Origin of the sequence: Bacillus sp. YP1, assembly GCF_000877815.1 — a bacterium.
Classification (GTDB): domain Bacteria; phylum Bacillota; class Bacilli; order Bacillales; family Bacillaceae; genus Bacillus; species Bacillus subtilis.
Window position 1 is genome coordinate 461,371 of the sequence record NZ_CP010014.1, and the last position, 57,671, is coordinate 519,041.

A 57,671-nucleotide genomic window follows, 5' to 3' on the forward strand; every position below is an offset into this window, starting at 1 on the left:
CCCCCATAAAGATGTAAAAGAGATGCATTCTGCACCAAGGTTTTTTCGTAAACTTTGCACTGGCGGCTGACATAATCGTCAATCCGCAGGCGATTCTGAACACGGCATTGATGAGACTGATGTTTGGCTTCAAGGAAATCCGCTCCTTTTACTTAAAAAAGTTTTTTAACCGAACCTTCAAAAATTTGTAACGTTTTTATCGTGCGTGATGAGGAAGGATGTGATACCATGAGTCTAATACATGTAAAGGAGAGTATGTGAATGTCCGAACGCACCTTTAACTGGAAAAACAAAGACATCAGGGCACAGGTTGATGTTGTAGACTCAAAGCTGCTTCCAACGCTCCTTTTACGGAATGCTCTCGTCTTAAATCCATATGTAAAACAATGGCTGAAAAAAAACATTTGGATTTATCAGGACCGCATTGTTTATGTGGGTCATGAACTTCCGAATAGAGCCGAAGAAATTCATACGATTGATTGTGAAGGAAAATACATTGTGCCAGGTTATATTGAACCGCACGCACATCCTTTTCAAATATATAATCCCCAAACACTGGCGGAATATGTGTCTCAATACGGAACAACGACATTCGTGAATGATAACTTATTTTTGCTTTTGCAAAGCGGAAAAAAGAAAGCGCTTACGATTTTGAATGAACTCAAAAAGCAGCCTGTCCAGTATTTTTGGTGGTCACGCTATGACCTCCAGACCGAGGTTCTGAACGAGGACCACGTCCTTCCATTTGACGTCAGAAAACAGTGGATTGAACATCCGGATGTGATTCAAGGCGGAGAAATGACCGGGTGGCCTCGCTTGGTAGATGGTGATGATTTAATGCTCCACTGCATGCAAGCTACAAAGAAACAGCGAAAACGCATTGAAGGGCATTTTCCCGGCGCATCTGATAAAACGCTTACAAAAATGAAGCTGTTCGGTGCGGATTGTGATCATGAAGCGATGACAGGTGATGAAGTGATGAGAAGGCTGGAACTGGGCTATTATGTTTCCCTTCGGAACTCTTCCATTCGCCCTGATGTAAGAAAAATCTTGCAGGAGCTGCATGAGAAGGGCTTCCGCTATTATGACCACTTCTTTTTCACGACAGATGGCGCAACCCCGAATTTCTATAAAGGCGGCATGACAAACGAGCTGATTCGCATCGCGTTAGAAGAAGGCGTACCTGCAATCGACGCCTACAATATGGCATCATTTAATATCGCAAAGTATTACCAAATGGATGATTATTTAGGAGTTGTCGGACCGGGCAGACTGGCATCGCTGAACATATTGGAAGATCCGTTAAATCCGAATCCCGTGACTGTTCTGTCAAAAGGGACCATTCTGCGTGAAGACGGCTGTGATTTGAAGGCGTTTACAAAGACGGACTGGCACAAAGGCGGTCTTGTCCCGCTTGAGCTTTCATATGATATGACGATGGATGACTTGCAGTTTTCTATGCCGATGGGCGTGAAAATGCGGAATGCGGTTATTATGGAGCCGTATATGATTGAGATCGACAATTCGATGGAACAGCTCTCGTTTGACCATGATGAAAGTTATTTGACGATGCTCGACAGACACGGGAAATGGCGCGTCAATACGATGATAAAAGGGTTTGCCTCAAGCGTGCAGGGATTTGTAAGCTCCTTTACGACGACGGGCGACATTGTCGCGATTGGAAAAAATAAAGCGGATATGCTGCTCGCTTTTGCCCGCATGAAAGAAATCGGAGGAGGAATTGTTTTAGCGGAGAACGGAAACATTCTGCATGAAATCCCGCTTGCGCTGTGCGGCTGCGCCTCTTCGGAAGCGTATGAAGACGTGCTTGAGAAGGAACAAAAGCTGAAAGATCTTTTGACTGAAAGAGGCTATGAGTTTTGCGATCCTATCTATACGCTGCTCTTTTTGCAAAGTACGCACCTTCCGTATATACGCATTACGCCAAGAGGAATCTTCGACGTCATGAAAAAAACTGTACTCTTTCCATCGATAATGCGTTAAAATATAAAAGAGCAGGGAGCCGACATATGAAAAAATGGATGACAGTTTGCGCGCTGTGTTTCGTGTTTTTTCTGCTGGTATCCTGCCAGCAGAAGGATGCTGTCCCGGATACTGCAAAGAAGCTGAAAGCTCCTTTAACGGGGCTAAAGACTGAACAGAAGGTGACTGAACGCCGGCCTGTTGCTGTTGTGGTGAACAATCACCCGAAGGCGAGGCCGCAGTCGGGACTGTCTAAAGCCGACATTGTCATAGAAGCGCTAGCCGAAGGGCAAATCACAAGATTTCTGGCCATTTTCCAAAGCCAGATGCCTGAAACTGTCGGACCTGTGCGGAGCGCGCGGGAATATTTCGTCACTCTCAGCAATGGCTTTGACAGCATATTTGTCCATCACGGCTGGAGTCCCGGCGCCAAAGAGCAGCTAGAATCCGGAGCTGCTGATTATATGAACGGATTAGATTTTGACGGAAGCTTATTTTGGAGAGCTGATTTCAGCAAACCGCCCCACAATTCCTATACGTCTTATGATTACATAAAAAAGGCGGCAGAACAAAAGGGTTATAAGCTGAAGCAGGAAACAAATCCGCTGCTGTTTCAAACATCAGATGCAAAACCTGCAAATGAATCTTACAATGTTCGGGTAGATTATGGAACAAATAACGTTACAAATCTTGTCGAATACAACTATGATAAAAAAGCTGAATCTTATACAAGAAGCTCTGATGGTGTCATAACGACAGACCGGGAAACCGGAAAGCCGGTTGCAATGCAAAATATTTTCATTGTTGAAGCCAGCCATCATATTATTGATCAAGATGGAAGGCGGGACATCGACTTGGAATCAGGAGGAAAAGGTCTGTTGTTTCAGCACGGAAACGTCATTGAAACAGACTGGAAACAAGTGAATGGCAGAATTGTGCCGGTAAAAGACGGCAAGTGGCTTCCGTTTGTGCCAGGAAAGACTTGGATCAATATCGTACCTGATCTTGATGCGGCTTCCATTAGTAAAGGAGAAGGTGTGTAACGATGCAAATCGATAAATTACGCGGCAAAGAGCTGGACCAGTTATTTAACTCGATCTTATCGCTGAAAGACCTGGAGGAATGTTACCGATTCTTCGATGATCTATGCACAATTAACGAAATTCAATCGCTGGCTCAGCGCCTTGAAGTGGCGCGCATGCTTCGCGAAGGAAACACGTATCATAAGATTGAAACAGAAACAGGCGCTTCCACGGCTACGATTTCCCGTGTGAAACGTTGCTTAAATTACGGGAATGACGCTTATGAAATGGCGCTTGACCGTGTGAAGGAGAATGAAACAGAGTCTTCTTCCAAATAAAAAACCGCCCTGCCGTTCGGCAAGGGCGGTTTCTTTATGAAACAAATTGATGGATCAGGTTGTCGATATCGATGATACTGCCATCCTCTTTCCGATAGACAACATGCTCCTTGGAAAAGTGAATCGGCGAATTGATCCCTGCTGCGGCTGCAAGATTAAACAGCCCCTCGCGCAGGGAAATGACGTAGTTGCAGACACGATGCTGTTTTTCCTCAACGCTCAACGCTTTTTGCAATTTCGGATCTGTCGTCGCCACACCTGCCGGACAGGTGTTGGTGTGGCAGACGAGAGCGCGGATGCAGCCAACGGAAAACATCATGCCGCGTGCGATGTTGACAAAGTCAGCGCCGAGGGCTAAGGCAACCGCGATTTTATCAGGGGTCAGGAGCTTTCCGGAAGCAAAGATTTTCAGCTGGCTGCGCAAGCCGTACTGTTTAAGAAGCGTGTCAACAATAGGCAGCGCTGTCATAATCGGAAGGCCGACTGTATCCGCGAGCTCGTAAAAGGAAGCTCCGGTACCGCCTTCACTTCCGTCGATCGTGATAAAATCCGGATGCTTTCCGCTTTTCTGCATATGAGAGAAAAGCTCATGCAATTCTTCAGGATGCCCTGCGACCAGTTTGATGCCGACTGGCTTTTGTCCGACATCTCTAAGTTTTTCAATAAAGTCGAGCATTTCAGGAGGGTTTGAGAATTCATAAAAGCGGTTCGGGCTGTCAATCGACTTTCCAGGTTCGACATTCCGAATGTCTGCCACTTCCTCTGATACTTTGGCGCCGTCCACATGGCCGCCGCGGGTTTTCGCTCCTTGTGCCAGCTTTAGCTCAAACGCTTTAATCTGGTCAATCCTGCTTTTTCTTTTAAATTCCTCCCATGAAAATTCTCCGTTTCTTTTGCGCACGCCGAATAGGCCCGGACCGATTTGGCAAATGATATCGGCGCCGCCCTTTAAGTGATACTCAGACAATCCTCCTTCACCTGTATTCATCCAGGTTCCGCCTGCCTGATGGAGCCCTTTTGAGAGCGCCGTAACAGCCCGTTCTCCAAGAGAACCGTAGCTCATGGCAGACTGGCCGACTAATCCCTTCACATAAAATGGCTTCTCGCATGTATGCTCGCCAATCACCTGTACATCATCAGGATGGAGAAAATACGGGTCTGCCTTGATATGTTCGGCATGCTCCTTGCGTTTGAACAGATTGTCAGCATCCATTTTATAGATTTGGGTATCAATTTTTGGCGTTTGATTTACGTGCATTTCTTCCCTTTGTTTTGGAAACATAGCGTTACGGATATAATAGCCAGGTTTATCAAAATCTCTTACAGATCCAAAGCCCATCATTCTGCTTTTGTATTTGCCGGAGATGACGGTTTGCTCATATTCCTTTCGTGAAAAAGGCTGCTCCTCATTGTCATTGCTGTATAAATACTGTCTGAGCTCCGGCCCGATTTTTTCAAGGATATACCGAAACCTTCCGATGACGGGATAGTTGCGAAGAATTGAGTGCTCCTGCTGTTTTTCATCCTTTATGTAGATCCAGGCAAACAAGACGATCGGGATAGCGATGATCCCAATGATAAATGCGATGAGTGCTATTATGATGGTTTCCATCTCTCAGCCTCCCTTTTTATGTAACCATTTCCACAGTTGAACACTTTCCAAACAATAGCAGAAGGAATTTGGTGAAAAATGTGTGCTCCTGCCGATACAGGACTCACCATGCAGGTACTGCCCTATGCTCTCTTTTTTTATGAAAATAGAATCAAAACACCTTTTTCAGTGAATAACGAGATTAACGGCTTTTTCCGTTTTTCCGCGCTATGTGAATTTGTTATAATGTTTAAATGGTAACAAACGAATGGAGGAACGTATGACGTGTACGATGTAACAGAGTGGAAGCATGTCTTTAAACTCGATCCAAATAAAGATTTGCCTGACGAACAGCTGGAGATTCTTTGCGAATCAGGAACGGATGCGGTCATTATCGGAGGCAGTGATGGTGTGACAGAGGATAATGTCCTGCGGATGATGTCTAAGGTAAGACGGTTTTTGGTACCGTGTGTCCTTGAGGTATCAGCGATTGAAGCGATCGTTCCCGGCTTTGACTTATATTTTATTCCGAGTGTATTAAACAGCAAAAACGCGGATTGGATTGTCGGAATGCACCAGAAAGCCATGAAGGAATACGGAGAACTGATGTCTATGGAAGAAATCGTGGCGGAGGGCTACTGCATCGCAAATCCAGATTGCAAAGCCGCGGCACTGACTGAAGCGGACGCCGATCTGAATATGGATGATATTGTCGCCTATGCGCGTGTGTCGGAGCTGCTGCAACTGCCGATTTTTTATTTAGAATACAGCGGCGTGCTTGGAGACATAGAAGCTGTCAAGAAAACGAAGGCTGTATTGGAAACGTCCACCTTGTTTTACGGCGGCGGCATCAAGGATGCGGAAACGGCCAAGCAGTACGCAGAGCATGCGGACGTGATCGTTGTAGGCAATGCTGTGTATGAAGATTTTGACAGGGCTTTGAAAACAGTAGCGGCTGTGAAAGGCGAGTAGTAAATTGTACGGATTTGGTTTATGATAGAACATATGTTTTGTATAGGCGGGTGAACAAATTTTGAATTATATTAGCAATCAATTACTAAGCGGTTTAAACCCCGTTCAGCAGGAAGCAGTCAAAACAACGGACGGGCCCCTTTTGCTGATGGCGGGAGCGGGAAGCGGAAAGACGCGTGTCCTGACACACAGAATTGCTTATTTAATGGCAGAAAAGCATGTGGCGCCGTGGAACATTCTGGCGATCACATTTACAAATAAAGCGGCACGCGAAATGAAAGAACGTGTGGAAAGCATCCTTGGACCCGGCGCGGACGATATCTGGATTTCCACATTCCACAGTATGTGCGTGCGGATCTTGCGCAGAGATATCGACCGGATTGGGATCAACCGAAATTTCTCCATCCTTGATACGGCTGACCAGCTTTCAGTGATCAAGGGGATTTTGAAGGAGCGCAATCTTGATCCGAAGAAGTTTGACCCGAGAAGCATCCTCGGCACGATCAGCAGTGCAAAAAACGAATTGACCGAACCGGAGGAATTCTCTAAAGTTGCCGGCGGCTACTACGATCAGGTGGTCAGCGATGTATATGCTGATTATCAGAAGAAGCTATTGAAAAACCAGTCGCTCGATTTTGACGATTTGATTATGACGACGATTAAACTGTTTGACAGAGTGCCGGAAGTGCTTGAATTTTATCAGCGCAAATTCCAGTACATTCACGTTGATGAGTATCAGGATACGAACAGGGCGCAATACATGCTCGTTAAGCAGCTTGCCGAGCGTTTCCAGAACCTTTGCGTTGTCGGGGATTCTGATCAGTCAATCTACAGATGGCGCGGCGCGGATATCACCAACATTCTTTCATTTGAAAAAGATTATCCGAATGCAAGCGTGATTTTGCTAGAACAAAACTATCGTTCAACGAAACGGATTTTGCGCGCGGCTAACGAGGTCATTAAAAACAACTCTAACCGCAAACCGAAAAATTTGTGGACGGAAAACGATGAAGGCATCAAGATTTCCTATTATCGCGGTGATAATGAGTTCGGTGAAGGACAGTTTGTGGCCGGCAAAATTCATCAGCTTCACAGCACAGGCAAGCGGAAGCTGTCGGATATCGCCATTTTATACCGGACAAACGCGCAGTCCCGTGTGATTGAGGAAACGCTTCTCAAAGCGGGTTTGAACTATAACATTGTCGGCGGCACAAAGTTCTATGACAGAAAAGAAATTAAAGACATTCTTGCGTACCTGCGCCTCGTATCCAATCCGGATGACGATATCAGTTTCACGCGCATTGTCAATGTGCCGAAGCGCGGAGTCGGCGCGACATCACTTGAAAAAATCGCTTCGTATGCGGCCATAAACGGCTTGTCCTTTTTCCAAGCGATTCAGCAGGTTGATTTTATCGGCGTCAGTGCCAAAGCGGCAAACGCGCTTGACAGCTTTAGACAGATGATTGAAAACCTGACCAATATGCAGGATTACTTATCCATTACAGAGCTGACAGAAGAAATTCTTGATAAGACGGAATACAGAGAAATGCTGAAGGCTGAGAAATCGATCGAAGCCCAAAGCCGTTTAGAAAATATCGACGAGTTCCTGTCTGTAACGAAAAACTTTGAACAGAAAAGTGAAGACAAGACACTCGTTGCGTTCCTGACAGACTTGGCGTTAATCGCAGATATTGATCAGCTCGATCAGAAGGAGGAAGAGTCAGGCGGCAAGGATGCGATCACCCTGATGACACTGCACGCCGCGAAAGGACTGGAGTTCCCGGTTGTTTTCTTGATGGGGCTTGAAGAAGGCGTCTTCCCGCATAGCCGTTCACTCATGGAGGAAGCGGAAATGGAAGAAGAACGCCGCCTTGCGTACGTTGGGATTACAAGGGCTGAACAGGAGCTTTATCTGACCAATGCTAAAATGCGCACCTTGTTTGGCCGGACAAATATGAACCCGGAATCTCGCTTCATTGCTGAAATACCGGATGATTTATTGGAAAACCTAAATGAGAAAAAAGAAACGAGAGCGACGTCTGCGAGAAAAATGCAGCCGAGACGCGGCCCTGTTTCACGCCCCGTATCCTACGCCAGCAAAACAGGCGGCGACACCTTAAACTGGGCAGTCGGAGATAAGGCGGGCCATAAAAAATGGGGAACAGGAACTGTCGTCAGCGTGAAAGGCGAAGGAGAAGGGACGGAGCTCGATATTGCCTTCCCGAGCCCTGTTGGCGTGAAACGCCTGTTAGCAGCATTTGCTCCTATTGAAAAGCAGTAATCGAAGAGGAAAGGAAGAAGCAGATGGACAAAGAAACAGCGAAGCAGCGGGCAGAAGAACTGCGCCGCACCATCAACAAGTATAGCTATGAATATTACACCCTAGATGAACCGAGCGTCCCTGATGCGGAATATGACAGATTGATGCAGGAGCTGATCGCGATCGAGGAGGAGCATCCAGACCTCAGAACGCCTGACTCTCCTACGCAGCGCGTCGGCGGAGCCGTGCTTGAAGCGTTTCAAAAAGTCACCCACGGCACACCGATGCTCAGTCTGGGCAACGCCTTTAATGCTGATGATCTTCGTGATTTCGACCGCCGTGTGCGCCAAGCCGTCGGCGATGATGTGGCGTATAATGTGGAGCTGAAAATAGACGGTCTTGCTGTTTCTCTCCGTTATGAAGACGGCTATTTTGTCAGAGGAGCCACCCGAGGTGACGGAACGACGGGAGAGGATATTACGGAGAATCTGAAGACGATCCGCAATATCCCCCTCAAAATGAACCGTGAGCTGTCGATCGAAGTGCGCGGCGAGGCGTATATGCCGAAGCGTTCGTTTGAAGCACTCAATGAGGAACGGATTAAAAATGAGGAAGAGCCGTTCGCCAATCCGCGAAATGCCGCGGCGGGATCTCTCAGGCAGCTCGATCCGAAAATTGCAGCGAAACGAAACCTCGATATCTTCGTCTACAGTATAGCGGAGCTTGACGAGATGGGTGTGGAGACGCAAAGCCAAGGGCTTGATTTTCTCGACGAACTCGGATTTAAAACGAATCAGGAACGAAAAAAATGCGGCGACATAGAAGAAGTCATTACGCTGATCGATGAGCTTCAGGCGAAGCGCGCTGACCTGCCGTATGAAATAGACGGCATTGTCATTAAAGTCGATTCCCTCGATCAGCAGGAGGAGCTCGGTTTTACGGCGAAAAGCCCGCGCTGGGCCATCGCGTATAAGTTTCCTGCTGAAGAGGTCGTGACGAAGCTTCTCGATATCGAATTAAATGTCGGCAGAACGGGTGTGATCACGCCGACCGCGATTCTTGAGCCGGTAAAAGTTGCCGGCACAACGGTCTCAAGAGCATCCCTTCATAACGAAGATTTAATTAAAGAGAAGGACATTCGGATTTTGGATAAGGTTGTCGTCAAAAAAGCGGGCGATATCATCCCGGAAGTTGTGAATGTCCTCGTTGAACAGCGCACAGGAGAAGAAAAGGAATTCAGTATGCCGACGGAATGTCCTGAATGCGGCAGTGAGCTCGTCCGGATCGAAGGAGAAGTGGCGCTTCGCTGCATTAACCCTGAATGTCCGGCGCAAATCCGGGAAGGGCTGATCCATTTCGTTTCCCGCAATGCCATGAACATTGATGGGCTCGGCGAACGAGTGATCACACAGCTGTTTGAGGAAAACCTTGTCCGCAATGTGGCAGATTTATATAAGCTGACGAAGGAACGAGTCATCCAGCTCGAGCGCATGGGCGAAAAGTCCACTGAAAACCTGATCAGCTCCATCCAAAAATCAAAAGAAAATTCGTTAGAGCGCCTGCTGTTTGGGCTTGGCATCCGTTTTATCGGATCAAAGGCCGCAAAAACGCTTGCCATGCATTTTGAAAGCTTGGAGAACCTGAAAAAAGCCTCTAAAGAGGAACTTCTCGCGGTAGATGAAGTCGGTGAAAAAATGGCTGATGCTGTGATCACCTATTTTCATAAAGAAGAAATGCTTGAACTCTTGAATGAACTTCAGGAGCTGGGCGTAAACACGCTCTACAAAGGCCCGAAAAAAGTAAAAGCAGAGGACAGCGACTCTTACTTTGCCGGTAAAACAATTGTTCTGACAGGAAAGCTGGAAGAGCTGTCAAGAAACGAAGCCAAAGCGCAAATCGAAGCGCTGGGCGGAAAGCTGACTGGAAGCGTCAGCAAAAACACAGACTTAGTCATCGCCGGAGAAGCGGCGGGAAGCAAGCTGACAAAAGCACAAGAGCTGAACATTGAAGTGTGGAATGAAGAACAGTTAATGGGAGAGCTAAAGAAATAAGAGGAGTGTTTTCTATTGAAAAAGACGTTGGCATTGGCGGCAACGGCGGCAGTATTAATGCTGTCTGCCTGCTCGTCAGGTTTTGGGGGGGAGAAGGAGGAAGAGATTACGCAAAAGACGGCGAAATCGTCAGAAAAAGCGATTGTCCCGAAATATAATATCTCTGACTCCTATTACAAAATGGTGCTGCCGTTTAAGGCAGGCAAAGCGCGCGGCTTAACAACGGAACAGCTGAACACTAGGCTGGACATTGACGAGTTTGAAACAGGGCTGATGCGTCTTGCCCAAGATTCTTTCTCGACTGACGATTATCTGTTCCAAGAAGGACAATATTTAGATGAGGATACAGTATTAAGCTGGCTGGCACGGAAAAAAACGGGCTCTGATTTGAAAAAAGCCGAAAAAGAAGATAAAAACTTCAAAAATGAAGGCTTGAACCCAGCGCTCCCGAGCTCTGGTTCAACAGAAGAAAAGAACGAAAGCAGCCCGATTTATTTAGCATCCATGCTTGAGCACGATTATTTAGTCAGAAAAGACAAGAATTCTATCCAGCTTGGCGGCGTCATGATCGGACTGGCGTTAAACTCCGTGTATTACTATCGTGAAAAAACTGGAGACCCGCAAAAAGAAGTGGAGATTAAGGACAGCACGCTCCGCCAGCAGGGAGAAAAAATTGCACAGGAGGTTATTAACCGCCTCCGCAAAAAAGATAACTTGAAGAATGTGCCGATTACCGTCGCACTCTACAAGCAGGCGTCAAAAACATCGATTGTGCCGGGGAACTTCATCGCCAAAACAGAGGTCAAAGCAGGCTCTACTGATATCTCAAATTGGGATGACATTAATGAAAAATATGTATTCTATCCGGCGGATACAACCACAGCAGAAAAATACCCGGATGACACCGAGGTCTTTAAGCGGTTCAAAAACTCAATTGAAGAATATTTCCCGAACTATACAGGCGTTGTCGGTACAGCGCTGTATGAAAATGATGAAATGAAGAAAATGAAGATTGACATACCAATGCAATTCTATGGAAAAAGTGAAGTTGTCGCGTTTACCCAGTTCTTAACGGGTGAAGTGATGGACTACTACTCTAAAGGCTCAGTTGATGTCGAAGTCAATATCACGTCCTCAGACGGACAGGAAGCGGTTATTATCCGCAATGCCGGAGATAAAGAGCCGACTGTTCACATTTATGACTGATAGAAAACCCTTGTGCCATATTGGCACAAGGGTTTTTATGTTACAATTAACAGGAAAAGGGAAATTATTTTCGCTTCTGCCGAAACACAAATCAAGGGGAGGTATGTTGATGCTGGAAATCGTGTGAAAACAATCATTATCAAATCTATAGCAATGAAAGGATGTTAGACGTGCATAAAGATATCAAAAAAATATTTCATGAAGAGCAGGTTTTGGCAGAAGCTGCAGCGAGATACGGTTTCTCAAAAGATCAGGTGCGTTTTCTGGCTGATGCGGAAAACTATGTATATGAATGTATGAAAGACAATCAACCTTATATTTTAAAGATTACCCATACGATTCGGAGATCTTCTGATTATATAATGGGAGAGATGGAATGGCTCCGTCACCTTGCAATAGGGGGAATTTCAATAGCCAAACCGCTCCCGTCGCTGAACGGAAAAGACGTAGAAGCAGTGCCGGACGGAAACGGCGGGTCATTTTTATTGAGAGTGTATGAGAAAGCTCCGGGGCAAAAAGTGGATGAATCGGACTGGAATGAAACGCTATTTTATGAGCTTGGCAGATACACAGGCAGCATGCACAGCCTGACAAAAAGCTACAAATTGAGCAATCCCGCTTTCAAAAGACAGGAATGGGATGAAGAGGAGCAATTAAAGCTGAGAAAATATGTGCCTGAAGATCAGATAAAGGTGTTTCAGCAAGCCGATTCTTTGATGAATGAACTGCGGAGGCTCCCGAAAAGCCAGGACAACTACGGCTTGGTGCATGCGGATCTGCACCATGGCAATTTTAACTGGGATCATGGCAAAATCACGGCATTTGATTTTGATGATATCGGCTACAACTGGTTTGTTAACGATATTAGCATTCTTCTCTACAATGTCCTGTGGTATCCTGTTGTGCCATATGATGATAAAGCTGCGTTTACAGAAGAATTTATGACGCATTTTATGAAAGGGTACTGGGAGGAAAATGAGCTTGACCCTGCATGGCTGATGATAATACCTGATTTCCTCCGCCTTCGCCATATGCTGATTTACGGATTGCTGCATCAGATGTTTGACCTTAACACAATAGGAGAAGAAGAAAAAGAAATGCTGGCCGGTTTCAGAAGAGATATAGAGAATGGCACGCCGATTACAGCATTTGATTTTTCAGCACTGGTGTAGATAGAAAAAGCCAATGGGATTCCAGTCCCATTGGCTTTTATAATGTATCACACTTCACGCCGACTACGCCTTCAATGGCTTTAATGTCATAGTAGACATCGGTCGTGTATCTGTTTTTATGGACGCGGACCTTCACTTCCATAATTGGAAAATCCTTTTCGCCCAGGTCGTCGATCCGAACGGAGTGTGCTTTGATATCTCTTCTTTTCATTTCTTTTAAAATCTCTGTCATTTTGTCTTTATCAGAAAGCGACATTCTGATGCGGATGTCTTTTTCCTGCAGGCGGTCGGGGCCGATTTTTCTGACCACCCATGGGAGAAACTCCACGCTGATCAGGATGAACAGAAGACTGGCAAACGCTTCTTTATAAAAACCGGCTCCCGTAGCAAGCCCGAGCCCCGCTGCCCCCCAGATCATGGCCGATGTCGTCAGGCCGGAAATGACATCATTGCTTTTTCGCAGGATGACACCGGCGCCGATAAACCCGACGCCGGAGATGATTTGTGCCGGCAGACGAAGCGGATCCATCATGATGCGGTAGTATTTAGGGAAATGATATGCCGCATTAATACTGACGATCGTCAGCATGCATGAGCTGACTGCGATGACAATACAGGTTTTTAATCCGAGCGGCTTATTTTTTAATTCGCGTTCAAGCCCGATGACCATGCCAATCAATGTGGCAATGCCCAATTTCAATAAAATATCAGGATCAATATACCAGCTCAACAGCAAACTTCCCCCTTCTCTATGGTGTTTTTAAATAAATATGATTTTCTCACAGTATTTATAGCAAAACAAGGGCACAAAAGCCACCAAGCTGCGCTTGATGGCTTATTGCTTACTTTTTGCGTTTTAACAGCTTTTCCATGACACCGAATAATCGGTAAGAGGCTTTTGCAGGACGTTTTGTGATCATGCTGACAATGATGCCGGCAATCATACTGAGAATAAACCCAGGGATGATTTCGTACACACCGGTTGATTTTGCCAGGCCGGTTGTAATCCAGATCAACACGGTCGCAGCCCCGACAATCATGGCAGCAAGCGCGCCCCATTCGTTCATTCGCTTCCAATACAGACTGAGCAGAATCGCAGGTCCGAAAGCTGAACCGAAGCCGGCCCAAGCGTATCCGACCAAATCAAGAATGGTGCTGTTCGGGTTCAATGACAAGAGTACCGCGATAACGGCAATGACTAAGACGGACAATCGCCCGATCATGACCAATTCTTTATCAGAAGCTTTTCGTCTGAAAAATGACCGGTATAAATCCTCTGTTACAGCACTTGCTGTGACCAAGAGCTGTGAGGAAATCGAACTCATGATGGCAGCCAAAATAGCTGACAATAAGAACCCTGTAATTAATGGGTGGAACAAGATTTTAGAGAAGATAATGAAAATCATCTCCGGATCTTTTACAGCAACTCCGAATTTATGGGCGTATGCAACACCGATTAAACCCGTCAGCACGGAACCTAGAACTGTAATGATCATCCAGCTCATGCCGATTCGGCGTGCAGGCTTCAAATCTTTAATGTTTTTAATCGCCATAAATCGGACGATGATATGAGGCTGGCCGTAGTAGCCCAAGCCCCAGGCTAAATAGGAAATAATGCTAATGACGCTCGCGCCTTTAAAAATATCCAATAAGTGTGGGTTAACAGCGCCGATTTCATGGAGAGTCGGAGCAACGCCGCCCACGTGGGTAAAAGCAACGATCGGCACAAGCACTAGTGCTGCAAACATGATCGCACCCTGCACGAAGTCAGTCAGACTGACAGCAAGGAAACCGCCAAACAGTGTGTATAATACTACAACTGCGGTGGTCAGAAACAAGCCTAATTTGTAATCCGCACCAAAAGCAGATTCAAACAGCCGTCCGCCAGATACCATACCGGAAGAGGTATACAATGTGAAAAAGATCATGATGATCAATGCAGATACGATTTTCAGCAGTGATGAAGAATGCTGGAATCGTTTATCAAAGAAATCAGGAATCGTAATCGCATCATCCGCCGCTTCTGTATAAGCACGCAGCCTTGGAGCCAGCAGCAAGTAATTTGAGTACGCCCCGATTGTAAGACCTAAAGCAAGCCATAAGGTGGACAGCCCTGTCGCAAACATCGCGCCGGGAACACCCATCAGCATCCATCCGCTCATATCGGCCGCGCCGGCAGACAAAGCAGTAACGAATGGTCCGAGGCCTCTTCCTCCAAGCATGTAATCATTGATGTCAGTGGTTTTCTTGAATGCATACCAGCCGATTAACAGCATGGCAATAAAGTAAATTCCTAAAGATATAATAATTTCAATACTCACGTTTTACCCTCTCTTCATTTCTAATAATGTTGCATCACCTCTCAAATTGATGGTGCCAGTTAAGCAGCCTGGCGTAAGTGCAAAACAAAAGAAATTCTTTTGCGGGTGCACTTGGTAACTTAACCTAACAAAGTATTCCCGGCCATTCAAGCGATGAAACATTGATCATAAGCTGGAAATACCGTTGCAAACCTAGAAGGGAATAAAGAATAAAACGCTTTCAAAAAATAATTAAAGTAAAAATATTCAGAAAAATATTTCGTTTCTCCTTCGCCTCATTTTAGTATAAAATATATAGGGTATTGTTTCGAAAACACAGGCCTGTCTTAAGGCGTTTTGTTGCTTTAAAGGGCTTGTTTTTGATATGATCAGTATTATATGACTTAACGGAGAAATATGTGGAGGTGGATCATATGTCACGAATTTCAATAGAAGAAGTAAAGCACGTTGCGCACCTTGCAAGACTTGCGATTACTGAAGAAGAAGCAAAAATGTTCACTGAACAGCTCGACAGTATCATTTCATTTGCTGAGGAGCTTAATGAGGTTAAAACAGACAATGTGGAGCCTACAACTCACGTGCTGAAAATGAAAAATGTCATGAGAGAAGATGAAGCGGGTAAAGGTCTTCCGGTTGAGGATGTCATGAAAAATGCGCCTGACCATAAAGACGGCTATATTCGTGTGCCATCAATTCTGGACTAAAGGAGGGACACAAGAATGTCATTATTTGATCATAAAATCACAGAATTAAAACAGCTCATACATAAAAAAGAGATTAAGATTTCTGATCTGGTTGATGAATCTTATAAACGCATCCAAGCGGTTGATGATAAGGTACAAGCCTTTTTGGCATTAGATGAAGAAAGAGCGCGCGCATACGCGAAGGAGCTTGATGAGGCGGTTGACGGGCGTTCTGAGCACGGTCTTCTTTTCGGTATGCCGATCGGCGTAAAAGATAATATCGTAACAAAAGGGCTGCGCACAACATGCTCCAGCAAAATTCTCGAAAACTTTGATCCGATCTATGACGCTACTGTCGTTCAGCGCCTTCAAGACGCTGAAGCGGTCACAATCGGAAAACTGAACATGGACGAATTCGCCATGGGATCATCTACCGAAAACTCAGCTTACAAGCTGACGAAAAACCCTTGGAACTTAGAAACAGTTCCCGGCGGTTCAAGCGGCGGATCTGCGGCTGCGGTTGCTGCGGGAGAAGTTCCGTTTTCTCTTGGATCTGACACAGGCGGCTCCATCCGTCAGCCGGCATCTTTCTGCGGCGTTGTCGGATTAAAACCTACATACGGACGTGTATCTCGTTACGGTCTGGTCGCATTTGCGTCTTCATTAGACCAAATCGGGCCGATTACACGTACGGTTGAGGATAACGCGTTTTTACTTCAAGCGATTTCCGGCGTAGACAAAATGGACTCCACGAGTGCAAATGTGGACGTGCCTGATTTTCTTTCTTCATTAACTGGCGACATCAAAGGACTGAAAATCGCCGTTCCGAAAGAATACCTTGGTGAAGGTGTCGGCAAAGAAGCGAGAGAATCTGTCTTGGCAGCGCTGAAAGTCCTTGAAGGTCTCGGCGCTACATGGGAAGAAGTGTCTCTTCCGCACAGTAAATACGCGCTTGCGACATATTACCTGCTGTCATCTTCTGAAGCGTCAGCGAACCTTGCACGCTTTGACGGCATCCGCTACGGCTACCGCACAGACAACGCGGATAACCTGATCGACCTTTACAAGCAAACGCGCGCTGAAGGTTTTGGAAATGAAGTCAAACGCCGCATCATGCTCGGAACGTTTGCTTTAAGCTCAGGCTACTACGATGCGTACTACAAAAAAGCGCAAAAAGTGCGTACGTTGATTAAGAAGGATTTCGAAGACGTATTTGAAAAATATGATGTTATTGTTGGACCGACTACACCGACACCTGCGTTTAAAATCGGTGAAAACACGAAGGATCCGCTCACAATGTACGCAAACGATATCTTAACGATTCCGGTCAACCTTGCCGGCGTACCGGGAATCAGCGTGCCATGCGGATTAGCAGACGGTCTTCCGCTCGGCCTGCAAATCATCGGAAAACACTTTGATGAAAGCACTGTATACCGCGTTGCTCATGCATTTGAACAAGCGACAGACCATCATAAAGCAAAACCTGAACTGTAAGGGGTGAAAAGAATTGAACTTTGAAACGGTAATCGGACTTGAAGTCCACGTTGAGTTAAAAACAAAATCAAAAATTTTCTCAAGCTCTCCAACGCCATTCGGCGCGGAGGCGAATACGCAGACAAGCGTCATTGACCTCGGATACCCGGGCGTCCTGCCTGTCCTGAACAAAGAAGCCGTTGAATTCGCAATGAAAGCCGCTATGGCGCTCAACTGTGAGATCGCAACGGATACGAAGTTTGACCGCAAAAACTATTTCTATCCTGACAACCCGAAAGCGTATCAGATTTCTCAATTTGATAAGCCAATCGGCGAAAACGGCTGGATCGAAATTGAAGTCGGCGGCAAAACAAAACGCATCGGCATCACGCGCCTTCACCTTGAAGAGGATGCCGGAAAGCTGACGCATACAGGCGACGGCTATTCTCTTGTTGACTTCAACCGTCAAGGAACGCCGCTTGTTGAGATCGTATCAGAGCCGGACATCCGCACGCCGGAAGAAGCGTACGCGTATCTTGAAAAGCTGAAATCCATCATCCAATATACAGGCGTTTCTGACTGTAAAATGGAAGAAGGCTCACTTCGCTGTGACGCCAATATCTCTCTTCGTCCGATCGGCCAAGAGGAATTCGGCACAAAAACAGAATTGAAAAACTTGAACTCCTTTGCGTTTGTTCAAAAAGGCCTTGAGCATGAAGAAAAACGCCAGGAGCAGGTTCTTCTTTCCGGCGGCGTCATCCAGCAAGAAACTCGCCGTTATGATGAAGCAACGAAGAAAACCATTCTTATGCGTGTCAAAGAGGGATCTGACGACTACCGTTACTTCCCAGAGCCAGATCTAGTCGAGCTCTACATTGATGATGAATGGAAGGAACGCGTAAAAGCAAGCATTCCTGAGCTTCCGGATGAGCGCCGCAAGCGTTATATCGAAGAGCTTGGCTTGCCTGCATATGACGCGATGGTTCTGACGCTGACAAAAGAAATGGCTGATTTCTTCGAAGAAACCGTTCAAAAAGGCGCTGAAGCTAAACAAGCGTCTAACTGGCTGATGGGTGAAGTGTCAGCTTACCTAAACGCAGAACAAAAAGAGCTTGCCGATGTTGCCCTGACACCTGAAGGCCTTGCCGGCATGATCAAATTGATTGAAAAAGGCACCATTTCTTCTAAGATCGCGAAGAAAGTGTTTAAAGAATTGATTGAAAAAGGCGGCGACGCTGAGAAGATTGTGAAAGAGAAAGGCCTTGTTCAGATTTCTGACGAAGGCGTGCTTCTGAAGCTTGTCACTGAGGCGCTTGACAACAATCCTCAATCAATCGAAGACTTTAAAAACGGAAAAGACCGCGCGATCGGCTTCCTAGTCGGACAGATTATGAAAGCGTCCAAAGGACAAGCCAACCCGCCGATGGTCAACAAAATTCTGCTTGAAGAAATTAAAAAACGCTAATAAAAAAGCAGCCCTTAGAGGCTGCTTTTTTTATGGTCAAATTGAGATAAAGACAGAGATGAGGGCCCGAAGCCTTTCAACTTCTTTGTCGTTGGTTCCGGTCAAATTGGACAGCATGCCTTTAATAATCGGTTTGCGCGGTTTATCCTGAGCCAATTCTTCCTCGATAACATCAAGTGACACGGTGATATCCTCGGGCAGCGTGCTGTTTTCTTTCACTTTCTGAATGTCCTCAAGCAGCTGGTCTTTCCCCGCAGGCATCGGGTTGAAAATGTCTTTTGGCACAATCGGATTGAGTGCTGAACGGCTCAGCCCCTGTACAAGATCATCCAGTCTTTCAATAATAAAGGCTGAGATTTCTTCTGCATCGATATTAAGCTCACCGTTAAATACCATCACGTTCATATAAGAATGCACAATGCCTCTTGCCATAATGGACAGATCTGCGACATACCGCTCGATTCCTTTTCCATAGGACGACAGCAAGGCGTTCCGGTACAGCTTATCCGTCTCCATGGTTACTTTGTAAAAGTATTGCTTGATTTCTTGATTTTCCGGAATGATATTTTCGGTAAGCAAAAGTACGATAAAATCTTTATGATCACGAAAATCCTCAAATTGAGCGCCAATTTGTTTTTTCAAAACTTCTTTAGGCGGCTTTCCAGCAAGATCTTCTTCTATATTTTTCATTTTGTTCATAGACATACCGATATAATATTCACAGGCAGATAACAGCAGCGCTTCTTTCGATTTGAAGTGCAAATAAAAAGCGCCCTTCGAAATGCCGCATTCACTGGCGATTTCTTGGATCGTCGTAGCTGCGAATCCTTTTTTCGCAAATAAACGAATGCTGGTTTTTATGATTCTCTCTTTTTTTTCATTCATGACGTGCTTCCCCTTAATCCTTGAAAAATTTAGTAAAATTTTCTGGTATATGAGTTGACGTTGTTGCGTTATAACGTTTAGTATTATATAGAATGACCAGTCAGTCAATAAAAAATGTAATGGAGGATATGATGAACCACGTTATTAATTTCGTTCTGAAAAACAAATTCGCCGTATGGCTGATGACGATTATTGTAACGGCAGCCGGCTTGTATGCGGGTATGAATATGAAGCAAGAGTCTATTCCTGACGTGAATATGCCTTACTTGACGATCAGCACGACATATCCGGGTGCGACACCAAGCCAAGTGGCTGATGAAGTGACCAAACCGGTTGAACAAGCCGTGCAGAACTTGGACGGTGTCAGCGTTGTGACGTCGACGTCCTATGAAAACGCATCGTCGGTCATGATTGAATATGATTATGAGAAAGATATGGACAAAGCGAAAACAGAAGCAGCTGAAGCGTTAGAAAACGTCAGCCTGCCTGATGACGCGAAGGATCCGGAGATTTCACGCTACAGCTTGAACTCATTCCCGATTCTGACGTTAAGTGTGTCCAGTGATAAAGATAACCTGCAAGAGCTGACGAAAAAAGTGGAGGACAGCCTCGTTTCTAAGCTTGAAGGCATAGAAGGCGTTGCGTCCGTCCAAGTATCGGGCCAGCAGGTGGAAGAGGTTGAATTCTCTTTCAAAGAAGACAAACTGAAGGAATACGGCCTTGATGAAGATACAGTCAAACAAGTGATTCAAGGTTCAGATGTGACAACTCCGCTTGGATTGTACACATTCGGAAATGAAGAAAAATCTGTCGTCGTCAGCGGCGATATTGAAACAATTAAAGATTTGAAGAATATGAGAATCCCGACGGCATCAGCTTCAAGTGCAGGCAGCAGTGCAGCATCTCAAGCGGCGGCGCAGAGTGCACAGGCAGCCCAAAGCGCACAAGCGGCAGCACAGGCGCAGCAAAGCGCAAGCACAGCAGTGCCGACGGTCAAGCTTTCTGACATTGCTACAATTAAAGATGTGAAAAAAGCTGAATCCGTTTCACGCACAAATGGCAAAGACAGCATCGGCATCAACATCGTCAAAGCAAACGATGCGAATACGGTAGAGGTTGCCGACAATGTCAAAGCTGAGCTGAAGAAGTTCAAAGAAGACCATAAAGGCTTCAATTACAGCGCAACTCTCGACATGGCGGAGCCGATCACACAGTCAGTTGACACGATGTTAAGCAAAGCCATCTTCGGTGCTATTTTTGCGATTGTGATTATTCTCTTATTCTTAAGAGATATCAAATCAACATTAATTTCGGTAGTTTCAATTCCATTATCATTGCTGATCGCACTCCTTGTGCTGCAGCAGCTTGATATCACATTGAATATTATGACGCTCGGCGCAATGACCGTTGCCATCGGACGTGTAGTCGATGACTCCATCGTTGTCATCGAGAACATTTATCGCCGAATGAGACTCAAAGACGAGCCGCTCCGCGGAAAAGCCTTGGTTCGTGAAGCGACGAAGGAAATGTTTAAACCGATCATGTCATCAACGATTGTGACAATTGCGGTATTCCTGCCGCTCGCACTTGTAGGCGGACAAATCGGTGAGTTGTTTATTCCGTTTGCCTTAACGATTGTTTTTGCGCTTGCCGCATCCCTGGTGATTTCAATCACGCTTGTGCCGATGCTCGCACACAGCCTGTTCAAAAAATCATTAACCGGTGCGCCTATTAAAGCGAAAGAACACAAACCTGGCAGACTTGCAAACATCTATAAAAAAGTATTGAACTGGGCGCTGAGCCACAAATGGATCACGTCTATCATCGCTGTTCTGATGCTCCTTGGAAGCTTGTTCCTTGTACCGTTAATCGGTGCCAGCTACCTGCCGTCCGAGGAAGAAAAAACGATGCAGCTCACATACAGCCCAGAACCGGGTGAAACGAAAAAAGAAGCCGAAAATGAAGCTGAAAAAGCAGAAAAAATCCTGCTTGACCGCAAGCATGTCGATACGGTTCAGTATTCATTAGGCTCTGGCAGCCCGCTTGCCGGAGGAGATTCTAACGGTGCGTTATTCTATATCAAATATGAAAGCGACACACCTGATTTTGATAAAGAAAAAGATAACGTTCTGAAGGAAATCCAAAAGCAATCTGACCGCGGAGAATGGAAGTCACAGGACTTCAGCTCTTCAGGCAATAACAACCAATTAACATACTATGTGTATGGCGATTCTGAAAACGATATTAAAGACACGGTTAAAGACATTGAAAAAATCATGAAGGATGAAAAGGATCTGAAAAACGTAAATTCAGGCCTTTCCAGCACATATGATGAGTACACATTTGTCGCTGACCAAGAAAAACTAAGCAAACTCGGTTTAACTGCGTCTCAAATTTCTCAGGCCTTAATGTCACAAACATCACAAGAACCGCTCACAACTGTGAAAAAAGACGGCAAAGAGCTTGATGTGAACATTAAGACAGAAAAAGACGAGTATAAGAGTGTGAAAGATTTAGAGAATAAAAAGATCACTTCCGCGACTGGCCAGGAAGTCAAAATCGGCGATGTGGCAAAAGTGAAGGAAGGATCAACATCAGATACCGTGTCAAAACGTGACGGAAAAGTCTATGCGGATGTCACAGGTGAGGTTACATCTGACAACGTCACAGCCGTATCAGCTGCTATCCAGAAGAAAATCGATAAGCTAGACCATCCTGATAACGTATCGATTGACACAGGCGGCGTATCAGCGGATATCGCTGATTCCTTCACGAAGCTCGGTTTAGCGATGCTGGCAGCAATAGCGATCGTTTACCTTGTGCTCGTGATTACCTTCGGCGGAGCACTAGCGCCATTTGCGATTCTGTTCTCATTACCGTTCACAGTCATCGGTGCCCTGGTCGGACTTTACGTATCAGGTGAAACGATCAGTCTGAACGCAATGATCGGTATGCTTATGCTGATCGGTATCGTTGTCACGAATGCCATTGTCTTAATTGACCGCGTGATTCATAAGGAAGCGGAAGGCCTGTCTACGAGAGAAGCGCTCCTGGAAGCCGGCTCTACACGACTCCGTCCGATCCTGATGACAGCCATTGCGACAATCGGCGCCTTGATTCCATTAGCCCTCGGCTTCGAAGGCGGAAGCCAGGTCATTTCAAAAGGACTCGGCGTCACGGTTATCGGCGGTTTGATCAGTTCAACGCTTCTGACGCTCTTGATCGTGCCAATCGTATATGAAGTATTGGCGAAGTTCCGCAAGAAAAAACCGGGAACGGAAGAAGAGTAAAAAAAACAAAAAGCCTCAGCTCTGCTGAGGCTTTTGTGCGTTTTCACCTGTAAGATTATGTACATTTTGTTGCGATTTTTTTAACTCATAGTATAATTAAAGGTTGTTAGTGTAAAAATGGATCGGATACTCTTAAGTAGGATGATGAGATAATGAAACGTGCACGCATAATATACAATCCGACTTCGGGACGGGAGATCTTTAAAAAGCATCTTGCCCAGGTCCTGCAAAAATTTGAACAAGCCGGCTATGAAACATCCACCCATGCGACGACATGCGCAGGAGACGCTACACACGCTGCCAAGGAAGCGGCATTGCGTGAGTTTGACCTGATCATTGCGGCAGGCGGAGACGGAACGATCAACGAGGTCGTCAACGGGCTTGCGCCTTTAGACAACCGGCCGACACTCGGTGTGATTCCTGTCGGCACAACGAACGACTTTGCCAGAGCGCTCGGCATTCCGCGAGAGGATATTTTAAAAGCGGCAGATACGGTCATTAACGGCGTCGCCCGCCCGATTGATATCGGACAGGTCAACGGCCAGTATTTTATCAATATCGCCGGAGGAGGCCGTCTGACAGAGCTGACATACGACGTGCCAAGCAAACTCAAAACAATGCTAGGCCAGCTTGCTTATTATTTAAAGGGAATGGAAATGCTGCCTTCACTTCGTCCGACAGAAGTCGAGATTGAATATGACGGCAAGCTGTTTCAAGGTGAAATCATGCTGTTTTTGGTCACGCTGACAAATTCCGTCGGCGGGTTCGAAAAACTCGCGCCGGATTCCAGCCTGAATGACGGCATGTTTGATTTGATGATACTAAAGAAAGCAAACCTTGCTGAATTTATCAGGGTCGCAACGATGGCGCTCCGCGGCGAACACATCAACGACCAGCACATTATTTATACAAAAGCGAACCGCGTGAAAGTCAATGTATCAGAAAAGATGCAGCTGAACCTGGACGGCGAGTACGGCGGCATGCTGCCGGGCGAATTCGTGAATCTGTACCGGCACATTCACGTCGTCATGCCGAAGGAGAAAGCGGAACAGCTGGATGACTAAAACTTGGCTTTGTAAGCCAAGTTTTTCTTTCGCTTAAAACAAGAGGTGAACATACATGAAAATGAAACCCCCAGTAGAAAAAAACGAATACTATGACGTGACATTTGAGGATTTGACCCACGAAGGAGCGGGTGTCGCAAAGGTCCAAGGCTTTCCGATCTTCGTGCCGAACGCCCTGCCGGAGGAAAAAGCCCAAATCAAAGTGACACGCGTCAAAAAAGGGTTCGCCTTCGGCCGTCTGATTGAGCTGAAGGAAGAAAGCCCGCATAGAACGGACGCCCCATGCCCGATTTACAAGCAATGCGGAGGCTGTCAGCTTCAGCACATGACCTACGAAGGCCAGCTCCTGTTTAAACAGAAACAAGTCAAAGACGTCTTAGAACGCATCGGCAAGCTGGACCTTTCAAAAGTCACCGTGCACCCGACACTCGGCATGGAAGACCCGTGGAACTACAGAAACAAAGCACAGGTGCCGGTAGGAGAACGGGAAGGCGGACTCGTCGCGGGATTCTATCAGCAAAGAAGCCATGACATCATCGACATGAGCGCCTGCCTGATCCAGCAATCCAAAAACGACGAAGCCGTCCAAGCTGTCAAAGACATTTGCGCAAACTACGGTGTCAAAGCCTACAACGAAGAACGCCACAAAGGCTGGCTCCGCCACATCATGGTTAGATACGGTGTTGTTACGGGCGAAATGATGATCGTCTTCATCACGAGAACAAACGATTTCCCGCACAAAGCGAAGATCATCGAAGACATCACAGCGCAATTCCCGCACGTCAAATCCATCGTGCAAAACATCAACCCAAACAAAACAAACGTCATCTTCGGAAACGAAACAAACGTCATCTGGGGCGAAGAATACATCTACGACCTCATCGGAGACGTCAAATTCGCCATCTCCGCCAGATCGTTCTATCAGGTTAACCCAGAGCAAACAAAAGTGCTCTACGACAAAGCGCTTGAGTACGCAGAACTTCAAGGGGAAGAAACCGTCATCGACGCCTACTGCGGCATCGGAACGATTTCTCTCTTCCTGGCAAAGCAGGCGAAAAAAGTGTACGGTGTTGAAATTGTGCCGGAAGCAATCGAGGATGCGAAACGCAACGCTAAATTAAACGGCATCACAAACGCAGAGTTCGCGGTTGGGGAAGCGGAAACCGTGATTCCAAAGTGGTATGAAGAAGGCATCACGGCCGATACGCTAGTCGTAGACCCGCCAAGAAAAGGCTGCGACGAAGCCCTCCTGCGGACGATTGTGGAGATGAAACCGAAGCGGGTGGTGTATGTGTCCTGTAATCCTGGCACGCTTGCAAGAGATCTGCGGGTGCTTGAGGATGGCGGGTATACGACACGCGAAGTGCAGCCTGTGGATATGTTTCCGCATACGAATCATGTGGAGTGCTGTTCACTGCTAGTGAGAAAAGATTAAACGAGATGTCACAGTGTCAGAACCCTTCCAACATAGTGGAAGGGTTCTATGTTTGTGTAGGGAATTATAATGTAAATGAGTTAGGAGTGGTACACATGGGCGGCGGTTTATATGGACACAGAAATATTGAAGATGAGCGATTAAAGGAATGGATAAAAACGTGGAAAGCGGAGAATTACATTCATTTTTTTAGTAATTATTACGGAGTCGGAATGAACGCTGAGTTTAAAGACTCTTTGGCTAAGCAAGTTGAACTAGTGATACAAGAGTCTTCAAGTATCACTGTTTCAAAGGATAGATACTTGTTCGATGAAGTCATGAAATATATGACTCCTGAAATGTTTTATTGCTATTTTAGATATGACAGTTCAACTGCTTATTGTGGTAATTATTATGAAGTGTTGATTGAATTTGCTGATGAATTAACTAAGAAAAAGTTAATTAAGGGCTATGACTATGTACAAACAGGCGGAATAATATTAGAAAAGAATGGTGAAGTGATAGGACATATTGGTCAAATGAGTGACCTTTTTTGGCACACGTTTTATGACCAGTATATTGTAGAGGATTATGGTGCAATAGAGCATGCGAGAAACAATGGCAAGGATATTACCCTACAAATTTGGAATGACAAAGTTTTTGAAAATACAGAGCAGTTTTACAAATTCATTGAACAGATTTTGTTTGAATGTAATGTTAATCTAGGCTTTGGTTTCAAGATGTCAAGATTTGAAAATGAAAGTAAATTAAAAGGGCATACGTCTAATACTAAACTATGCTTAAGTAATATTGAATTAGAGGAAACCCCCCTAAGATATTTTAACTTTGCTAACTATACTAAGATACCACGACATAAATACTTAGCTTATTATCAGGTTATTGAATTTTTCTTTACAAGAGCCGTCAGGAAAGCGAGGTTTCCTCAACCAAACGAACTCTTAATAGTAAAATACATAGCAACTAATTCAATAACTGAATTAGAAGTAGTTACATGGCTTGACGACATTAAGAGCAGGGGTAAGCACTATTCAAAACCTTCGGAGAAATACCCTGCACTTTTTCCTTTGGAAGCTACAGAAATTGTTGAGTCAGTAGCAAAACGGATTTATTTAATAAGGTGTTCGTTGGTTCATTCAAAAGAAGCACCTAATGATGTTAATTTCATACCTAATCTTAATGATGAAATAATAGATAAGGAAATATCACTTATCAAGTATGTTGCAGAGAAAGTATTGTATAAATGGAGTAATGCTCCCGAATAGTCGAGGGTATGATTATGGCAAATCATTTTTAAACAAAAAGAAAGTCCATGTATGTCGTAACAATAGAGACAATGTAAAGTTATGGATGTCCCTATTTCTACTGGTAACTGACGCAATTCTCCGATGTGGTATTCTCGTTTAATTCTTGAGGCAATGATAGAAGTTTATCAATCTTGGTCTCAGCAGATGAAAAGATTAAATGAGCCATTTTACCTGAAAATTTGGCTCTGTAATCCGAATTTTATTAATTCACAATAGGTTGTCGCTTATCGTGTGTGCTTAAATTATTACGGCAATACATATAATAGTTTAAATTTTTATATTAGATGGGTTTATAAAAAAATAGCCCAGCAGAGAGAGCTGAGCTATTTTTAAATTTATAGACCGAAGTAGTTTATTACAAATTCTTTATCATCCTCATCTTCAGGCAAAATACCAAGGTTTTTATATTCCCATATTGCGATTCTTTCATATCCATCTAATTCTGATGCTAAAATATCATCATAATTATAATCTAATTGGAATTCTCCGCTACGATCCAATGTTAGTGTAAGGTTAGTCCAAACATCATCGTTATTATTTCTGTGTTCAGTTCTTAATTCTTCAAAAAGTTTTCTTAGTTCTCTTAACAACGTCTTGAAAATATCCTTGCTTACGTTGTAATGGCTAGGTATATCTTGTGAATAAATAATTTGATTATTTTCTGGTGTCTTGAAGTGAAAGAGAACCATGGTAGAGTCATCTAATACTTCTGCATAAAGATATATCTTTGTCCATTCACCAGGTATGATGTCATTGAGTTTCTCTCCAATAAGTTGATACAAATCTTGCATCTTCCTAGTTTCCATTCTTTTAACCCCCAGGCTGATTTTTAATAGAGACGCTTATTTCTTTTCTGCTCCCAATTTTGTAGGTTACATCGAAATATGATGGTCTAAGTGAATCCCCAGAATAGACTGGTTCTATTTGAACTGCTACTTTTTTAGGTGGTTTTTTGCTTAGGGCTTTTGCCCACTCCTGCTCCATCTCATACCATTTCCCGCCGCTTCTATTAATCTGAGAATTCATCGGCACGATATTGTCGAACTGGCCTGAGCCTTTGAATTGGGTGGCGATTAAATGGCCTCCGTCATCGTCAGGCTTTCGGTCTTGGGGCTTTCCAGCATTCGTCTGTGCATATTGGTTTCGTTTTGCTTCTCCCAGCTGCAAGTCTGCTTTGACACTTGTAATTCTACCATAGTTGTCAGTCGTGTACGTGTAGCCTTCTTTTGTTTTATAGATGACATTCGGCTTCAGTACTTTCTTTCTGCTCCATCGTGCGAAATGCTCGCCGTATTTGACTGTTACCGGCGGTACATGTGGCGCTGGAGTTCGTCTTCCGCTTGATGACGTTCCGTATGGTTTCGGAAGGATGACCTTGGCGAATTTTTGCAGTCCTTCTTTAAGCGTGACCCCGTTGACTGCGTTGTAAGGAACGCCTGCCGGCACTAAATCGTGACGGGGATGATAGGGGAGAATATCCGCAAGTGTGAGATCTCCGATTTGATTTAATTTGGTTTTGACGTGTTTTTTTGATACTTCTATGCCTGTGTTTACTTTTTGTTTGATGTGATCAACGGTTTGTTTTGAGACTGTTATGGCTTTTTGGGCTGTTGCAGATTTGCTTGCTGCTGTTTTGACTTTCGCCGTCACTTTGGCGGCTGTGCCAGTTTTTGAGACGGCGCCAACACCTTTTGTGCCGACAATTGATGTGACAACAGTGCCAACCGCATATGACACCCATCTTGCTCTTGAGTAGGTGTCACCATTCACCATGTCTTTTTGATACGATTCTTCGATTGCCGCTGAAATGGCTTCATACGTTTTGATCGGGTGAGCCATCGCTCCCGTAATCGCTTCAACGGTTCCGCTCGGATCTGTGACCATATCCCATAGTCCTACGACCGCGTCTTTCCCGGAATCATAAAGGCCGACGGCGACCCCTTTGAAGCCTGCTTCAAGCTCACGCGTGTTTTCAATCTGTGTGAGGTATCTCTGTTGTTCAGCTGTCAGATTTTCATAGCCAATCGTTTTTGCCATTTCGTAGAATTCATCGGCATCCGCATAATCGTAGTTTTTCAGTCTTTCTTTCAATTTCTCAATCTCGCGTTCCTTGGCTTCCTCTTTCTTAATCTTCAAGTAAGCCTCAGTCCGCTTTTCAATGTCGCCTTTTTTCTTATGTATGTCGCTCTCACGGTACGCCTTGGCGTTGTAGTGGATGGGTGTTGCGTTTTTTCCTTTGCCCGTTGCTTCTTGGAGCTTTTGGAAGTCGGATTTGATGAATTGTTCGTTTGGTTCTGACAGGGCGTATTCTGTTTTCAGGTCTTCGTCCAAGGCGTCCAATTTTTCCAGTGTTTTTTTGCGTTTGTCGTTGGCATCAGCCAGCTCGTCTTTGAAGGTTTCTGTTGAAAACAAGTCGAGCGGGAGGATGTCGTCGATATCGTTTAAGATATCTTTCATCGCTTTTTTCTGTTCAGACATGATGGATTTCGATTTTTTGTGCGCATTTTCCAGTTCATGCTTCAGGAAGGATTCTTCGATGTATGCGTCAGAGAGGCCTTTGTCCTCGGCGGCTCCGGCGATGCTGTTGAAAAATGCGATTTTCATGTCGATGTAGTCGATCCAATGGTCGGTGACGCCGACGTGGTCGTGGTAGAAGGCTTTGATGTTGCTGGCGCCTTTACCTGAGAATTCACTGTCACTGAGATTAGCGACGCTTTTTAATGCTTTTCTCAAATTAACCATTTGCGTTCTTAGTTCTTTGTACTCTTTTGCACGGTCTGCCGCTTCCGAAAGCAGTGTTTTCGCTTCAAATACTTTCATGACCATTTCCCTTCTTTTGTTCACTCAATATCAAAATTTTACCACGGGGTGGGATGATGGTGGGTGTGAGAACGTGTTTTGGTGGAAAAATGAGTCATTTGGCATGTGTCTTTATTCGTGGAGGGATTGGCGGAAACATGGTCGAAATGATATTGATTGCTACACATTTTTTGGAAGTTTGTATTCTATATTGTTTTTTAAGGAGCATGTTGATGACGAAAAAACGGATTACATTTGGTTTATTAGTTTTAATGGTATGTGTCATCCTGTTTGTTCTGTATGTTCAGTTACGCAATAAAGACAGTATTCCTGTCCAATCTTCCGCCATCCACCCCGAAGAAGACCGCATCTTTTTTATCTACTCCAATCCTTTCATAAAAGAAAGCGTGCTGGTTTCAACCTCTACAGGCGAACGGTTTAACAGGCGTACGTTTAAGGTGGCGGATGTGCCTTATATTCAAACGAAATCTTATGCATCAACAGAACTTGTATTATTGGCGGAACACGAGCCTTTTTACTACACGCTGGAGAAGGATGCGATCAAAGAGCATCCGCTTTCAGATCCATTTGCGTTTTGGCATGAGGGGAAGGATGTGTCTGTTAAGGCCTATAATGTTGATACGACGGGGAATGAGATCCGCATAAATGATAAAAAAATGAAGAAGGAATATACCCTTACCTTGCCTTCGCTTGTCACGATGGGGGCCAGTGATGAGAACTATATTTATATCATTCAAAGCATGGCTATTTACGTGATTGACAGAAAAACAGAGGAAATGATTGAGACCCTGAGCTTAGCCTCATACGCTGATCAATTCGCAGACTCGAAGGAATTTATTGTTGCGAGCTCGGAGCATGAATTGACTGTGATTGAAAAAGGGACATGGAAGGCGACATATATTGCGTATCCTGAAGATCTTGAATATGCAGATACTGTGTATTATGACAAAGAAAGCGGCAGTTTTTACGTTACGTACGAGGACAAAAAGGGTGAGGCGAACTTGCTGGAGTATGGGAAGGAATTTTCTTTTCATACATATAGTTTGAATTTCCCTTATATGGAAGCAAAGTTTAAGGGGAATCTATTGTATATAGTTGCCCAGGAAGAGCATAAAAAGGGCATCGGCGGGTATGTGGGTGTGTTTGATATCCATTCTAAGAAGATGCTTTATCAGTTTGATTTGCCTGAGGAACAGGTGAAGGTGCAGGATTTTGTTGTGGTTGACAATAAGTGAATACGTATATGAAATAGAATGACAAAGACCCTTGCATAAAGGGTTCTTTTTTACGAAGAAAAACAAATTGACAGGATGAAAAAGCAATTTCTTCCTTCTGTATTGTTTTCAAAATTTGGGATTGATAGAATATGACATATCTCATAGAGAAGGAGGGAAGCCGTTGAGTCAAGCCATACCGTCTTCGCGTGTCGGTGTTAAGATTAATGAATGGTACAAGATGATTCGCCAGTTCAGTGTTCCGGATGCTGAGGTTCTGAAAGCGGAGGTGGAGCAGGACATTCAGAGGATGGAAGAGGATCAGGATTTGCTGATCTATTATTCTCTGATGTGTTTCCGGCACCAGCTGATGCTGGATTATTTGGAGCCGGGACAACCTTACGGGAATCGCCCTACAGTGACAGAGCTTCTTGAATCGATTGAGACCCCTCAGAAAAAACTCACAGGCCTTTTGAAATACTACTCTTTGTTTTTCCGCGGCATGTATGAATTTGATCAAAAAGAATATGTGGAAGCGATCGGGTATTATCGCGAGGCGGAGAAAGAACTGCCGTTTGTGTCAGATGAAATTGAGAAAGCGGAATTCCATTTTAAAGTGGCCGAAGCGTATTATCACATGAAGCAAACCCATGTGTCGATGCATCATATTCTTCAAGCCTTAGACATTTATCAAAAAAATCCCCTATACAGCATTAGAACGATACAAAGCTTGTTTGTGATCGCCGGCAACTATGATGATTTCAAACATTATGATAAAGCGCTCCCGCATTTAGGGGCGGCGCTCAAATTGGCAACGGACATTCAAAACGATCGGTTTATCGCCATTTCTCTATTGAACATCGCGAACAGCTATGACAGATCAGGAGACGATCAAATGGCTGTAGAACATTTCCAAAAAGCGGCGAAAGTAAGCAGAGAGAAAGTGCCTGATCTGCTTCCGAAAGTCTTGTTTGGATTAAGCTGGACATTATGTAAAGCGGGCCAAACACAGAAGGCGTTTCAGTTCATAGAGGAAGGATTAGACCATATCACAGCACGTTCTCACAAATTTTATAAAGAATTGTTTCTGTTCTTGCAGGCCGTGTACAAGGAGACTGTTGATGAACGCAAAATTCATGATCTTTTAAGCTATTTCGAAAAAAAGAACCTGCACGCTTACATTGAAGCATGTGCCCGGAGTGCTGCCACTGTTTTTGAAAGCAGCTGTCACTTTGAACAAGCTGCTAAGTTTTACCGGAAAGTGCTGAAAGCCCAAGAAGATATTCTAAAAGGAGAGTGTTTATATGCCTATTAAGAAAAAAGTGATGATGTGTCTGGCTGTTACTCTAGTTTTGGGAAGCCTGTCGTTTCCAACCCTGACAAACTCCGGCGGATTTAAGGAATCAACAGATCGAAATACGACGTTTATCGATCATTCCCCTTACAAACTTAGTGATCAGAAGAAAGCCCTTAGCTAGGGCTTTTTCTTGCTTTACGGAAGACGTTCCATTTTCCACATCGCGGCATTCCTTCTATTTCTAACGCAAGACACTCGAAACAACCAAACCATTTGAGGTATAATGGATAAAGTGAATAACAGTATTTAGATTGATATATATGAAAGAGAGTGGAACATCATGGGCCGTAAGTGGAACAATATTAAAGAGAAGAAGGCGTCTAAGGACGCAAATACGAGTCGGATTTATGCGAAGTTTGGCCGTGAGATTTATGTGGCGGCGAAACAGGGCGAGCCTGATCCGGAATCCAACCAGGCGCTGAAGGTTGTGCTTGAGCGTGCGAAGACTTACAGCGTGCCGAAAAACATCATTGAACGTGCGATCGAGAAGGCGAAGGGCGGAGCGGAAGAGAATTACGATGAGCTTCGTTATGAGGGCTTCGGGCCGAACGGATCAATGATTATCGTTGATGCGCTGACGAATAATGTAAACCGTACGGCGCCGGAAGTGCGTGCGGCGTTCGGGAAAAACGGCGGAAACATGGGTGTGAGCGGATCTGTTGCTTACATGTTTGATGCGACGGCTGTAATCGGTGTGGAAGGCAAAACTGCTGACGAAGCGCTTGAAATCCTGATGGAAGCGGATGTTGATGTACGTGACATTTTAGAAGAGGATGACAGCGTGATCGTATATGCTGAGCCTGATCAATTCCATGCGGTGCAAGAGGCGTTTAAAAACGCGGGTGTCGAGGAATTTACAGTAGCGGAGCTGACAATGCTTGCGCAAAGTGAAGTAACGCTTCCGGATGATGCAAAGGAACAGTTTGAAAAATTAATTGATGCATTAGAAGATTTGGAAGATGTTCAGCAGGTATATCATAACGTTGATTTAGGTGAGTAAGGAGTGAGCAGGCTGTTATGGCCTGCTTTTTTTGTCCCGGAAATTGTTTTAGCTGTATGTAGGCGGCCGCCTATACGATCTATAAGATATTCTCATACTCTGGACTGTAACCTATGTGAAGGAGAGAGTGAATATGACTGATACAAGACATATGTATGGCGGACCTGGTTTTGGTCATTATCAGGGCTTTGGTATTGGCTATCCGGGCTATGGCATGCAAAGCACAGGCCACCCGGGCTTTGGCATGTATGGAGGCTACCCAGATCACGGCATACATGGAGGTGTCGGCGGCTATCCGGGATATGGAACGTACGGAGGATACGGAGGATCCGGCGGTTACCCAAGCGGCGGCTATGGAGGCTCTCCGGGAACTGTAAGTTATCCGAACATGCACCATGAAAATGATGGCCATCACAACTATTATCACCATCATCATGATGGAAAAGATAATCTTCATCACCATCATCACCATGTTGGAAAGGATAATTATCACCATCATGATGGTCATTATGGCCACCATCACCACCATATGGGCCACTGGGGAAAAGACGGTTATAAATAAAGAAGATGATGGTATAAAGAGGACACTCTTGCAGATCAAGAGTGTTTTTATCTTTTTTCTTGACTGTTCAGTCTGGAAACTGGTAACATTTGTTTCAGGAGGTGATCGTCTTTTGGGGAGGAATAAAGAATTTGATACGGCACTTGTTCTTCACAGGGCGATAGAGGTTTTTGGAGAGTATGGCTACGAAGGAACGTCTCTTCAGGATCTGCTCTCTCATTTAGGCATTGCGCGCCAGAGCTTGTATGATACGTATGGCACGAAGCGTGATTTGTTTTTGTCCGCGGTGAAATCGTACCTTGAAGGGAAAAACGCTGCAGTTATGGAAAGGCTTGAAGCGCCAGGATCTGTAAAGGAAGCCATTCGTGATATTTTTCAGGAGGGTGTCAATGCCCTGAGGGATCCGGAACGGGCGAAGGCGTGCTACATTATGAACAGTGCGATTGAACAGATCCCGCATGACCCTGAGCTTGCCCGGTATTTTGAAAGACAATCCAAGCAGCTTGAGGACGCTTTTTATCAGGCGCTTTTAAGGGCGAAGGATCAAGGAGAATTGAATGGCGAAGATCCTGATATATCTGCGCTCGCCCGGTACCTGAATCAGAGTAGGCTGTCACTGACATTTATTGCAAAAGTGACGGCAGATATGGATCGTCTTCAGGACCATGTTGACGTGAGTTTATCAGTGCTTGATTAACATGTGGTAAAGAATTCTTTGCCCATGTGTGTATTTTTTGGACTGAATGGTCTGGAAATAAAAAAAGAGGTGATGATGAATGTTGATGAATGAATTTGAAAAAGCATGTGAAACATTGAGAAAGTTTATGGCTTATATGCTTGAGAAGGACATGAAGAGCTGGATGGAGCTTTGGGATGAGAATGCTGTATTTGAGTTTCCTTATGCGCCGGAGGGATCACCAAAAAGAATAGAAGGAAAAGCGGCCATTTACAACTATATTAAGGATTATCCTAAGCAGATCCATCTTTCTTCATTTACCACTCCGACAGTGTACCGTTCAGCAGACTCGAATACGGTGATTGCGGAGTTTCAATGTGACGGCCATGTGATTGAGACTGGACTGCCTTATCGCCAAAGCTATATCAGTGTCATCGAAACGAGAGACGGCCGCATCGTGCGTTATAGGGATTATTGGAATCCGCTTGTTGTAAAAGAGGCCTTTGGAGGATCATTTTTGCAAACAGAGGAGAGTGGGAAATGATGAAACAGAATCCGATTTTAATCACGGGCGGGACCGGCACAGTCGGCAGCCGAATTGCCAGCCGTTTAATAAAGCTGGGATACAGAGTGCGTATTGCAAGCCGAAAAAAGGGCGCGCTTGCAAGTGGGGAGCATGTGTATTTTGATTGGAAGGATGCCTCCAGTTTTACGCCTGCTCTAGAACAGGTAAAAGACATCTATCTTGTTGCTCCGGTCGGTGTACTTGATCCGGCTCCCTATGTGCTTCCCTTTTTAAAGGAAGCAAAGCGTCTCGGCGCAAAGCGGGTAGTGATGCAAAGTGCGTCTGTTGTCTCCGAGAACGGTCCCGTGTTTGGCGCGCTTCACCAGGCAGTGCGCGAGTTTCCTGAATGGACGGTGCTGCGGCCCTCATACTTTATGCAAAATTTCATCAATGTCCAGCATCGCATGTCTATTCAAACGGAGGGGCGCATCACAACGGCTTCGGGTGAAGGAAAACTTGGGTTTATTGAAGCTGATGACATCGCAGAAACAGCCGTCAGGGCTTTGATTGATGATGTTCCTCATCAAACACATCATATTCTGACAGGTCCCGAGGCGCTGAGCTATGCCGAAGCGGCGGAGATCATTGGAGCTGCGGCGGGACGCCGGGTGGAGCATGTCAGCATTTCTCGTTCCGAGCTGCAGCATAAAATGGAGGCAGGAGGTTTGCCCGCGGATTATGCCCATTTTATGGCGAAGCTTGATGAGGCAATCAGCCATGGTGCGGAACATCGGGTAACGGATACAGTGAAGCGTGTGACGGGAAAAGAACCTCGTTCGCTGTCAGAGTTTGCGGCTGCTCATGCTGCGTATTGGAAACACTGATCTCATTTTGGACTAAATAGTCTAGAAAGACCTTCGGCGCTTCCGAAGGTCTTCTTATTGAAAAAGCTAAGTCGTGTTTTAGTCATAATCATGCCTCCTGCCTCATACCTATTAAGGTCATTGTTTTTGAGAAAGGAGGAGCCGGAATGAAGGATATGCAGCCGTTTACGCCTGTCAAATCATATACGCCCTTTCACAGCCGTTTTGATCCCTGTCCGCCCATAGGGAAGAAATATTACAGAACGCCCCCTAACCTTTATATGACCTTTCAGCCTGAGCACATGGAGCAGTTTTCGCCGATGGAGGCTTTGAGGAAAGGCACCCTTTGGAAGGATCTCTATGATTTTTATGAAAACCCTTATCGAGGGGGAGACGCACATGGCAAAAAAGGTTGACGCCGAATATTATCGTCAGCTTGAGCAAATACAGGCTGCTGATTTTGTGCTTGTTGAGCTGAGTCTTTATTTAAATACACATCCTCATGATGAAGATGCGCTGAAGCAATTCAATCAATATTCCGGCTATTCAAGGCACTTAAAAAGACAGTTCGAATCCTCTTACGGACCGCTTCTGCAGTTCGGCAACAGCCCCGCGGGCAAGGATTGGGATTGGGGAAAAGGGCCATGGCCGTGGCAAGTATAAGGAGGAATGCCTGAATGTGGGTGTATGAAAAGAAGCTGCAATACCCTGTCAAGGTCAGTACGTGCAACCCGACGCTGGCGAAGTATTTGATTGAGCAGTATGGCGGAGCGGACGGCGAGCTGGCCGCAGCTCTCCGGTATTTGAACCAGCGTTATACGATTCCTGATAAGGTCATCGGCCTTTTAACAGATATCGGCACGGAGGAGTTTGCCCATTTGGAAATGATTGCGACCATGGTCTATAAGTTGACGAAAGACGCCACACCGGAGCAGCTGCGTGAAGCTGGGCTTGGCGATCATTACGTCAATCACGACAGCGCGCTTTTTTATCATAATGCGGCGGGCGTGCCGTTTACCGCGAGCTATATCCAAGCGAAGGGCGATCCGATTGCCGATTTATACGAAGATATTGCCGCAGAAGAAAAGGCGCGGGCGACGTATCAATGGCTGATTGATATTTCGGATGATCCTGATTTAAACGACTCCCTGCGTTTTTTGCGAGAGCGTGAAATCGTACACTCTATGCGCTTCAGAGAAGCGGTTGAAATTTTAAAAGAAGAACGGGATAAAAAGAAGATTTTCTAATAGGCAGATTGGCCTCTCTTTCATACACCCTTTTACATACAGAGAAAATGGTCTGTTTTTGCAGTTTGGTCTGCATTATAATCAAGGTGTGTGTGCAAGCTTACTTTTTGATTGGGAGGCCTTTATGTCAGCTTTTAAGATTGAGAACGAAACGATTGCAGATGGATTTTACGCGTGTCCGGCCGTCTATGAGGATGCAGAATCGATTACCGGGTTGCTCGTCCGAACAGCTGAATGGCTCCGGGATCGGGGTTCTAACCAATGGAGCGGACTTCTGAAAGGGCAAGATATACATGATATTACGGGGTCAATTGAAAAGGGACATGTGTTTGTGTTTAAAAAAGATGATGAGCTTGCGGCTGTCGTGATGCTGCTGCCTGAACCGAGCGAGTGGGACCGGACGCTTTGGGGAGACGATGGGCATGAGGAGTCCATTTATTTGCATCGCCTCGCAGTAAGCCGCCGGTTTGCGGGACAGGGGCTAGGAGCCCGCGTCCTTCAGTGGGCGGAGACGGGCATACACTTTCCGGAAAAAACGCGGATCCGGCTTGACTGTGTCGCTGATAGCGACGCCCTGCATTCCTTTTATCGGCGTATGGGATATGAATTCATGGGTGCTGATGCGTCCGGATATCATTTGTTTGAGAAAGAGATTACGGCAGAATAAGCGTCCTTTGCAGGGGGCTTTTTTGTCTTTTCTAAAAGGGAGGGCAGGCGATGTGTGGCCAATATTATTTGTGACAGGGATTGTGACGGCTTGTCTGTTTGCTGGCGTATCCGTTTTGATGCGGATGAGATTTCCTGACAAAAGTCGGCCGGAATGGATGTTGGCCGGGCTGATCGTCCTTGGTGTGTTTGCGATCTGGTACAGCCTCGTGTATGTACGCGGCTGGGAAGGGGCTGCGCTCGGAATGCTTGGATTCAATGTCATTTTCGGAGCCATTGCCGGATATTTGATCGATAAGGCCATCCGGCGTTACAGGAAAAGATAAGGCTGCTGCCGTCTCTCATCATGTCGAAATTTTCACAGAACGGCAGGAATTTTCTTTCGAAAGGAGAAATACATATTACTTTAAAATGAAAGCGTTTTCCAAAGCGGGAAGGTGATGTTGATGATACACAGTGTGACAAATGGGCTGAATCGTTTTTGTACGTGGGTGATGAGACTGGCCTATTTGAATGTGCTTTGGATTTTGTTTTCTCTTGCAGGCCTGGTTGTATTTGGGCTGATGCCCGCTACTGCCGCAATGTTTACAGTGGCGAGAGAATGGGCGAAGGGGAATACAGATGCCCCGGTGTTTTCTGTCTTTTTTCGGACGTTTAAAAAGGAATGGCGGGCATCACAGATCCTCGGGCTTATCGTTGTGACGGCTGCCCTGTTTCTGTTTGCGGATATGCGGATAGCGGCTCAGATGGACCAGCCTGTGCTCGTCAATGTATTCCTGAGCATTAGTTTGATTTTCGCGTTTGTTGTGCTGTATGTGTTCCCGGTATTTTCTCATTTTGACGTAAAAATCAGAGAGGTGCTGAGCATCAGCTTTTTCATTGCCTTCAGCCGTCCGGCGGTGACGCTTTTGATGGCGGCGGGCGCTGTCGGTGTGCTTTGTCTCGTTCTGTTTCATGTCACGTTTCTATTGTTTTTCAGCGGGAGTTTACTCAGCCTGATCTTAACGAAGCTGTCCTTTAAAGCGTTTCGGTCAATGGATCAGCGGCAGGAGAAAGAAAAGGCGGCATGAAGAAAAGAGTTGCTGGCTGGTACAGGCGGATGAAGATTAAGGATAAGCTGTTTGTGTTTCTATCGTTGATTATGGCCGTATCCTTTCTGTTTGTATACAGCGGGGTCCAGTATGCCTTTCATGTGTATGATGAGCAGATTTACCGCAAGTCCTCGGAGGTGCTTCGGATGTCTTCTGAAAGGATCGAAGACGAGCTGAAGAAGATAGAGGATGTGTCATATGAAATCATTACAGACGAACAGATTCAGCGCATCCTGAGCATGCAAAATCGGGATGATACGTATGATCAATATCAAATGAAGCAGGAGCTGTGGGATCAGCTTGCCGGATATGCCAGCGATGAAAAGTACATCGATTCCATTCATTTGATTGATGCCCGCGGCTCAGAGTATTCAGCCGGAAGCAGTTCTTCAGATCTTTTGCAGCAGGAGCAGGAAGAGGTATTTAAGCGAGCGAAAGCGAAAAATGGAAGAAATCTTTGGATGACGCTCGGCGGGTCAGATCCTGTCCTGATTTCAGCACGGCAGATCAGGTCCTATCACCAGCTGAGTCTGAACGGCTTGGGCATGGTGCTGATCCAAGTCAATGTAAAACAGATGATTCGTGATGTGCCGAAGGATTGGGGCGATTCAGTCGGAGACATTATGATTGCTGACCAAGGCGGGAATTTGGTGTATACGGCACATGCATCAGCGCATGTTCCTGAGGCAGCAAAAGAGACGCTGAAGCACCCCGGTTATGACTTGATAAAAAAGAATGGCAAACGTTACTTTATTTCTTATCTTCAATCATCCTACCAAAATTGGAGCTACTATAACGTTATCCCCTTTGATCAGATGTTCGCGAAAATTTCCTTTATGAAAACAGTGATCGGCACATGCTTTCTCCTCTTTTTCTGTGTGGTTTTGCTTTTCGGAAGGAAAATCGCCAACAGCATCACGGAGCCGATTGAACAGCTTGTGACCGCGATGAAATCGGTACAGCACGGCGGTATTGAAGCAGGTGTGTCGCTTTCTCTGCCGGAACATACACAGGATGAGGCCGGCATGCTGAACCGCCATTTTACTGTCATGATGAAACGGATTAATGAGCTGATGGAAGAAAATGTGGAAAAACAGCTCATTATTAAAGAAACCGAATTGAAAGCACTGCAAGCCCAGATCAATCCGCATTTTTTATATAACACGCTCGAGTCCATCAATTGGCTGGCTAAGGCGAATCAGCAAAAGCAAATCTCAAAAATGGTGGAATCGCTCGGTTTTCTTCTGCGAAACAGCATACATATGAAAAAGGATATCGTGACCATTCAGGAGGAGGCGGACATTGTACGTCACTATATGACCATTCAGCGATTTCGATTTGAAGAGCGCCTGAATTTCACGTTGGATATTGACGATGAGGTGAAGCATTGCCTCATTCCGAAACTGACGCTCCAGCCGCTTGCGGAAAATGCGATTCAATACGCGCTTGAACCCTTTACAAGGCCATGCGCCATCCGGATTCAGGCGAAAAAGGCAAAGGAACGTGTCTGTATTACGGTCGAAGATAACGGCCCTGGCATGGATGGACGGATTCTTGAATCAACGGGCGGAAGAGGAATCGGACTTTGGAATATTCGCGAGCGCATTAGCCTGACATTCGGAGAGCCATACGGCTTGCGGATTCATAGTGAGCATGAAAAGGGGACGAGGATTGTGATCACAATACCGTGCCGAAATGAGGTGGTGTGATGTATAAAATACTGCTGGCTGATGATGAGAGGATTATCCTTGATGGAATGGCAGGAATCATTGAGTGGGAGTCGCTTGGCGCCTCATTGATCGGTAAAGTGCAGAACGGACATGAAGCATATGTAAAGATTGTACATAAGCAGCCGCATATCGTCATCACAGACGTCAAAATGCCCGGTATGGACGGGCTTGAGCTGATCAAAAAGGTGTCAGCCATCAGTCCGTCGGTGCAGTTTATCGTCCTGTCCGGGTTTGGAGAGTTTGAGTACGCAAAGGAAGCCATGAAATATGGGGTGAAGCATTATTTGCTGAAACCCTGCAATGAACAGCAGATTATCAGCTCGCTGGAGGAAATCATTGCTGAGCTGAAGCGGCAAGATGTGCACAAAAAGAAAACAGCCCATCTGAAACACGAGCTGGACCATATCCGTTCCTTTGCAGCCGATCAATACTTGGAAGGCTTGATCGCAGGTGTAGCCCAGTTGTCTCCGCCGCCTTCACTTGCCGGAAAAAAGATCCGCCTCTTGATCTTAAAAGGGGAACAATCTATTGATGCCGCAGCCAGAGAGGCACTCGGGTCGGTACTGACAGCGGTTTGCAGCAGCGGAGAATGGACAGTGCTCGCCGTAGAGGAGAACGCCGCTGAAAAGGCGGCGGAGGTTTTTGCGGACCGCAAGATGGCCATCAGTCAGGCGGGAGAACTCCGGCACGCGGGGCAGCTGTTTCGTGACACAGCTGAAGCGTCTGGTGACCTGCATGGGAGCGCAGTGATTTCAAAAATGATCAGGCTCATTGCCGACGAACTCGGAAACCCGAATCTATCCTTGAAGTGGGCAGCGAAGGATATGCTGTTTATGAATCCTGATTATCTCGGGAAATTATTTAAGCAGGAAACAGGCGAGAAATTTTCCCAATATGTTACACGAGTGCGTCTTGAACATGCGATGAAACAGATGAAAATGAGGCGGGATGCGAGTGTATCAGAAATTGCTGAAGAAATCGGGTTTGGCGATAATCCGAAGTATTTCAGTCTTGTTTTTAAAAAATATACCGGTCTGACACCGTCAGAATTCAGAAGAAAACAGGGAGGCGCTTCCGCAGGATAGCCATCTCTGTTTTTTTGACTTTCGCCACTGTTTTTTGAGTGTTTCGCCCTATCCGAACGCTTTAAAATAAAATGTAAGCACTTACATTAAAGGGGGGATTGGTTTGAAGAAGATTTGTTACGTGCTGTTATCCCTTGTCTGCGTCTTTTTGTTCAGCGGATGTTCAGCAGGTGAAGAGGCCTCGGGAAAAAAAGAAGACGTTACACTCAGAATCGCGTGGTGGGGCGGGCAGCCAAGGCATGATTATACAACAAAGGTAATTGAACTTTACGAGAAAAAGAATCCTCACGTCCATATTGAAGCGGAATTTGCGAACTGGGATGACTACTGGAAAAAGCTTGCGCCCATGTCTGCCGCCGGCCAGCTTCCTGATGTCATTCAAATGGATACCGCTTACTTAGCCCAATACGGAAAGAAGAACCAGCTGGAAGATTTAACGCCGTATACAAAGGATGGAACGATTGACGTCAGTTCAATCGACGAGAATATGCTGTCGGGCGGAAAAATCGATAATAAGCTATATGGATTTACGCTAGGTGTCAACGTGCTGTCTGTGATTGCCAATGAAGATTTGCTGAAAAAAGCCGGTGTGTCTATCAATCAGGAAAACTGGACGTGGGAGGATTACGAGAAGCTGGCGTATGATCTTCAGGAAAAAGCCGGTGTCTACGGTTCCAACGGAATGCATCCGCCTGATATTTTCTTCCCGTATTATTTGCGCACAAAGGGTGAGCGCTTTTACAAAGAAGACGGCACTGGCCTCGCGTATCAAGATGATCAGCTGTTTGTCGATTACTTTGAACGGCAGTTGAGGCTGGTGAAAGCGAAAACGTCCCCAACACCTGATGAAAGCGCACAGATTAAAGGGATGGAAGACGATTTTATCGTCAAAGGCAAATCAGCGATTACATGGAACTACTCCAATCAATATTTGGGCTTTGCCCGGCTGACAGACTCGCCGCTGTCTCTCTATCTGCCGCCGGAGCAAATGAAGGAAAGGGCGCTGACATTGAAGCCGAGTATGCTGTTTTCCATTCCGAAAAGCTCTGAGCATAAAAAAGAGGCAGCGAAATTTATTAATTTCTTCGTGAATAATGAGGAAGCGAACCAGCTGATTAAAGGCGAGCGAGGCGTTCCAGTCTCCGACAAGGTGGCGGATGCGATTAAACCGAAGCTGAATGAGGAAGAAGCCAACATCGTGGAGTATGTAGAAACCGCGTCAAAAAACATCAGCAAAGCCGATCCGCCAGAGCCTGTGGGAAGCGCGGAGGTCATCAAGCTGCTGAAGGATACGTCAGATCAGATTCTGTATCAGAAGGTATCGCCGGAAAAAGCCGCCAAAACGTTCCGGAAAAAGGCCAATGAGATATTAGAGAGGAATAATTGACGGGAAATGGGGCTGACGCAATGAAAAAAAGCCGGAGTATAAGAAAAGACAATCTGGCGGGATATGCTTTTATTTCTCCGTTTATCATCGGGTTCCTATGCTTTACGGTGATCCCGATGGGGGCGTCCCTGTTTCTGTCCTTCACGAGCTATGACTTGTTTACGGCGCCGAAATGGATCGGGCTCGACAACTTTAAGGAAATGTTTACGGGTGACGAAAAGTATTGGCAGTCTCTGAAGGTGACGTTTACGTATGTGCTTGCCGGGGTTCCGCTCCGCCTCGGCTTCGCGCTTTTTATCGCTGTCATTTTAAACAATGCAGCAAAAGGAACGGCCATTTACAGAACGCTCTTTTATCTGCCTTCGATCATCGGCGGAAGCGTCGCCGTGGCGATTATGTGGCGCAATATTTTTGGCAATGACGGGGTCATCAATGCGCTGCTGTTTTTTGTCGGGATTGACCAAAAAATTCTTTGGTACCAGAATCCGACAAGTGCGCTGTGGACATTGATTCTGCTGTCCGTCTGGCAGTTCGGGTCGTCAATGCTGATTTTTCTGGCCGGGCTGAAAAACATTCCGTCTTCGTATTTGGAAGCGGCAAGTGTGGATGGGGCAAATCGGGTGCAGCGTTTCTTCAAGATCACCCTTCCGATCCTTACACCGATTATTTTCTTTAACCTAGTGATGCAGACGATTTCTGCTTTTATGACATTTACACCTGCCTATATCATTTCGAAGGGCGAGGGCGGGCCGCTTGACGGGACACTTCTCTATTCGCTCTATTTGTTCCAGCGTGCGTTTAACTATTTTCAAATGGGCTACGCATCGGCGATGGCGTGGGTCATGCTTGTCATTGTCGGGCTGATTACGCTCATATTGTTTAAAACATCGTCATATTGGGTTCATTACGAGTCAAAGGAGGAATGACGGATGGAGCCGGTCAACGAGCCTGTCAGAAAAGCCCCGGTTTTTGAAAGAAAAAAAGCCGGTCGCGTCAGTCCCAAACGCATACTGTTCCATGTTTGTACGGCAACGCTGGCGGTGTTACTGCTGTACCCGGTCATTTGGCTGTTTGTCAGCTCGTTTAAAGAAAGCGCCAGTATTTTTACAACCTCACATTCTCTCATTCCAGACCCTTTTATTCTCAGTAACTATGCTGAAGGGTGGAAGGGCATTGCGGGACAGCCGTTTCTGACGTTTATTAAAAACTCGGCGATTATTGTCGGGCTGTCAACAATCGGTGCCGTCCTGTCATCGGCTGTCATTGCGTACGGATTTGCGCGTATTCCGTTTAAGGGAAAAAAATTTTGGTTTGCGTGCATGATGGGGACGTTAATGCTGCCTCATGAAGTGTTGATGATTCCGCAGTATATTATGTTTGCGAAATTAGACTGGCTGAATTCCTTTAAACCAATTGTCGTTCCGCAATTTTTCGGGCATGCGTTTTTTATCTTTCTGATGATCCAGTTTATCCGGACGATTCCCGAGGAGCTGGATGAAGCCGCGCGAATCGACGGATGCGGACGCTTTGCCTGCTTTTGGCGGATCATTCTCCCGCTGATTGCTCCCGCGCTTGCGACGTCTGCGATTTTCTCCTTCTATTGGAAGTGGGAGGAGCTGATTCAGCCGCTCTTGTATTTGAATAAGCCGGAGCTTTACCCTGTTTCACTTGCGCTGAAGCTTTTTCTCGATACAGAGTCGGCTTCGAACTGGGGCGCGATGTTTGCCATGTCGGCCGTCTCGTTATTGCCTGTGATTCTTGTTTTCTTTTTGTTTCAGAAATATATCGTTCAGGGCATCAGTACGACCGGATTAAAATAAAAAGGAGTGTTGCAGATGGCACAGCTTATCTTTGATGATGAAAAGGTGACGTCCGTCATTGACCGGATCGTGAAACGGACATTTCAGATGGATTTTGCGTGGGATTGGCCGGGCGGCGTCGCGTTTTACGGTGTGGCGGAGGCCTATGAAGCGACGGAAAACGAGGAATATATCAATCTGTTAAAAACGTGGGTGGATGAACAGCTGGAGGATGGGCTGCCGCCGCTTTCGATCAACGGAGTTTCCATCGGGCATACGCTTTTGTTCCTCCACAAGGTGACGGGTGATGACGTGTATTTGGAAACAGCGGCCGAAATGGCGGAATATGTGCTGCATAAGGCGCCGCGCTTTGGCGAAGGTATCCTTCAGCATACGGTGAATGCGGCAGAATATGTGTTTCCTGAGCAGGCATGGGCGGATACGCTGATGATGGCTGGGCTGTTTATGCTGAGAATTGGGCGGATCATGGAGCGTGAGGATTATTTTGAAGACGGCCTGCGCCAGTTTCACGGACATGAGGATGTGCTTCAGGACCCTGTCACGAATTTGTACTACCACGCCTGGGACAACAAAGCGCAAAATCATCTGTCGGGGATTTATTGGGGCAGGGCGAACGGCTGGGCGGCACTCACGATGGCAAAGGCGCTCCCGCTCATTGAGGTGACACATCCTTCCTTTATGATCATCGACGGATCGCTCAGAGACCAGCTGAGCGCGCTTGTCCGGCTTCAGGATGAATCAGGGCTGTGGCATACGATTTTGGATGATCCCGATTCTTATCTGGAGGTTTCGGCATCAGCGGGTATTGCTTCTGCTCTGATGTCGAGCGGAAAGCTGTATACAAAATATGTGCAGAAATCGCTTGCCGCCATTTTGGATGCGGTGGAAGAGGACGGACGGGTCAGCAAGGTATCGGCAGGGACAGCCGTCATGAAAAATGCCGAAGGATACAAACAGGTGCCTTACAAACGAATACAAGGATGGGGGCAGGGACTTGCGCTGACGTTTCTTGCTGATGTTTTGAAAACGAAAAAACGCGTGTATCAGTAAAGACAGCGGCGGGGGGAAAGGGATGAAAAAACAGCCTCAACAGAAGGAACGGGTTTCTCGCTGGAAGGGAACGTATTTCAAAAGAAACTTTGTCTTCATTTTGCTGATTGCCTGTATTCCCGGATTGCTGACTGGCGGCGCAATCTACTTTCTTTCGATCGACAAGGTGGAGAAAGAGCTGCAGAGATCGCATGAAACACAGGTGGCGCGTGAGGTCAGCCGAATGGATGAGAAGCTGGGAGTGCTTGAACTGGCACTCACCCAGATGGCCTACGATTCTTCACTGATGAATGGATTGGCCGAGAGGGATTTGGAGAAAGACTTTACGTTCTCCTATCAATTAACGAAAAAGCTGTTTCTTTTGCGGGACCAGCAGCCGCTGATCGAGCAGGCTTCCATCTTTCTGAACAGCCCCCGGCCACTTGTGCTGAGCCCTGAATACAGCGCTTTGACAGAACAGGAGGCGCTTCGCAAGTATCGCTCGCTGCTTGCCTCAGACCGCAGCATTTATTGGAAACGGTCGGGAAACCAAGCGATGCTGATCCAGCTCATTCCGGGCGCGGCGGAGAAACCGTTCGGCGCGATCATGCTGGCGGTTGATCCGAAAGAAATGGAATCAATCCTGCAAAGCTTGTCCCCCTATCCTGATGGCAGTGCGCTGCTTTTAGATCAAAATCAAGAGGTGCTGTTTCATGAAGGGGAAATAGATTTTGAAAAGACTTTACTTCAAGAGATAAAAAAACAGCCTGCTGAGAAAGGTCATTTTCAGATGGAATGGGAAGGCAAGGTGTATTCTGTCTCCTTTGGAGAAATGAACCGGATGCATCAGCAATGGACCTTTGTGTCAGCGGCGCCTCTTTCAGCTATTACAGCGCCGATGGTGTTTTTATCAAAAGTGATCATCGTGATGCTGGTCATTTGCATCGGTTTGGCGGTATGCATGACATGGTATGCATCAAAAAAAATCTATCGTCCCATTCAGCATTTGCTTGGCTTGTTTACCGGAGGAGAGAAGAAAGTATGGCAGGCGTCCGGGCAGGATGAATTCAAGTGGATTGAAAAGAGATGGCAGGATCTATCCCTTGAAAGCCGGAAGCTCCAAGAGCAGCTCCTGCGGCAGACGCCCCATATGAAAAAGAGTTTTTTGCAGCACCTCTTGCAGGGGGATTTTTACTATGACAACGAGGACAGTCTCAGATCTCGGATGGAGGAGGCCGGCTGGAACATCGGCGAAAACGTGTTTCATGTGCTGGATCTTCAATTGACAGGACTCCGCTGTGAAAAAAGCATCTTCTGTTGCGATGATGAACAGCTCGCTGTGTTTACACTGACTAATATCGCTGAGGAATTGGCGGATAAACGCGTTTTTCAGCTCTCCATACTTGATATCGGCCGGCTTTCTATCACCGTTCTTGTGATGAAAACAAACAGCTCTGATCTGAAGGCGTATATAACGGAGCTGGCACGCCAATTTGGGGATGTAACCGGACTATGCCTGACCTCGACATTGAGCAGCGAGACGGAGCGTGTCACGGAAATTCCTTCTTTATTTCAGAATGTGAAAAGCGGCAAATCCTGCAGGCAGTTTGCCAACCGGAATCAGGTCATTGATTTGCAGGCCGACTTCCCTCAGGATGAGCAGTTTGCTCCTTATTACCCTTTTGAACTGGAAAAACAAATTGTTCAGGCTATCCGGCTGGAAAGAAAACAGGAGGCCGAGGAAATGATTCGTGTATGCATGGAGGAACTGGCGGAAAAGGCGGCTATAGACAGGCATGTGCACTCCGCCCTGATTCAGCTGTTTTCCCGCATTCAGGAGGATATTTTGCATTCCGGGCTCAATCCCAGCGAACTGTTTCAGCACCGGAATCCGTTTCTTGATATTTCAGAATTGCGCGAACCTAACGAAGCGGCGGCCTGGCTGATGGATGCAGTGGTGACGCCTTACCTATCCAAGCTTGAGGGCAGAAAAAACAGACAGCAAAAGCAGCTGGCAGAACGTGTGATTGCGATGATTCACGAACAGTATATGGCGGACATTTCATTGGAAAGCTGTGCCGATGCGCTTGGCATGAATTCATATACGTTAAGCAAGGCATTTAAGCAAGTGACCGGCATTAATTTTATCGATTATGTGACCCAGATCAGAATCGAAAAGGCGAAAGAACTGCTGGTCAATACGAATAAAAAAATTCATGACGTGTCAGAAGAAGTCGGCTACCGCCACAATTATTTCAATCGGATTTTTAAAAAACAGGTCGGCATGCCGCCGGGTGTCTTCAGGCAAATGTATCAGGAAACGCCGTGAAAGGAGAGAACATGTGATGAAGAAACCGATTCAAGTATTTTTAGCGGGGGATTCCACTGTGAGTGACTGCCCGCCTCATGAAGCGCCGATGGCGGGGTGGGGGCAGGTATTCGGGCAATTGTTTTCTGAAGGTGTGCTGGTCCGCAATCATGCCAAAGGAGGAGCGAGCACCAATTCTTTTGTGGAGGAAGGAAGGCTTCAAGCAATTGCCGAGCGCATCACACAAGGCGATTATTTGTTGATTCAATTCGGCCACAATGACCAAAAACCGCGGGGGACGAAGCCGTACTCCACATTTCAGCAGTTTCTTACCTTGTTTGCAGATACGGCACGCGAAAAGGGCGCGCATCCTGTGTTCGTCACATCGGTGCAGCGCCGCCGCTTTGATGAAAACGGACGGATCGAGCATTCCCTCGGTGAGTATCCCGATGCGATGAAAGCACTGGCGAAGGAGCTCGATGTACCTGTGATTGATCTGCTTGCGAAAACAAGGGTGCTGTATGAAGCATACGGGCCAGAGGAGTCGAAGCGATTGTTCGTTTGGTTTCAGCCGAATGAACATCCGAATTACCCGGACGGCATTGAGGACAATACGCATTTTTCGGAAGAAGGTGCAATGGAGGTTGCGAAGCTTGTGGCAGAAGGCATTGAAGAGCTCGGACTTCCGCTTAAGAACCACCTTGTGAGCCGGGAGGGAAAAGAACATGTATAAGGAAGGCGCTTGCTTGTACCGCAATCTGCTCCGGTCTAAAAGCGATGTGAAGGACTGGCGGATGGAGGGAGGGGGACAGATCTCATTTGACGATCACAGCTTGCACCTGTCACATGTCCAGGACGATGTGCACTTTGTCTTTTGGTGTCCGGAAACCTTTCCAGACGGCATCATTGTGACATGGGACTTCTCTCCGATCGAGCAGCCGGGATTGTGTATGCTGTTTTTTTCTGCTGCGGGAATGGGAGGCGAGGATTTGTTTGATCCAAGTCTCCAGAAAAGAATGGGAAAATACCCCGAGTATCATTCGGGGGACATCAACGCGCTCCACCTGTCGTATTTCCGCAGAAAATACGCGGAGGAAAGAGCGTTCCGCACCTGCAATTTAAGAAAAAGCCGCGGTTTCCACCTCGCTGCAATGGGGGCCGATCCGCTGCCTTCTCCAGACGACGCTGATTCTCCGTATCGTATGAAGCTGATCAAAGACAAAGGCTATGTGCACTTTTCAATCAATGGTCTGCCCATTCTTGAGTGGATGGACGACGGCAGCACATATGGGCCTGTGTTAACAAAAGGAAAAATCGGGTTCCGGCAGATGGCCCCCATGAAAGCAGCTTACAGGGATTTTGCCGTACATCAAGCGGTGAGAAGATGAAGACGACTGTAACGGATGCGCTTTATGCAGGCTGCGAAGCGGTGGTGAAAATAGCATGGCTCAACGGGCTGTGGCTGTTGTTTACACTTTTGGGCGGCGTTCTTTTCGGATGGGCGCCGAGCACAGCTGCGATGTGTGCCATTATAAGGAAATGGCTGATGGGGCAAAAGGATGTCCCGATATTTTCGTTATTTCTCGATACCTATAAAAAAGAGTTTCTCAAGGTTAATGCGATCGGATTGGCGTTTTCGGCTCTTTTGCTCATATTGTCTGCCAACTATCATTATTTTTCTGCCAGTACGGATTGGCTGTCCTTTGCAGTAACAAGCTGCACGCTGCTTGCAGGGCTTTTGTATATCATCGCGCTGATGTATGTGTTTCCCCTTTATGTGCATTACCAGCTCCCGCTTCGCAAATATATTCCGCAGGCACTGCTGTTTGGCGCCATGAGACCGCTGACAACCGGCTGTATGCTGATCGGGTGCGGATTTGTCCTTTATTTGCTTTATACGCTTCCTGGCCTGATCCCATTTTACGGCCCGTGTTTATTTGGGCTTGTGTTGATGTTTTTTGCTCTTAGGGGATTTCAAAAGACGGAGGCCCAGCACCATCAAGCCGGGTAACAAAAAAGTGACAAATACGCAAAAAAGTGCAGTGTCCGAAATAGGCAGATGCAAAAAAGTGAAATTGAAGACAGCTCACACAGCGCATAAAATTCAATTTAAGTAAGCGCTTACAGATAAATGAGAAGGAGCTGTCTGATGATTACACGAAGGAAACGCATGTTTACCGCTGTTACGTTGCTGGTCTTGTTGGTGATGGGAACCTCTGTATGTCCTGTGAAAGCTGAAGGGGCAGCGCGGCAGATGGAAGCGCTGAACCGGGGGCTTGTAGCGGTCAAGACGGACGGGGGCATTTTTGTCAGCTGGCGGTTTCTTGGAACCGAAAACGCATCTGTTTTGTTCAATGTGTACAGAGACGGGCAAAAACTGAATGCTGCGCCTGTCAAAACCACGAACTATGTGGATAAAAACGGATCGGCGGGCTCAACGTATACGGTTCGTGCTGTTGTAAACGGTACCGAACAGCCGGCTTCTGAAAAAGCCTCCGTATGGGCGCAGCCGTATCATTCCGTCCCGCTGGATAAACCGGCTGGCGGCACGACGCCAAAGGGTGAAGGTTACACGTACAGCGCTAATGACGCAAGTGTTGGCGATGTGGATGGTGACGGGCAATACGAGCTGATCCTAAAATGGGACCCGTCTAACTCAAAAGACAATTCACAGGATGGCTATACGGGTGACGTGCTGGTTGACGCGTATAAACTGGACGGCACAAAGTTATGGCGGATCAATCTCGGCAAAAACATCAGAGCGGGCGCGCACTACACCCAGTTTATGGTGTATGACCTTGATGGTGACGGAAAAGCGGAAGTGGCAATGAAAACGGCAGACGGGACAAAAGACGGCACGGGCAAAGTAATTGGAAATGCCAATGCTGATTACAGAGATGAACAGGGGCGTGTGCTTTCAGGCCCAGAATATCTCACTGTGTTTCAAGGTTCAACCGGGAAAGAGCTTGTCACCGCAAATTTTGAACCGGCGCGCGGCAATGTGTCGGATTGGGGAGACAGCTACGGCAACCGTGTTGACCGTTTTCTCGCCGGCATTGCCTACCTTGATGGACAGCGGCCGAGCCTGATCATGACCAGAGGGTATTACGCTAAAACCATGCTAGTTGCCTATAACTTCAGGGATGGAAAGCTGTCAAAGCTTTGGACGCTGGACTCCTCAAAGTCAGGAAATGAAGCGTTTGCCGGACAGGGGAATCACAACCTGAGCATCGCGGACGTTGACGGGGATGGAAAAGATGAGATTATTTTCGGCTCAATGGCTGTAGATCATGACGGGAAAGGCATGTACTCGACCGGCTTAGGCCATGGGGATGCCCTCCATACAGGAGATCTTGATCCGGGCCGGCCGGGGCTTGAGGTGTTTCAAGTACATGAGGACAAAAATGCAAAATACGGCTTATCTTTCCGGGATGCTGCAACCGGAAAGATCCTTTGGGGCGTTTATGCCGGCAAGGATGTAGGCCGGGGAATGGCTGCTGATATTGACCCGCGTTATCCGGGACAGGAAGTGTGGGCAAACGGTTCTCTCTACTCAGCGAAAGGGGTCAAAATCGGAAGCGGGGTTCCGTCCTCGACCAACTTCGGTATCTGGTGGGACGGCGACCTGCTGCGGGAACAGCTGGACAGCAACCGAATTGATAAGTGGGATTATCAAAACGGCGTATCGAAAAATGTGCTGACTGCATCAGGCGCAGCGGCTAACAACGGCACAAAAGCAACACCGGCGCTTCAGGCTGATCTGCTCGGTGACTGGCGCGAGGAAGTCGTGTGGAGAACGGAGGACAGCAGTGCTCTGCGCATTTACACGACGACCATTCCGACTGAGCACAGGCTGTATACGCTGATGCACGATCCGGTGTACCGGCTTGGCATCGCCTGGCAAAATGTCGCCTATAACCAGCCGCCGCACACAAGCTTCTTTTTAGGAGACGGCATGGCGGAACAGCCAAAACCAAATATGTATACGCCTTAACTGAAAGGGGGAAGGAACGGGCTGCGCGCAGCCCGTTCCCATCAAATGAAACCAAAAAAGAGGCAAATGGAATACTTGACCAGAGGTTTGATTGCGGTAAAGACAGATCAGGGCGTGTTTGTCAGCTGGCGTTTTCTCGGAACAGATCATGAGACGACGGCTTTTCACCTTTATCGGGATGGAAAGCGGATCACCCGCGATCCAATCGCTGAAAGCACTAATTTTCTCGATCAAAACGGAACGGCTGACTCTGTTTATCAAGTGGCGGCTGTCAATAAAGGACGGGAAGAAAAGCTTTCCAAGGAAGCTCGTGTTTGGCAGGAAAATGTTCTGGAGGTTCCGCTTGCCAGACCGGAAGGCGGTGTGACGCCGGACGGAAAGCCGTACACTTACAGAGCCAATGATGCCAGTGTCGGGGATGTAGACGGGGATGGAGAATATGAAATGATCCTGAAGTGGGACCCATCCAATTCAAAAGACAACGCTCATGACGGTTATACCGGGGAGGTGCTCATAGATGCCTATAAACTGGACGGCACCTTTTTGTGGCGCATCAACCTCGGCAGAAACATCAGGGCGGGTGCTCATTACACGCAATTTATGGTGTATGACCTGGATGGTGACGGAAAAGCAGAAATCGCCATGAAAACAGCTGACGGCACAACAGACGGGAAAGGACATATCATCGGTGATGAGCATGCCGATTTTAGAAACGAACAGGGCAGAATTTTGTCCGGTCCGGAATATTTGACGGTGTTTAAAGGAGAAACCGGTGAGGCGCTCACGACCGTGGAATATGAACCGCCCCGCGGCAAGCTGGAGGATTGGGGAGACGGCTATGGAAACCGGATGGACCGTTTTCTCGCCGGGATCGCTTATTTGGATGGGGAGCGGCCGAGCCTTGTAATGGCGCGCGGCTACTATACGAGAGCCGTGCTCGTGGCATACGATTTCAGAAACGGAAGGCTCAAAAAACGCTGGGTATTTGACTCCAACCAGCCGGGACATGAAGCGTACGCAGGACAGGGGAACCACAGCTTAAGCGTGGCGGATATCGACGGAGACGGAAAAGATGAAATCATATACGGCGCAATGGCTGTCGATCATGACGGAACCGGCCTGTACTCAACGGGGCTCGGGCACGGAGACGCGATGCATGTAGGGGATCTGGACCCGTCACGAAAAGGGCTTGAAGTGTTCCAGGTGCATGAGGACGCCACGAAGCCGTACGGACTGTCGCTGCGAGATGCCGGAACCGGTGAGATATTATGGGGCGTCCATGCTGGAACTGACGTTGGCCGGGGCATGGCGGCTCATATTGACCCAAGCTACAAAGGGTCGCTCGTCTGGGGAATTGATCCGCCGGGCAATGATGGCATGTCGTATGGGCTTTTTACGAGCAAAGGCGAAAAAATCAGCGACAAAGCACCCGCTTCAGCCAATTTCGCCATCTGGTGGGACGGTGATTTGGTCAGAGAACTGCTTGATCATGACTGGGACGGAACGATTGGCAGGCCAAAGATTGAAAAATGGGATGCTGAAAACGGCTGTCTGAAGACGATATTTCAGCCGGCCGGCGTGCTGTCCAACAACGGCACGAAAGGAAACCCGGTTCTTCAGGCCAACCTGTTCGGAGACTGGCGGGAAGAAGTGATATGGAGAACGGAAGACAGCAGCGCGCTCCGTATCTATACAACGACACATCTCACCCGCCACCGCTTTTACACGCTGATGCATGATCCAGTTTACAGGCTCGGCATCGCCTGGCAGAATACCGCCTACAACCAGCCGCCGCACACGAGCTTTTACCTCGGAACGGGAATGAAAAAACCGCCGAAGCCCGCCCTGTACATAGCGGGAAGTAAAGCGGAGGCGCCGCTGTAGGAGGACTAAGGGATAAGACGTAAAGGCTGAACGCTACGACAAGATGATTAGAGAACGGATAGGACGAACCAATGCACAAACGCTGTACGCACCGGTTTTTTCAAGGGAAGAGCTATCCGTGATGGAAGCTGTATAAAAAACGAGGGGGAATGAAAAATGGCAAATCATATTTATCTTGCCGGCGATTCGACTGTTCAAACGTATGGAGACAGCACAAATCAAGGGGGCTGGGGGCAGTTTCTCGGCTCGCATCTGCCGGAGCATATTCAAGTGATCAACAGAGCGATCGGGGGAAGAAGCTCGAAAACATTTGTGGAAGAGGGCAGGCTTCAGGCAATCCTCGATGTGATCGAGCCGGATGATTGGCTGTTCGTGCAGATGGGCCATAATGACGCGTCGAAAAATAAGCCGGAGCGCTACACCGAGCCCTACACTACTTATAAACAATATTTAAAGCAGTATATCGCAGGCGCGCGGGAAAAAGGCGCCCATCCGCTTCTCGTCACCCCCGTAGCCCGCTTTCACTACGAAAACGGCGTATTTTTGAACGATTTTCCTGATTACTGCATTGCCATGAAGCAGACGGCTGAAGAGGAGAATGTCCAGCTCATTGATCTGATGGAGAAAAGTCTCGCTTTTTTTACTGAGAAGGGCGAGGAAAAAGTGTACACCTATTTTATGATTTCAGAAGGGATTAACGATTACACGCATTTTACAAAAAAAGGCGCAAATGAAATGGCGAAACTTGTGGCAAAAGGCATAAAGGAGCTCGGCCTGCCATTGACAGAATCGATCATCAAAGAAAGGTGAAAATGTGATGAGAAAACTGTATCATGGCGCTTGCTATTATCCGGAATTATGGGATGAAGAGACGATTCAGCAGGACATTGACATCATGCGTGAAGTTGGCGTAAATGTTGTGCGGATCGGCGAATTTGCCTGGTCTGTCATGGAACCTGAAGAAGGAAAAATTGACGTCGGTTTTTTCAAAGAAATCATCGCCCGGCTGTATGATAGCGGGATCGAAACGATTATGTGCACGCCGACGCCTACCCCGCCGATTTGGTTCTCACATGGCCGGCCCGAACGCATGCATGCCAATGAAAAAAGAGAGATCATGGGGCATGGCTCCCGTCAGCATGCCTGTACGAACAACCCGTATTTCCGAAAAAAAGCCGCCATCATCACCACAGCCATCGCCAAGGAGCTTGGCCGGCTCCCGGGGCTGATCGGATGGCAGCTAGACAATGAGTTTAAATGCCATGTTGCAGAATGCATGTGTGAGACATGCTTGCGCCTATGGCATGACTGGCTCAAAAATCGCTACGGGGTAATTGAGCGCTTGAATGAAGCTTGGGGAACCGATGTGTGGAGCGAGACCTATCAGACGTTTGAGCAAGTCCCGCAGCCGGGACCGGCCCCGTTTCTGCATCATGCCTCTCTACGCACTATGTATCAGCTGTTTTCGATGGAGATGATCGCTTCGTTTGCGGATGAACAGGCCAAAATCATCCGCTGCTATTCAGATGCGCCGATCACGCATAACGGATCAGTCATGTTCAGCGTGGACAATGAGCGAATGTTTCAGAATCTCGATTTTGCCTCCTATGACACGTACGCTTCGCAGGAAAACGCCTCTGCCTTTTTATTGAACTGTGATTTATGGAGAAATCTGAAACAGGGGCGCCCGTTTTGGATTTTGGAAACGAGTCCGTCGTATGCCGCCTCGCTTGAAAGCTCCGCTTACCCGCACGCAGACGGGTATTTGCAGGCCGAAGCCGTATCGTCCTACGCCTTAGGAAGCCAGGGATTTTGCTACTGGCTATGGCGACAGCAGCGTTCAGGCAGCGAGATTTCCCACGGTTCGGTTCTCAGTGCCTGGGGCGAACCCACCATCGGCTATCAAAATGTGCTGGCGGTTGAGCGGGCAAGAAAGGAAATCGAGCCTATTATTCTATCGACTGAACCCGTTCAAGCCGAGGCGGCGATGACATACTCTGACAGAGCAAAAGCATTTATTAAAACTGAGCCTCACCGGGGACTCCGGCATCGTTCGCTTGTGACGCATTTTTATGAACGTATTCTCAACACGGGGATTCATCGTGACCTTATTCCGGAAGGCGCTCCACTGGACGGCTATCGCTTGCTGTTTACGCCATTTGTGCCGTATTTGTCTTCTGAATTTATCAAAAAAGCTTCGGCATTCGCTGAAGCGGGCGGCATCTGGATCACCGGGCCGCTGACAGGAGGACGCACATGCGAGCATACCATTCATACCGATTGCGGACTTGGCGAACTTGAGAAAACGTCAGGGATCAAAACACTTTTTACCTTTCCGATGAATGAGAACGTGAATACAGGAAAAGCGTTTGGCATCACGGCGCCGCTCGGACTGTGGAGCGCGGTGTTTGACACAGAGAGCGGAAACACCCTTGGCACGGTTGAAGCAGGACCGAGGGCGGGCCATGCTTTTCTGACGGAACGGAATTACGGCGAGGGGAAAATTGTCATGCTGGGCTCGCTTCCATCCGGAAAAGAAGGGGATGCGATGCTGGAAGCGCTCGTCAGGCATTATGCGGAGGAAGCTGTTATTTCCAGCCGGTCGGATGTGACACCCGGCACGATCGTTGCCCCGCGTATAGGCGAAAACGGCCTTGTGTGGATCGTTGTGAATATGGATGGAAAAGGCGGGAGCGTGACATTGCCGGAAGCGGGAATGGATTTGTTGACGAACTGTTCGACCAAAGCGGGGAGGCTGGCGGTCGGACCGCATGAATACCGTGTGATTCAATTTGACAATCACAGCTGATTCTTTGCATCGAATCAGCTTTTTTCTATGGAGGGAGAGACAGATGAAAAAGATCAAATGGTTATCAGAACAGCCAAAGTTGACAAGCGGCGTGACGTGGGGCGTGCCATGGAAAAAAGGAGAATTAAAAAAAGGAGACCGTCTGGCGCTTATGAATGAAAACGCGGAAACGCGATATGTGCAAAGCGAACCGTCGGCCTATTGGCCGGACGGGAGCATCAAGTGGACGAAGCACGCGGCGGTGTTTGGCGGTCAGGAAAACCAAAGTTTTACAGTTCGCAAAAGAGAAGTGCCGCAGCCAACTGAATCGCTCAGCATTCTTGAGACAGAGCATGATATCCAAGTGGATACAGGAGCACTCGTTTGTACCATTCATAAAACAGGATCTGATTTCATTCAATCATTGCAGATCAATGGAAAGCCGATCGCCGCAGGCGGGAGGCTCGTTGCGATAAGAGAAACGAGAAAGGAGTCGGCGGCGGAAACGGTTCTTTTGCATGAAAGGTCTGTCAGCTTTATCAAACGGGCGGCGATTGAGCAGAGTGGTCCTGTCAAAGCAGTAGTCAAAATCGAGGGAGTGCATGTGCTCCATAAAACGAATGAGGAATGGCTGCCGTTTGTCATCCGATTGACGTTTTATGCCGGGCTGTCTGAGATCGGCCTTGTGCACACGCAGTTGATTGACAGGAGCGGTAAACAAGAATTCATTAAGGGGCTCGGCATCAAATTCGACCTTTTTTTGGAGGGAGAGCCGTACAACCGCCATTTCCGCTTTGCGGGAGAGAAAGGGATGTACAAAGAACCCGCCCAGCTGTTTGGCACACGTAAATTCAATGAACGATATCCGCTTTATGAAAAACAAATCAATGGCGAAATGCTGTCTCCAGATGAAGAGCATAAGGAATGGTTTGCACATGGCACACAGAATACGGTTTGGGACGATGTCAAGCTCGTGCAGGATTCCAGCGATCATTACAGCCTGTCAAAACGGACCGGAAAAGATTATGCGTGGGTTGGAATGCTGCATGGCAGCCGGGCGAAGGGGCTTTGCTATGCGAGCGGCGAAAATGGCGGTGTGGCTCTCGGCCTGCGGTATTTCTTTGAGAAAT

At 46.8% G+C, this 57,671-nt stretch carries 50 protein-coding genes and 1 pseudogene (2 of these 51 only partly in view); 44 read left to right on the forward strand and 7 right to left on the reverse strand.

What is annotated here, in order from left to right; translation table 11 throughout:
• Nucleotides 1–133: the 5' portion of a YgaP family membrane protein gene (locus QF06_RS02200; protein WP_003233931.1), read on the reverse strand. The gene continues 95 nt to the left of window position 1, outside the view; the window shows 133 of its 228 coding nt (coding positions 1–133); it begins with the start codon at nt 131–133; the stop codon falls past the left edge of the window.
• 128 nt (nt 134–261) lie between these two features.
• Between QF06_RS02200 and QF06_RS02205 the strand changes: the two genes are divergently transcribed.
• From QF06_RS02205 to QF06_RS02215, 3 genes are read left to right on the forward strand one after another with little or no spacing between them, the layout of a single operon-like run.
• A complete protein-coding gene (locus QF06_RS02205) occupies nt 262–2,004 on the forward strand; it encodes an adenine deaminase (RefSeq protein ID WP_021481298.1) in 1,743 nt (580 codons plus the stop codon).
• A 26-nt stretch (nt 2,005–2,030) separates the two neighbouring features.
• The gene (locus QF06_RS02210; RefSeq protein ID WP_015715446.1) at nt 2,031–3,026 is read left to right on the forward strand and encodes a DUF3048 domain-containing protein; all 996 of its coding nucleotides are present in this window, start codon (nt 2,031–2,033) and stop codon (nt 3,024–3,026) included.
• Nucleotides 3,027–3,028: 2 nt separating this feature from the next.
• A complete protein-coding gene (locus tag QF06_RS02215; protein WP_014479070.1) occupies nt 3,029–3,343 on the forward strand; it encodes a YerC/YecD family TrpR-related protein in 315 nt (104 codons plus the stop codon).
• Between the two features lie 34 nt (nt 3,344–3,377).
• Here the strand turns inward: QF06_RS02215 and QF06_RS02220 are convergent, their stop codons facing one another.
• Nucleotides 3,378–4,955, reverse strand: coding sequence for an FMN-binding glutamate synthase family protein (locus QF06_RS02220; RefSeq protein WP_041851227.1), 1,578 nt, complete (start codon nt 4,953–4,955; stop codon nt 3,378–3,380).
• 264 nt (nt 4,956–5,219) lie between these two features.
• On the opposite strand from QF06_RS02220, the gene QF06_RS02225 reads away from it, so the two are divergent.
• From QF06_RS02225 to QF06_RS02245, 5 genes are all read left to right on the forward strand, one after another.
• On the forward strand, nt 5,220–5,906 hold the full coding sequence (locus tag QF06_RS02225; protein WP_003233922.1) for a heptaprenylglyceryl phosphate synthase: 687 nt from the start codon (nt 5,220–5,222) through the stop codon (nt 5,904–5,906).
• A gap of 61 nt (nt 5,907–5,967) precedes the next feature.
• On the forward strand, nt 5,968–8,187 hold the full coding sequence (gene pcrA, locus QF06_RS02230; RefSeq protein WP_003233919.1) for a DNA helicase PcrA: 2,220 nt from the start codon (nt 5,968–5,970) through the stop codon (nt 8,185–8,187).
• Nucleotides 8,188–8,210: 23 nt separating this feature from the next.
• Nucleotides 8,211–10,217: an NAD-dependent DNA ligase LigA gene (gene ligA, locus QF06_RS02235; RefSeq protein WP_021481294.1), complete on the forward strand. Its 2,007-nt coding sequence runs from the start codon at nt 8,211–8,213 to the stop codon at nt 10,215–10,217.
• Nucleotides 10,218–10,232: 15 nt separating this feature from the next.
• The gene (locus QF06_RS02240) at nt 10,233–11,423 is read left to right on the forward strand and encodes a CamS family sex pheromone protein (protein WP_014479076.1); all 1,191 of its coding nucleotides are present in this window, start codon (nt 10,233–10,235) and stop codon (nt 11,421–11,423) included.
• A gap of 161 nt (nt 11,424–11,584) precedes the next feature.
• The gene (locus QF06_RS02245; protein ID WP_072175454.1) at nt 11,585–12,595 is read left to right on the forward strand and encodes a phosphotransferase enzyme family protein; all 1,011 of its coding nucleotides are present in this window, start codon (nt 11,585–11,587) and stop codon (nt 12,593–12,595) included.
• Nucleotides 12,596–12,632: 37 nt separating this feature from the next.
• Here QF06_RS02245 and QF06_RS02250 read toward each other — a convergent pair whose 3' ends face one another.
• Entirely contained in the window at nt 12,633–13,331 is a 699-nt protein-coding gene (locus tag QF06_RS02250) for an MgtC/SapB family protein (RefSeq protein WP_010886431.1), read from the reverse strand.
• 106 nt (nt 13,332–13,437) lie between these two features.
• Nucleotides 13,438–14,916, reverse strand: coding sequence for a proline transporter OpuE (opuE, locus tag QF06_RS02255; protein WP_003233905.1), 1,479 nt, complete (start codon nt 14,914–14,916; stop codon nt 13,438–13,440).
• Between the two features lie 413 nt (nt 14,917–15,329).
• Between opuE and gatC the strand changes: the two genes are divergently transcribed.
• Genes gatC through gatB form a run of 3 tightly spaced genes read left to right on the forward strand, consistent with a single transcriptional unit; the run spans nt 15,330 to nt 18,537 of the window.
• Complete coding sequence (gene gatC / locus QF06_RS02260; RefSeq protein WP_043940060.1) at nt 15,330–15,620, forward strand: Asp-tRNA(Asn)/Glu-tRNA(Gln) amidotransferase subunit GatC; 291 nt, start codon at nt 15,330–15,332, stop codon at nt 15,618–15,620.
• A gap of 15 nt (nt 15,621–15,635) precedes the next feature.
• Nucleotides 15,636–17,093 (forward strand): Asp-tRNA(Asn)/Glu-tRNA(Gln) amidotransferase subunit GatA, encoded by a 1,458-nt coding sequence (gene gatA / locus QF06_RS02265; protein ID WP_003233901.1) that lies wholly within the window; start codon nt 15,636–15,638, stop codon nt 17,091–17,093.
• A 13-nt stretch (nt 17,094–17,106) separates the two neighbouring features.
• Nucleotides 17,107–18,537, forward strand: a complete 1,431-nt coding sequence (gene gatB / locus QF06_RS02270; RefSeq protein ID WP_003219444.1) for an Asp-tRNA(Asn)/Glu-tRNA(Gln) amidotransferase subunit GatB — start codon at nt 17,107–17,109, stop codon at nt 18,535–18,537.
• A gap of 14 nt (nt 18,538–18,551) precedes the next feature.
• On the opposite strand, the pseudogene QF06_RS02275 reads toward gatB, so the two are convergent.
• Nucleotides 18,552–19,422 (reverse strand): annotated as a pseudogene (locus QF06_RS02275) (TetR/AcrR family transcriptional regulator).
• A gap of 131 nt (nt 19,423–19,553) precedes the next feature.
• On the opposite strand from QF06_RS02275, the gene srfP reads away from it, so the two are divergent.
• The 4 genes from srfP (at nt 19,554) to QF06_RS02295 (ending at nt 26,473) form a co-directional block, all read left to right on the forward strand.
• On the forward strand, nt 19,554–22,712 hold the full coding sequence (gene srfP / locus QF06_RS02280; protein ID WP_041851222.1) for a surfactin resistance protein SrfP: 3,159 nt from the start codon (nt 19,554–19,556) through the stop codon (nt 22,710–22,712).
• Nucleotides 22,713–22,864: 152 nt separating this feature from the next.
• Complete coding sequence (locus QF06_RS02285; protein WP_003233894.1) at nt 22,865–23,776, forward strand: diacylglycerol kinase; 912 nt, start codon at nt 22,865–22,867, stop codon at nt 23,774–23,776.
• Between the two features lie 55 nt (nt 23,777–23,831).
• Nucleotides 23,832–25,211, forward strand: a complete 1,380-nt coding sequence (gene rlmD, locus QF06_RS02290) for a 23S rRNA (uracil(1939)-C(5))-methyltransferase RlmD (RefSeq protein WP_041851221.1) — start codon at nt 23,832–23,834, stop codon at nt 25,209–25,211.
• Nucleotides 25,212–25,306: 95 nt separating this feature from the next.
• Nucleotides 25,307–26,473, forward strand: a complete 1,167-nt coding sequence (locus QF06_RS02295; RefSeq protein ID WP_041851220.1) for a hypothetical protein — start codon at nt 25,307–25,309, stop codon at nt 26,471–26,473.
• Nucleotides 26,474–26,850: 377 nt separating this feature from the next.
• On the opposite strand, the gene QF06_RS02300 is transcribed toward QF06_RS02295, so the two are convergent.
• Together QF06_RS02300 and yeeF are read right to left on the reverse strand one after the other, a co-directional pair.
• A complete protein-coding gene (locus tag QF06_RS02300) occupies nt 26,851–27,306 on the reverse strand; it encodes a TIGR01741 family protein (protein ID WP_072173434.1) in 456 nt (151 codons plus the stop codon).
• Between the two features lie 19 nt (nt 27,307–27,325).
• A complete protein-coding gene (gene yeeF / locus QF06_RS02305; protein ID WP_041851218.1) occupies nt 27,326–29,335 on the reverse strand; it encodes an LXG family T7SS effector deoxyribonuclease toxin YeeF in 2,010 nt (669 codons plus the stop codon).
• Nucleotides 29,336–29,547: 212 nt separating this feature from the next.
• Between yeeF and QF06_RS02310 the strand changes: the two genes are divergently transcribed.
• The 29 genes from QF06_RS02310 to QF06_RS02450 form a co-directional block, all read left to right on the forward strand.
• Nucleotides 29,548–30,570 carry a hypothetical protein gene (locus QF06_RS02310; protein WP_041851217.1) on the forward strand — a complete coding sequence of 341 codons (1,023 nt, stop codon included), beginning with the start codon at nt 29,548–29,550 and terminating at the stop codon, nt 30,568–30,570.
• Nucleotides 30,571–30,733: 163 nt separating this feature from the next.
• Nucleotides 30,734–31,864 carry a response regulator aspartate phosphatase RapH gene (rapH, locus tag QF06_RS02315; RefSeq protein WP_041851216.1) on the forward strand — a complete coding sequence of 377 codons (1,131 nt, stop codon included), beginning with the start codon at nt 30,734–30,736 and terminating at the stop codon, nt 31,862–31,864.
• On the forward strand, nt 31,854–32,027 hold the full coding sequence (gene phrH, locus QF06_RS02320; RefSeq protein WP_041851215.1) for a phosphatase RapH inhibitor PhrH: 174 nt from the start codon (nt 31,854–31,856) through the stop codon (nt 32,025–32,027). Before rapH ends, phrH begins: the two co-directional genes overlap by 11 nt.
• 159 nt (nt 32,028–32,186) lie before the next feature.
• Complete coding sequence (locus QF06_RS02325; RefSeq protein WP_003233863.1) at nt 32,187–32,906, forward strand: YebC/PmpR family DNA-binding transcriptional regulator; 720 nt, start codon at nt 32,187–32,189, stop codon at nt 32,904–32,906.
• Nucleotides 32,907–33,039: 133 nt separating this feature from the next.
• Nucleotides 33,040–33,468: a hypothetical protein gene (locus tag QF06_RS02330; protein WP_043940061.1), complete on the forward strand. Its 429-nt coding sequence runs from the start codon at nt 33,040–33,042 to the stop codon at nt 33,466–33,468.
• Nucleotides 33,469–33,580: 112 nt separating this feature from the next.
• Nucleotides 33,581–34,165: a TetR/AcrR family transcriptional regulator gene (locus tag QF06_RS02335; RefSeq protein ID WP_041851250.1), complete on the forward strand. Its 585-nt coding sequence runs from the start codon at nt 33,581–33,583 to the stop codon at nt 34,163–34,165.
• Nucleotides 34,166–34,244: 79 nt separating this feature from the next.
• Entirely contained in the window at nt 34,245–34,688 is a 444-nt protein-coding gene (locus QF06_RS02340; protein WP_015715468.1) for a nuclear transport factor 2 family protein, read from the forward strand.
• A complete protein-coding gene (locus tag QF06_RS02345; protein ID WP_015715469.1) occupies nt 34,685–35,533 on the forward strand; it encodes an NmrA family NAD(P)-binding protein in 849 nt (282 codons plus the stop codon). The genes QF06_RS02340 and QF06_RS02345 overlap by 4 nt, the downstream gene beginning before the upstream one ends.
• Before the next feature lie 146 nt (nt 35,534–35,679).
• On the forward strand, nt 35,680–35,928 hold the full coding sequence (gene cotJA / locus QF06_RS02350; protein WP_003219489.1) for a spore coat-associated protein CotJA: 249 nt from the start codon (nt 35,680–35,682) through the stop codon (nt 35,926–35,928).
• Nucleotides 35,912–36,175: a spore coat protein CotJB gene (gene cotJB, locus QF06_RS02355; RefSeq protein ID WP_003219491.1), complete on the forward strand. Its 264-nt coding sequence runs from the start codon at nt 35,912–35,914 to the stop codon at nt 36,173–36,175. Before cotJA ends, cotJB begins: the two co-directional genes overlap by 17 nt.
• 14 nt (nt 36,176–36,189) lie before the next feature.
• On the forward strand, nt 36,190–36,759 hold the full coding sequence (gene cotJC / locus QF06_RS02360; RefSeq protein ID WP_003233850.1) for a spore coat protein CotJC: 570 nt from the start codon (nt 36,190–36,192) through the stop codon (nt 36,757–36,759).
• A 124-nt stretch (nt 36,760–36,883) separates the two neighbouring features.
• Nucleotides 36,884–37,426 carry a GNAT family N-acetyltransferase gene (locus QF06_RS02365; protein ID WP_041851212.1) on the forward strand — a complete coding sequence of 181 codons (543 nt, stop codon included), beginning with the start codon at nt 36,884–36,886 and terminating at the stop codon, nt 37,424–37,426.
• 22 nt (nt 37,427–37,448) lie between these two features.
• Nucleotides 37,449–37,751, forward strand: a complete 303-nt coding sequence (locus QF06_RS02370; RefSeq protein ID WP_029878379.1) for a YesK-like family protein — start codon at nt 37,449–37,451, stop codon at nt 37,749–37,751.
• Between the two features lie 114 nt (nt 37,752–37,865).
• The gene (locus QF06_RS02375) at nt 37,866–38,495 is read left to right on the forward strand and encodes a YesL family protein (protein WP_072173406.1); all 630 of its coding nucleotides are present in this window, start codon (nt 37,866–37,868) and stop codon (nt 38,493–38,495) included.
• Entirely contained in the window at nt 38,492–40,225 is a 1,734-nt protein-coding gene (gene yesM, locus QF06_RS02380; protein ID WP_041851211.1) for a two-component system sensor histidine kinase YesM, read from the forward strand. Before QF06_RS02375 ends, yesM begins: the two co-directional genes overlap by 4 nt.
• Entirely contained in the window at nt 40,225–41,331 is a 1,107-nt protein-coding gene (gene yesN / locus QF06_RS02385; RefSeq protein ID WP_041851210.1) for a two-component system response regulator YesN, read from the forward strand. Before yesM ends, yesN begins: the two co-directional genes overlap by 1 nt.
• Nucleotides 41,332–41,434: 103 nt before the next feature.
• Nucleotides 41,435–42,718, forward strand: coding sequence for an ABC transporter substrate-binding protein (locus tag QF06_RS02390; protein WP_041851209.1), 1,284 nt, complete (start codon nt 41,435–41,437; stop codon nt 42,716–42,718).
• Nucleotides 42,715–43,644 carry a carbohydrate ABC transporter permease gene (locus QF06_RS02395; protein WP_003233835.1) on the forward strand — a complete coding sequence of 310 codons (930 nt, stop codon included), beginning with the start codon at nt 42,715–42,717 and terminating at the stop codon, nt 43,642–43,644. Before QF06_RS02390 ends, QF06_RS02395 begins: the two co-directional genes overlap by 4 nt.
• A 3-nt stretch (nt 43,645–43,647) precedes the next feature.
• Nucleotides 43,648–44,538 (forward strand): carbohydrate ABC transporter permease, encoded by an 891-nt coding sequence (locus QF06_RS02400; protein WP_041851208.1) that lies wholly within the window; start codon nt 43,648–43,650, stop codon nt 44,536–44,538.
• Between the two features lie 15 nt (nt 44,539–44,553).
• Nucleotides 44,554–45,588, forward strand: a complete 1,035-nt coding sequence (gene yesR / locus QF06_RS02405; RefSeq protein WP_019712810.1) for a rhamnogalacturonyl hydrolase YesR — start codon at nt 44,554–44,556, stop codon at nt 45,586–45,588.
• Nucleotides 45,589–45,610: 22 nt separating this feature from the next.
• Nucleotides 45,611–47,896, forward strand: coding sequence for a transcriptional regulator YesS (gene yesS / locus QF06_RS02410; RefSeq protein WP_041851207.1), 2,286 nt, complete (start codon nt 45,611–45,613; stop codon nt 47,894–47,896).
• A 13-nt stretch (nt 47,897–47,909) separates the two neighbouring features.
• On the forward strand, nt 47,910–48,608 hold the full coding sequence (gene rhgT / locus QF06_RS02415; protein ID WP_080332625.1) for a rhamnogalacturonan acetylesterase: 699 nt from the start codon (nt 47,910–47,912) through the stop codon (nt 48,606–48,608).
• A complete protein-coding gene (locus tag QF06_RS02420; RefSeq protein ID WP_041851205.1) occupies nt 48,601–49,263 on the forward strand; it encodes a YesU family protein in 663 nt (220 codons plus the stop codon). Before rhgT ends, QF06_RS02420 begins: the two co-directional genes overlap by 8 nt.
• Nucleotides 49,260–49,886 (forward strand): YesL family protein, encoded by a 627-nt coding sequence (locus QF06_RS02425; protein ID WP_041851204.1) that lies wholly within the window; start codon nt 49,260–49,262, stop codon nt 49,884–49,886. Before QF06_RS02420 ends, QF06_RS02425 begins: the two co-directional genes overlap by 4 nt.
• Nucleotides 49,887–50,024: 138 nt before the next feature.
• Nucleotides 50,025–51,869: a rhamnogalacturonan lyase gene (gene rhgW, locus QF06_RS02430; RefSeq protein WP_043940062.1), complete on the forward strand. Its 1,845-nt coding sequence runs from the start codon at nt 50,025–50,027 to the stop codon at nt 51,867–51,869.
• Between the two features lie 45 nt (nt 51,870–51,914).
• Nucleotides 51,915–53,753 carry a rhamnogalacturonan exolyase gene (rhgX, locus tag QF06_RS02435; RefSeq protein ID WP_043940063.1) on the forward strand — a complete coding sequence of 613 codons (1,839 nt, stop codon included), beginning with the start codon at nt 51,915–51,917 and terminating at the stop codon, nt 53,751–53,753.
• A 156-nt stretch (nt 53,754–53,909) separates the two neighbouring features.
• Nucleotides 53,910–54,563, forward strand: a complete 654-nt coding sequence (locus QF06_RS02440; protein ID WP_024573621.1) for a rhamnogalacturonan acetylesterase — start codon at nt 53,910–53,912, stop codon at nt 54,561–54,563.
• Nucleotides 54,564–54,570: 7 nt separating this feature from the next.
• Nucleotides 54,571–56,562 carry a beta-galactosidase YesZ gene (gene yesZ, locus QF06_RS02445; RefSeq protein ID WP_041851202.1) on the forward strand — a complete coding sequence of 664 codons (1,992 nt, stop codon included), beginning with the start codon at nt 54,571–54,573 and terminating at the stop codon, nt 56,560–56,562.
• 43 nt (nt 56,563–56,605) lie between these two features.
• A protein-coding gene (locus QF06_RS02450) for an exo-rhamnogalacturonan lyase family protein (RefSeq protein ID WP_041851201.1) crosses the window boundary here: on the forward strand, nt 56,606–57,671 show its beginning. The gene runs 1,508 nt beyond the window's last position; only the first 1,066 of its 2,574 coding nucleotides appear in the window; its start codon is at nt 56,606–56,608; its stop codon lies beyond the right edge, outside the window.

What these genes read in the sequence shown, in the direction of transcription:
- QF06_RS02365 (WP_041851212.1), top strand. Translation starts at nt 36,884, where the DNA reads ATGTCAGCTTTTAAGATTGAGAACGAAACGATTGCAGATGGATTTTAC.
- QF06_RS02215 (WP_014479070.1), top strand. Translation starts at nt 3,029, where the DNA reads ATGCAAATCGATAAATTACGCGGCAAAGAGCTGGACCAGTTATTTAAC.
- QF06_RS02440 (WP_024573621.1), top strand. Translation starts at nt 53,910, where the DNA reads ATGGCAAATCATATTTATCTTGCCGGCGATTCGACTGTTCAAACGTAT.
- cotJA (WP_003219489.1), top strand. Translation starts at nt 35,680, where the DNA reads ATGAAGGATATGCAGCCGTTTACGCCTGTCAAATCATATACGCCCTTT.
- QF06_RS02300 (WP_072173434.1), bottom strand. Translation starts at nt 27,306, where the DNA reads ATGCAAGATTTGTATCAACTTATTGGAGAGAAACTCAATGACATCATA.
- QF06_RS02205 (WP_021481298.1), top strand. Translation starts at nt 262, where the DNA reads ATGTCCGAACGCACCTTTAACTGGAAAAACAAAGACATCAGGGCACAG.
- yeeF (WP_041851218.1), bottom strand. Translation starts at nt 29,335, where the DNA reads ATGAAAGTATTTGAAGCGAAAACACTGCTTTCGGAAGCGGCAGACCGT.
- rhgW (WP_043940062.1), top strand. Translation starts at nt 50,025, where the DNA reads ATGATTACACGAAGGAAACGCATGTTTACCGCTGTTACGTTGCTGGTC.
- QF06_RS02375 (WP_072173406.1), top strand. Translation starts at nt 37,866, where the DNA reads ATGTTGATGATACACAGTGTGACAAATGGGCTGAATCGTTTTTGTACG.
- QF06_RS02420 (WP_041851205.1), top strand. Translation starts at nt 48,601, where the DNA reads ATGTATAAGGAAGGCGCTTGCTTGTACCGCAATCTGCTCCGGTCTAAA.
- QF06_RS02310 (WP_041851217.1), top strand. Translation starts at nt 29,548, where the DNA reads ATGACGAAAAAACGGATTACATTTGGTTTATTAGTTTTAATGGTATGT.
- ligA (WP_021481294.1), top strand. Translation starts at nt 8,211, where the DNA reads ATGGACAAAGAAACAGCGAAGCAGCGGGCAGAAGAACTGCGCCGCACC.
- yesS (WP_041851207.1), top strand. Translation starts at nt 45,611, where the DNA reads ATGAAAAAACAGCCTCAACAGAAGGAACGGGTTTCTCGCTGGAAGGGA.
- QF06_RS02245 (WP_072175454.1), top strand. Translation starts at nt 11,585, where the DNA reads ATGTTAGACGTGCATAAAGATATCAAAAAAATATTTCATGAAGAGCAG.
- QF06_RS02345 (WP_015715469.1), top strand. Translation starts at nt 34,685, where the DNA reads ATGATGAAACAGAATCCGATTTTAATCACGGGCGGGACCGGCACAGTC.
- rhgX (WP_043940063.1), top strand. Translation starts at nt 51,915, where the DNA reads ATGAAACCAAAAAAGAGGCAAATGGAATACTTGACCAGAGGTTTGATT.
- srfP (WP_041851222.1), top strand. Translation starts at nt 19,554, where the DNA reads ATGAACCACGTTATTAATTTCGTTCTGAAAAACAAATTCGCCGTATGG.
- gatA (WP_003233901.1), top strand. Translation starts at nt 15,636, where the DNA reads ATGTCATTATTTGATCATAAAATCACAGAATTAAAACAGCTCATACAT.
- cotJC (WP_003233850.1), top strand. Translation starts at nt 36,190, where the DNA reads ATGTGGGTGTATGAAAAGAAGCTGCAATACCCTGTCAAGGTCAGTACG.
- QF06_RS02285 (WP_003233894.1), top strand. Translation starts at nt 22,865, where the DNA reads ATGAAACGTGCACGCATAATATACAATCCGACTTCGGGACGGGAGATC.
- QF06_RS02425 (WP_041851204.1), top strand. Translation starts at nt 49,260, where the DNA reads ATGAAGACGACTGTAACGGATGCGCTTTATGCAGGCTGCGAAGCGGTG.
- yesN (WP_041851210.1), top strand. Translation starts at nt 40,225, where the DNA reads ATGTATAAAATACTGCTGGCTGATGATGAGAGGATTATCCTTGATGGA.
- yesZ (WP_041851202.1), top strand. Translation starts at nt 54,571, where the DNA reads ATGAGAAAACTGTATCATGGCGCTTGCTATTATCCGGAATTATGGGAT.
- yesR (WP_019712810.1), top strand. Translation starts at nt 44,554, where the DNA reads ATGGCACAGCTTATCTTTGATGATGAAAAGGTGACGTCCGTCATTGAC.
- QF06_RS02210 (WP_015715446.1), top strand. Translation starts at nt 2,031, where the DNA reads ATGAAAAAATGGATGACAGTTTGCGCGCTGTGTTTCGTGTTTTTTCTG.
- QF06_RS02330 (WP_043940061.1), top strand. Translation starts at nt 33,040, where the DNA reads ATGACTGATACAAGACATATGTATGGCGGACCTGGTTTTGGTCATTAT.
- QF06_RS02400 (WP_041851208.1), top strand. Translation starts at nt 43,648, where the DNA reads ATGGAGCCGGTCAACGAGCCTGTCAGAAAAGCCCCGGTTTTTGAAAGA.
- QF06_RS02325 (WP_003233863.1), top strand. Translation starts at nt 32,187, where the DNA reads ATGGGCCGTAAGTGGAACAATATTAAAGAGAAGAAGGCGTCTAAGGAC.
- QF06_RS02220 (WP_041851227.1), bottom strand. Translation starts at nt 4,955, where the DNA reads ATGGAAACCATCATAATAGCACTCATCGCATTTATCATTGGGATCATC.
- yesM (WP_041851211.1), top strand. Translation starts at nt 38,492, where the DNA reads ATGAAGAAAAGAGTTGCTGGCTGGTACAGGCGGATGAAGATTAAGGAT.
- QF06_RS02340 (WP_015715468.1), top strand. Translation starts at nt 34,245, where the DNA reads ATGTTGATGAATGAATTTGAAAAAGCATGTGAAACATTGAGAAAGTTT.
- gatC (WP_043940060.1), top strand. Translation starts at nt 15,330, where the DNA reads ATGTCACGAATTTCAATAGAAGAAGTAAAGCACGTTGCGCACCTTGCA.
- rlmD (WP_041851221.1), top strand. Translation starts at nt 23,832, where the DNA reads ATGAAAATGAAACCCCCAGTAGAAAAAAACGAATACTATGACGTGACA.
- cotJB (WP_003219491.1), top strand. Translation starts at nt 35,912, where the DNA reads ATGGCAAAAAAGGTTGACGCCGAATATTATCGTCAGCTTGAGCAAATA.
- QF06_RS02295 (WP_041851220.1), top strand. Translation starts at nt 25,307, where the DNA reads ATGGGCGGCGGTTTATATGGACACAGAAATATTGAAGATGAGCGATTA.
- phrH (WP_041851215.1), top strand. Translation starts at nt 31,854, where the DNA reads ATGCCTATTAAGAAAAAAGTGATGATGTGTCTGGCTGTTACTCTAGTT.